This window comes from Devosia ureilytica, from assembly GCF_024273195.1.
Taxonomy (GTDB): domain Bacteria; phylum Pseudomonadota; class Alphaproteobacteria; order Rhizobiales; family Devosiaceae; genus Devosia; species Devosia ureilytica.
This window is the reverse complement of record NZ_JAMZCU010000009.1, coordinates 1-55,742: the sequence shown is the minus strand read 5'-3', so window position 1 is coordinate 55,742 and position 55,742 is coordinate 1. Positions and strand designations below refer to the sequence as shown.

General features: G+C 62.7%; 54 protein-coding genes (1 of these 54 running past the window's edge). 32 read left to right on the top strand and 22 right to left on the bottom strand.

Annotated features, from left to right (window positions below; all coding sequences use genetic code 11):
- The 4 genes from mutT to NIM87_RS17895 all read right to left on the bottom strand — a co-directional run.
- Positions 1–303 carry the 5' portion of an 8-oxo-dGTP diphosphatase MutT gene (mutT, locus tag NIM87_RS17910; RefSeq protein ID WP_254676106.1) on the bottom strand. It extends 105 nt beyond the left edge of the window, so the window shows 303 of its 408 coding nt (coding positions 1–303); the start codon lies at positions 301–303; its stop codon lies beyond the left edge, outside the window.
- A complete protein-coding gene (locus NIM87_RS17905; RefSeq protein WP_254676105.1) occupies positions 300–1,049 on the bottom strand; it encodes a GNAT family N-acetyltransferase in 750 nt (249 codons plus the stop codon). Before NIM87_RS17905 ends, mutT begins: the two co-directional genes overlap by 4 nt.
- A gap of 1 nt (position 1,050) precedes the next feature.
- Complete coding sequence (gene argJ / locus NIM87_RS17900; RefSeq protein WP_254676104.1) at positions 1,051–2,286, bottom strand: bifunctional glutamate N-acetyltransferase/amino-acid acetyltransferase ArgJ; 1,236 nt, start codon at positions 2,284–2,286, stop codon at positions 1,051–1,053.
- Positions 2,287–2,375: 89 nt separating this feature from the next.
- Positions 2,376–2,606 carry a hypothetical protein gene (locus tag NIM87_RS17895; protein ID WP_254676102.1) on the bottom strand — a complete coding sequence of 77 codons (231 nt, stop codon included), beginning with the start codon at positions 2,604–2,606 and terminating at the stop codon, positions 2,376–2,378.
- A 98-nt stretch (positions 2,607–2,704) separates the two neighbouring features.
- Here NIM87_RS17895 and NIM87_RS17890 point away from each other — a divergent pair, with 98 nt between their 5' ends.
- Positions 2,705–3,340 (top strand): TetR/AcrR family transcriptional regulator, encoded by a 636-nt coding sequence (locus NIM87_RS17890; protein WP_254676101.1) that lies wholly within the window; start codon positions 2,705–2,707, stop codon positions 3,338–3,340.
- Between the two features lie 66 nt (positions 3,341–3,406).
- Here NIM87_RS17890 and NIM87_RS17885 read toward each other — a convergent pair whose 3' ends face one another.
- Entirely contained in the window at positions 3,407–4,324 is a 918-nt protein-coding gene (locus NIM87_RS17885) for a peptidylprolyl isomerase (protein ID WP_254676100.1), read from the bottom strand.
- A gap of 423 nt (positions 4,325–4,747) precedes the next feature.
- Between NIM87_RS17885 and secA the strand changes: the two genes are divergently transcribed.
- Positions 4,748–7,456: a preprotein translocase subunit SecA gene (secA, locus tag NIM87_RS17880; RefSeq protein WP_254676099.1), complete on the top strand. Its 2,709-nt coding sequence runs from the start codon at positions 4,748–4,750 to the stop codon at positions 7,454–7,456.
- 86 nt (positions 7,457–7,542) lie between these two features.
- Here secA and NIM87_RS17875 read toward each other — a convergent pair whose 3' ends face one another.
- Both NIM87_RS17875 and NIM87_RS17870 read right to left on the bottom strand, forming a co-directional pair.
- A complete protein-coding gene (locus NIM87_RS17875) occupies positions 7,543–8,241 on the bottom strand; it encodes a hypothetical protein (protein ID WP_254676098.1) in 699 nt (232 codons plus the stop codon).
- 102 nt (positions 8,242–8,343) lie between these two features.
- Positions 8,344–9,357: a L,D-transpeptidase family protein gene (locus tag NIM87_RS17870; protein ID WP_254676097.1), complete on the bottom strand. Its 1,014-nt coding sequence runs from the start codon at positions 9,355–9,357 to the stop codon at positions 8,344–8,346.
- Positions 9,358–9,544: 187 nt separating this feature from the next.
- Here NIM87_RS17870 and NIM87_RS17865 point away from each other — a divergent pair, with 187 nt between their 5' ends.
- Positions 9,545–9,805, top strand: coding sequence for a CopG family ribbon-helix-helix protein (locus tag NIM87_RS17865; RefSeq protein ID WP_254676096.1), 261 nt, complete (start codon positions 9,545–9,547; stop codon positions 9,803–9,805).
- Entirely contained in the window at positions 9,805–10,122 is a 318-nt protein-coding gene (locus NIM87_RS17860) for a type II toxin-antitoxin system RelE/ParE family toxin (RefSeq protein WP_254676095.1), read from the top strand. Before NIM87_RS17865 ends, NIM87_RS17860 begins: the two co-directional genes overlap by 1 nt.
- Here the strand turns inward: NIM87_RS17860 and NIM87_RS17855 are convergent.
- The 3 genes from NIM87_RS17855 to NIM87_RS18760 form a co-directional block, all read right to left on the bottom strand.
- A complete protein-coding gene (locus NIM87_RS17855; RefSeq protein ID WP_254676094.1) occupies positions 10,119–11,072 on the bottom strand; it encodes an acetyl-CoA carboxylase carboxyltransferase subunit alpha in 954 nt (317 codons plus the stop codon). The genes NIM87_RS17860 and NIM87_RS17855 overlap by 4 nt on opposite strands.
- A 155-nt stretch (positions 11,073–11,227) precedes the next feature.
- Positions 11,228–12,136: a site-specific tyrosine recombinase XerD gene (locus NIM87_RS17850; RefSeq protein WP_254676093.1), complete on the bottom strand. Its 909-nt coding sequence runs from the start codon at positions 12,134–12,136 to the stop codon at positions 11,228–11,230.
- Positions 12,133–12,348, bottom strand: a complete 216-nt coding sequence (locus tag NIM87_RS18760) for a histidine kinase (RefSeq protein WP_332017535.1) — start codon at positions 12,346–12,348, stop codon at positions 12,133–12,135. The genes NIM87_RS17850 and NIM87_RS18760 overlap by 4 nt, the downstream gene beginning before the upstream one ends.
- 163 nt (positions 12,349–12,511) lie before the next feature.
- Between NIM87_RS18760 and NIM87_RS17840 the strand changes: the two genes are divergently transcribed.
- The 3 genes from NIM87_RS17840 to NIM87_RS17830 are packed head-to-tail and all read left to right on the top strand — an operon-like array spanning position 12,512 to position 15,512.
- Positions 12,512–13,099, top strand: a complete 588-nt coding sequence (locus NIM87_RS17840; protein WP_254676092.1) for a shikimate kinase — start codon at positions 12,512–12,514, stop codon at positions 13,097–13,099.
- 2 nt (positions 13,100–13,101) lie between these two features.
- Positions 13,102–14,217 carry a 3-dehydroquinate synthase gene (gene aroB / locus NIM87_RS17835; protein WP_408640094.1) on the top strand — a complete coding sequence of 372 codons (1,116 nt, stop codon included), beginning with the start codon at positions 13,102–13,104 and terminating at the stop codon, positions 14,215–14,217.
- 2 nt (positions 14,218–14,219) lie between these two features.
- A complete protein-coding gene (locus NIM87_RS17830; protein ID WP_254676090.1) occupies positions 14,220–15,512 on the top strand; it encodes an HlyC/CorC family transporter in 1,293 nt (430 codons plus the stop codon).
- Here the strand turns inward: NIM87_RS17830 and NIM87_RS17825 are convergent, their stop codons facing one another.
- Positions 15,513–15,782, bottom strand: a complete 270-nt coding sequence (locus tag NIM87_RS17825; protein ID WP_254676088.1) for a BolA family protein — start codon at positions 15,780–15,782, stop codon at positions 15,513–15,515.
- 43 nt (positions 15,783–15,825) lie between these two features.
- On the opposite strand from NIM87_RS17825, the gene NIM87_RS17820 reads away from it, so the two are divergent.
- The 4 genes from NIM87_RS17820 (at position 15,826) to NIM87_RS17805 (ending at position 20,573) form a co-directional block, all read left to right on the top strand.
- Positions 15,826–16,449 carry a J domain-containing protein gene (locus NIM87_RS17820; RefSeq protein ID WP_254676087.1) on the top strand — a complete coding sequence of 208 codons (624 nt, stop codon included), beginning with the start codon at positions 15,826–15,828 and terminating at the stop codon, positions 16,447–16,449.
- A 115-nt stretch (positions 16,450–16,564) separates the two neighbouring features.
- Positions 16,565–17,548, top strand: coding sequence for a cobaltochelatase subunit CobS (gene cobS, locus NIM87_RS17815; RefSeq protein ID WP_254676086.1), 984 nt, complete (start codon positions 16,565–16,567; stop codon positions 17,546–17,548).
- Positions 17,549–17,697: 149 nt separating this feature from the next.
- On the top strand, positions 17,698–19,587 hold the full coding sequence (cobT, locus tag NIM87_RS17810) for a cobaltochelatase subunit CobT (protein ID WP_254676085.1): 1,890 nt from the start codon (positions 17,698–17,700) through the stop codon (positions 19,585–19,587).
- A complete protein-coding gene (locus tag NIM87_RS17805; protein ID WP_254676083.1) occupies positions 19,584–20,573 on the top strand; it encodes an esterase-like activity of phytase family protein in 990 nt (329 codons plus the stop codon). Before cobT ends, NIM87_RS17805 begins: the two co-directional genes overlap by 4 nt.
- Before the next feature lie 49 nt (positions 20,574–20,622).
- Here the strand turns inward: NIM87_RS17805 and NIM87_RS17800 are convergent, their stop codons facing one another.
- Both NIM87_RS17800 and rpmB read right to left on the bottom strand, forming a co-directional pair.
- Complete coding sequence (locus NIM87_RS17800; protein ID WP_254676080.1) at positions 20,623–21,258, bottom strand: queuosine precursor transporter; 636 nt, start codon at positions 21,256–21,258, stop codon at positions 20,623–20,625.
- A gap of 106 nt (positions 21,259–21,364) precedes the next feature.
- Positions 21,365–21,649: a 50S ribosomal protein L28 gene (gene rpmB, locus NIM87_RS17795; RefSeq protein ID WP_254676079.1), complete on the bottom strand. Its 285-nt coding sequence runs from the start codon at positions 21,647–21,649 to the stop codon at positions 21,365–21,367.
- Between the two features lie 241 nt (positions 21,650–21,890).
- Here rpmB and NIM87_RS17790 point away from each other — a divergent pair, with 241 nt between their 5' ends.
- The 5 genes from NIM87_RS17790 to NIM87_RS17770 all read left to right on the top strand — a co-directional run bounded on the left by NIM87_RS17790 (position 21,891) and on the right by NIM87_RS17770 (position 28,720).
- Positions 21,891–22,673 carry a DUF3108 domain-containing protein gene (locus NIM87_RS17790; protein ID WP_254676078.1) on the top strand — a complete coding sequence of 261 codons (783 nt, stop codon included), beginning with the start codon at positions 21,891–21,893 and terminating at the stop codon, positions 22,671–22,673.
- 888 nt (positions 22,674–23,561) lie between these two features.
- Positions 23,562–26,552, top strand: a complete 2,991-nt coding sequence (locus NIM87_RS17785; RefSeq protein ID WP_254676077.1) for a helicase-related protein — start codon at positions 23,562–23,564, stop codon at positions 26,550–26,552.
- Complete coding sequence (locus tag NIM87_RS17780; RefSeq protein WP_254676076.1) at positions 26,553–26,963, top strand: RNA-binding S4 domain-containing protein; 411 nt, start codon at positions 26,553–26,555, stop codon at positions 26,961–26,963.
- A 482-nt stretch (positions 26,964–27,445) separates the two neighbouring features.
- Complete coding sequence (gene fdxA / locus NIM87_RS17775; RefSeq protein ID WP_254676075.1) at positions 27,446–27,784, top strand: ferredoxin FdxA; 339 nt, start codon at positions 27,446–27,448, stop codon at positions 27,782–27,784.
- A 369-nt stretch (positions 27,785–28,153) separates the two neighbouring features.
- Positions 28,154–28,720, top strand: a complete 567-nt coding sequence (locus NIM87_RS17770) for a CarD family transcriptional regulator (RefSeq protein WP_254676074.1) — start codon at positions 28,154–28,156, stop codon at positions 28,718–28,720.
- 301 nt (positions 28,721–29,021) lie between these two features.
- On the opposite strand, the gene NIM87_RS17765 is transcribed toward NIM87_RS17770, so the two are convergent.
- From NIM87_RS17765 to NIM87_RS17755, 3 genes are read right to left on the bottom strand one after another with little or no spacing between them, the layout of a single operon-like run.
- The gene (locus NIM87_RS17765) at positions 29,022–29,558 is read right to left on the bottom strand and encodes an ATP-binding protein (protein ID WP_254676073.1); all 537 of its coding nucleotides are present in this window, start codon (positions 29,556–29,558) and stop codon (positions 29,022–29,024) included.
- Positions 29,558–30,208, bottom strand: a complete 651-nt coding sequence (locus NIM87_RS17760) for a glutathione S-transferase family protein (RefSeq protein WP_254676072.1) — start codon at positions 30,206–30,208, stop codon at positions 29,558–29,560. Before NIM87_RS17760 ends, NIM87_RS17765 begins: the two co-directional genes overlap by 1 nt.
- The gene (locus NIM87_RS17755) at positions 30,205–31,047 is read right to left on the bottom strand and encodes a methyltransferase domain-containing protein (protein ID WP_254676071.1); all 843 of its coding nucleotides are present in this window, start codon (positions 31,045–31,047) and stop codon (positions 30,205–30,207) included. Before NIM87_RS17755 ends, NIM87_RS17760 begins: the two co-directional genes overlap by 4 nt.
- A gap of 45 nt (positions 31,048–31,092) precedes the next feature.
- On the opposite strand from NIM87_RS17755, the gene NIM87_RS17750 reads away from it, so the two are divergent.
- The 5 genes from NIM87_RS17750 (at position 31,093) to NIM87_RS17730 (ending at position 33,954) form a co-directional block, all read left to right on the top strand.
- Positions 31,093–31,908 carry a ComF family protein gene (locus NIM87_RS17750; RefSeq protein ID WP_254676070.1) on the top strand — a complete coding sequence of 272 codons (816 nt, stop codon included), beginning with the start codon at positions 31,093–31,095 and terminating at the stop codon, positions 31,906–31,908.
- A 37-nt stretch (positions 31,909–31,945) separates the two neighbouring features.
- Complete coding sequence (gene grxC, locus NIM87_RS17745) at positions 31,946–32,203, top strand: glutaredoxin 3 (protein ID WP_254676069.1); 258 nt, start codon at positions 31,946–31,948, stop codon at positions 32,201–32,203.
- Between the two features lie 90 nt (positions 32,204–32,293).
- Positions 32,294–33,121 carry a carbon-nitrogen hydrolase family protein gene (locus NIM87_RS17740; protein ID WP_254676067.1) on the top strand — a complete coding sequence of 276 codons (828 nt, stop codon included), beginning with the start codon at positions 32,294–32,296 and terminating at the stop codon, positions 33,119–33,121.
- A 60-nt stretch (positions 33,122–33,181) separates the two neighbouring features.
- Positions 33,182–33,604, top strand: coding sequence for a DUF1178 family protein (locus NIM87_RS17735; RefSeq protein ID WP_254676066.1), 423 nt, complete (start codon positions 33,182–33,184; stop codon positions 33,602–33,604).
- Positions 33,601–33,954 carry an MmcQ/YjbR family DNA-binding protein gene (locus tag NIM87_RS17730; RefSeq protein ID WP_254676065.1) on the top strand — a complete coding sequence of 118 codons (354 nt, stop codon included), beginning with the start codon at positions 33,601–33,603 and terminating at the stop codon, positions 33,952–33,954. Before NIM87_RS17735 ends, NIM87_RS17730 begins: the two co-directional genes overlap by 4 nt.
- Before the next feature lie 261 nt (positions 33,955–34,215).
- Here the strand turns inward: NIM87_RS17730 and ilvD are convergent, their stop codons facing one another.
- The gene (gene ilvD / locus NIM87_RS17725) at positions 34,216–36,069 is read right to left on the bottom strand and encodes a dihydroxy-acid dehydratase (RefSeq protein WP_254676064.1); all 1,854 of its coding nucleotides are present in this window, start codon (positions 36,067–36,069) and stop codon (positions 34,216–34,218) included.
- 318 nt (positions 36,070–36,387) lie between these two features.
- On the opposite strand from ilvD, the gene NIM87_RS17720 reads away from it, so the two are divergent.
- On the top strand, positions 36,388–36,753 hold the full coding sequence (locus NIM87_RS17720; RefSeq protein WP_254676063.1) for a YciI family protein: 366 nt from the start codon (positions 36,388–36,390) through the stop codon (positions 36,751–36,753).
- 50 nt (positions 36,754–36,803) lie between these two features.
- Here the strand turns inward: NIM87_RS17720 and NIM87_RS17715 are convergent, their stop codons facing one another.
- Positions 36,804–37,487 (bottom strand): ArsR/SmtB family transcription factor, encoded by a 684-nt coding sequence (locus NIM87_RS17715; protein ID WP_254676061.1) that lies wholly within the window; start codon positions 37,485–37,487, stop codon positions 36,804–36,806.
- A gap of 73 nt (positions 37,488–37,560) precedes the next feature.
- Here NIM87_RS17715 and NIM87_RS17710 point away from each other — a divergent pair, with 73 nt between their 5' ends.
- Positions 37,561–37,914, top strand: coding sequence for a DsrE/DsrF/TusD sulfur relay family protein (locus NIM87_RS17710; RefSeq protein ID WP_254676060.1), 354 nt, complete (start codon positions 37,561–37,563; stop codon positions 37,912–37,914).
- Complete coding sequence (locus tag NIM87_RS17705; RefSeq protein ID WP_254676059.1) at positions 37,914–39,107, top strand: MFS transporter; 1,194 nt, start codon at positions 37,914–37,916, stop codon at positions 39,105–39,107. The genes NIM87_RS17710 and NIM87_RS17705 overlap by 1 nt, the downstream gene beginning before the upstream one ends.
- Before the next feature lie 21 nt (positions 39,108–39,128).
- On the opposite strand, the gene NIM87_RS17700 is transcribed toward NIM87_RS17705, so the two are convergent.
- Together NIM87_RS17700 and ubiG are read right to left on the bottom strand one after the other, a co-directional pair.
- Positions 39,129–39,749, bottom strand: coding sequence for a hypothetical protein (locus tag NIM87_RS17700; protein ID WP_254676058.1), 621 nt, complete (start codon positions 39,747–39,749; stop codon positions 39,129–39,131).
- 90 nt (positions 39,750–39,839) lie between these two features.
- Entirely contained in the window at positions 39,840–40,583 is a 744-nt protein-coding gene (gene ubiG, locus NIM87_RS17695; RefSeq protein WP_254676056.1) for a bifunctional 2-polyprenyl-6-hydroxyphenol methylase/3-demethylubiquinol 3-O-methyltransferase UbiG, read from the bottom strand.
- A 176-nt stretch (positions 40,584–40,759) separates the two neighbouring features.
- Here ubiG and NIM87_RS17690 point away from each other — a divergent pair, with 176 nt between their 5' ends.
- The 6 genes from NIM87_RS17690 (at position 40,760) to clpB (ending at position 50,314) form a co-directional block, all read left to right on the top strand.
- The gene (locus tag NIM87_RS17690; RefSeq protein ID WP_254676055.1) at positions 40,760–42,025 is read left to right on the top strand and encodes an aspartate kinase; all 1,266 of its coding nucleotides are present in this window, start codon (positions 40,760–40,762) and stop codon (positions 42,023–42,025) included.
- A 70-nt stretch (positions 42,026–42,095) separates the two neighbouring features.
- Positions 42,096–44,363, top strand: coding sequence for a phosphoenolpyruvate--protein phosphotransferase (gene ptsP / locus NIM87_RS17685; RefSeq protein ID WP_254676054.1), 2,268 nt, complete (start codon positions 42,096–42,098; stop codon positions 44,361–44,363).
- A gap of 83 nt (positions 44,364–44,446) precedes the next feature.
- Positions 44,447–45,523, top strand: a complete 1,077-nt coding sequence (gene prfA, locus NIM87_RS17680) for a peptide chain release factor 1 (RefSeq protein ID WP_254676053.1) — start codon at positions 44,447–44,449, stop codon at positions 45,521–45,523.
- On the top strand, positions 45,457–46,512 hold the full coding sequence (locus NIM87_RS17675; protein ID WP_332017536.1) for a N5-glutamine methyltransferase family protein: 1,056 nt from the start codon (positions 45,457–45,459) through the stop codon (positions 46,510–46,512). Before prfA ends, NIM87_RS17675 begins: the two co-directional genes overlap by 67 nt.
- 344 nt (positions 46,513–46,856) lie before the next feature.
- A complete protein-coding gene (locus NIM87_RS17670; protein ID WP_254676052.1) occupies positions 46,857–47,438 on the top strand; it encodes a DUF4167 domain-containing protein in 582 nt (193 codons plus the stop codon).
- A gap of 260 nt (positions 47,439–47,698) precedes the next feature.
- Positions 47,699–50,314, top strand: a complete 2,616-nt coding sequence (clpB, locus tag NIM87_RS17665) for an ATP-dependent chaperone ClpB (protein ID WP_254676051.1) — start codon at positions 47,699–47,701, stop codon at positions 50,312–50,314.
- Positions 50,315–50,373: 59 nt separating this feature from the next.
- Here the strand turns inward: clpB and NIM87_RS17660 are convergent, their stop codons facing one another.
- Positions 50,374–51,381 (bottom strand): MBL fold metallo-hydrolase, encoded by a 1,008-nt coding sequence (locus NIM87_RS17660; protein WP_254676050.1) that lies wholly within the window; start codon positions 51,379–51,381, stop codon positions 50,374–50,376.
- Positions 51,382–51,469: 88 nt separating this feature from the next.
- Between NIM87_RS17660 and NIM87_RS17655 the strand changes: the two genes are divergently transcribed.
- Positions 51,470–52,393 (top strand): LysR family transcriptional regulator, encoded by a 924-nt coding sequence (locus NIM87_RS17655; protein WP_254676049.1) that lies wholly within the window; start codon positions 51,470–51,472, stop codon positions 52,391–52,393.
- A gap of 73 nt (positions 52,394–52,466) precedes the next feature.
- Positions 52,467–52,808 (top strand): VOC family protein, encoded by a 342-nt coding sequence (locus NIM87_RS17650; protein WP_254676048.1) that lies wholly within the window; start codon positions 52,467–52,469, stop codon positions 52,806–52,808.
- Here NIM87_RS17650 and NIM87_RS17645 read toward each other — a convergent pair whose 3' ends face one another.
- Complete coding sequence (locus tag NIM87_RS17645) at positions 52,809–54,773, bottom strand: M23 family metallopeptidase (RefSeq protein ID WP_254676045.1); 1,965 nt, start codon at positions 54,771–54,773, stop codon at positions 52,809–52,811. It lies immediately after the preceding gene.
- Positions 54,774–55,742 lie beyond the last annotated feature (969 nt).

Genomic DNA, 55,742 nt, shown 5'->3' with positions numbered 1-55,742 from the left:
CGCCACAGGTGTACCCTGCCATTTTCGGCAAACGTAAAGTGGCATCAACAGGTGAATGCTTTCGTAAGCGTGACTGACAAATGATAGCGGTGCCAGGCACGCCTGCCTGGTCTCGATGCCCAGTTCCTCGTTGAGCTCACGGATCAGCGCGGCCTCGGGGGTTTCGCCGGGCTCGACCTTGCCGCCAGGAAATTCCCACAGGCCTGCCATGGACTTACCCTCGGGGCGCTGGGCGATCAGAACCCGGCGGTCGGGGTCGACCAGCGCACAGGCCACGACCAATAGAAGCGGCTTGTCGGTCACGGTGCGTCTCCGGGGATGCGGTAAGAGTAGTCATACTGATGGGCATAGCCCAGAGACCGGTAGAGCGCCTGGCCGGCAAAATTGTCGGCCTCGACATTGAGGGCAGCTGTGCTGGCGCCATTTTCCCGCGCCCAGGCGAGGCCGGTGCGCATCATGGCGGCGCCAAGGCCCTGGCGGCGGCGCGCGGGATCGGTGATCACATTGCCGGCGACGACCACGCCATCGGCAATAGCCATCAGCCCTGAGGCGGCCGGAACGGCATCGCGATACACGACGATGCCGCAAGCGGGGACGGACATCACCGCCAGAAGGGCCTGCATGCGGTCCAGATGGGCCGCCTCATAGCCCTGCAGCGCCTGTTGCGCGGCACGGAACCTGGGGTCGAGAAGGGGCATGGTCTGCCCTTCGGGATCGGGATCATGGGGTTCCAGCGACATGGCAAAGAGATGGCTGCGGCCCACGGTCTGCCAGTTCCGCGCATCAATGGCGGCTGTCAACGCTGGGCTTTCGAGCGGTGTCGTGCGAACGACGGGCGTCAGGCCCTGGGCCGCAAACCAGGCCACGGCGCGGTCAAGCCGCGCTGCGGCATCGGCATTGTCCTCGGGGTCGAAGCATTGCAGGGAATTGGCACGCTTGGTGTAACCATTGGCGGACCGGCATACCCAGCCGCCATCCCATTGCACTGCAATGCCGGGCCAGGCGAGCAGCCCTGCGCGCTCGAAGGCTTCTACCGTGCGCAGGGCCACGTCAGCTCCGATAGTCGCCGTTGATGGTGATGTAGCCATGGGTCAGGTCGCAGGTATAGACCGTGGCCCGACCCTCGCCGAGGCCCAGGCTGACCGTCAGCTCCAGCTCTTGGCCCTTCATATAGGCGCTGGTGGCCGTCTCATCATAGCCGGCGGCGCGCTCGCCGTCGCGGGCGACGACCAGGTCGCCAAAGCGGATGGCGAGCTTGTCGCGGTCCGCCGGTTCGCCCGCCTTGCCCACGGCCATGACGACGCGACCCCAATTGGCGTCCTCGCCGGCAATGGCGGTCTTGACCAGCGGGCTATCGGCAATGGCCTTGGCAATGCGGAAAGCGCTCTCGTCGGAAACCGCGCCCTCGACATGCACCGACACCTGCTTGGTGGCGCCCTCGCCGTCGCGGACGACATGGATCGCCAATTCGAACAGCACGTCCGAGAGCGCCTGCCCGAAAATTTCGGCGCGCGGATCATCCAGGCTGGTGATCGGCTCGAGCGCGGCCTTGCCGGTGGCAAAGGCCAGGAGCGTGTCGGAGGTGGAGGTGTCGCTATCGACGGTGATGGCGTTGAAACTGGTCTGGTTGTGCCGGGCGAGCAGGGTCTGCAGCACGTCGGCGGCGACGGGCATGTCGGTGACAACGAAGCTCAGCATGGTGGCCATGTCCGGGGCGATCATGCCCGAGCCCTTGGCAATGCCGTTGATCTTGACCTCGACACCATCGATCTCGAGCACCGCGCCGGAGAGTTTTGGAAAGGTGTCTGTGGTCATGATCGCCTTGGCCGGCTCGATCCAGGGCGTTTCGGCCATGCGGGTGGCCGTTTCGTCGAGCACGCCGGCAAATTTGGAGGCGTCGAGCGGTTCGCCGATGACACCAGTGGAGGCAAGAAAGATTTCGCTGGTTGAACAGCCGAGGGCCTTGGCGGCGATCTCGGCGGTCATCTCGACACTCTTTTTGCCCTTGGTGCCGGTAAAGGCATTGGCATTGCCCGAATTGACCACCAGGCCACGGGCCAGGCCGCCGGGCAGATTGGCGCGGCACCAGTCGACGGCGGCCGACGAGCATTTGGAGCGCGTCAGCACGCCGGCGGCGACGGTGCCTTCATCAAAGGCCATCAGCAGCACATCGGTGCGGTTCTTGTATTTGATGCCCGCTTCCGCGGTTGCAAAGCGCACGCCGGCGACGGCGGGCAGGTCCGGGTAGGATTTGGGGGCGAGCGGAGAAACCGGATGGGCAGCCATGAGCGAAACCTTGCTGGCAAATCGTTTGTTGCCCTCGGGTGTGCCTCAAAGCCGTGACGGGTGCAAGCGCCGCGCCATGCCCCCAATCGTCATATTGCAGCGGGTTTGCGTCCCGCGATAAAGGCGCCGAAGCGCTTGTTGATGAAGGGCACGACAGCCAGGACTATGGTGGCCGACATCATCGGCACCAGGATGAGGCTGCGCTGCCAGATGTCCCAGCCATTTGTGAGGGGCATCAGTACATAAAGGTAAAGTGTGACGACCGGATAGACGGCGAGGGTCATCAACAGGGTCAGTCGAAGGCGGGCGGGGAGGGGCATGGGAAACTCCAATCGAAACGCTACGTTTCGTTATATAACGAAACGGGCCGTTCCGTTCAAGTCTTTTCCGCAGGCATTTTTTGATCCATATAGTGGGCATGAGCACAGACATCGAAACGGCCGCGATCGGTGAAGACGGAGACGACGCAGCGCGACGCTCGATTGGCGCGCGTCGCAATCCGGCCAGCCAGGAGGCCATCCTGGATGCCGCCGAAGCGCTGCTGCGCGAGAACGGCATCGCCGGCTTTTCCATCGAGGCCGTGGCGCGACGGGCGCGGGCCGGCAAGCCCACCATCTATCGCTGGTGGCCGCACCGCACGGCGCTGATGCTGGACGTCTACAAGCGCTTCAAGAATGCCAAGGATTTCCCCGACACAGGATCACTGCGCGGCGATCTCCTCAGTTTTCTCGAAAACCACCTGCTCGGGTTCTGGAGCGGGAGCCTGTGTGGGACGGTTTATCGGGCCGTGGTGGCCGAAGCCCAGACCGACAGTGCCGCCGCCGAACTGCTGTTGGCCTATCAGCATGGTCGCAAGACCCATGCCGTGCGCATCGTTGATCGGGCCAAGGCGCGTGGCGAGGTGCCGGAAAACACCGACGCCGCGCTGATTATTGATCTGGTGGTGTCCTACGCCTGGCACCAATTGCTGCTTGGCCAGCTTGAAGCGGCCATGGGCAAGGCGCCTAATGTGGTCGACACTATCCTGAGGGGCATTGACGGCTACCAGGGCTAAAGGCGGCCTCAAATAAAAAGTCCGGCGCAATGGCCGGACTTTTCTGAAGCGCTGGAGCGGCAGGTCCTACTGAACGCCGGCAGCGGCGTTCTCTGCGGCTTCCTGGGCATCGAATTTGGCCTTGAGATCGGGATCGGCGATTTCGATGGTGACGCCGGACATCAGTTCATCAACCTTGGCGGTGAAGCTGTCCATCAGCAACTGGTTCTGGATCTGCGGGGCTACCTGCTCGAAGGCCGGCGGTGCCGACTGGCGCTTTTCGGCGAGCTTGATGATGTGCCAGCCGAACTGGGACTGGACCGGCGCGGAAACCGCTCCAACTTCTGCCAGGGCGAAAGCGGCCTCCTCGAAGGGGGCGACCATCATGCCCTTGCCGAAAAAGCCCAGATCCCCGCCATTGGCCGCGCCGGGGTCGATGGAGTGCTCGCGCGCCAGGGCGGCGAAATCGGCGCCGCCATCGATCTGGGCCTTGAGGTCATTGGCCTCTTGTTCGGTTTCGACCAGGATATGGCTGGCACGCACTTCGTCAGCGGGCTGGAACTGGCTGGCATAGGCGTCATACTCAGCTCGCACGGCCTCGGGGGTAATCGAGCCGGCAATGGCTTCGGCGAAATAGGCGCGACGCAGAGCGCGTTCCTCGAGATATTTCCGGCGCTGGGCGAAGATTTCAGTCTGGTCCATCCCGGCATCGCGGGCGGCCTTTGACATCACCTTCATGTCAATCAGGATGCGCACGAGAAAGGCGCGACGCTCTTCGGCCGGCATCTGCGCCAGATCCTGAGCCATGTCCTCGGCGGCAAAGGCTAGATCGCCTTCGGTAATGGTCTCACCCCCGATGGTGGCGACCACAGTGGAGGGATCAACTTCGGCGGCCTGGGTCGTCGTGCTCGTCGCATCCTGGGCCAGGGGCGCGAGGACAGGCGCGGCAACAAGCAGTGCGGCGAGACTGGCGGCGCGCAAAAGGCGCTGGGTCGGGTTCGACATGGGGGTCACTTGTCTCCTTGGCCAGCCAGATACAAAGAGGCCGGCATGGTCTTAAAAATTTCCGGCACCCCGCTCGCATGGCAAGGGGGCCAAAATGTGCCGGCCGGAAGGGCGTTCACCGGGTTGTCATCTGCAACGGCAATCTGCAACAGCCTCGCCCCGGGGCCAGAAGGTGAGGAAGGTGTGGCCGATTTCGGATACGTTGACAAGCCTTGGCCCCACTCTTACATCTCACCCGCTTTTCATAGAGCATGGGGCCATAGCTGCGCCTTTGGACGCACGGCAACCATGCAATAATTCCGCACACGGGAACCGAGAGGGATTCCCCAAGTTGTGACGAGGCGAAATGGTGCCCGCTAGCGCCCGCATCTGCAGGCCGCCCGCCCCCCAAGCCCCGCCGCTCACAAACAAAGGACCACACACATGGCACTTGCTTCGATTGCCCGGAAAATCTTCGGGTCACCGTCGGACAGGCAGGTCAAGCGGTATCAAGGCAAGGTGGCGGCGATCAATGCGCTGGAGCCTGAACTGGCCAAGCTGAGCGACGACGCGCTCAAGGCGCGCACCGATGAGTTCAGGCGCCAGATCGAACAGGGCGCCAAGCTCGACGACCTGATCGTTCCCGCCTTTGCCACGGTGCGCGAAGCCAGCAAGCGCGTGCTGGGCATGCGTCACTTCGACGTGCAGCTGATCGGCGGCATGGTGATGAACGACCGCTCGATTGCCGAAATGCGGACCGGCGAGGGCAAGACGCTGGTGGCGACACTGCCGATGTATCTCAATGCGCTGACCGGCAAGGGCGCGCATCTGGTGACCGTCAACGACTATCTGGTCAGGCGCGACGCGCAGTGGATGGGCCAGATCTACAATTTCCTCGGTCTCTCCTATGGCATCATCGTGCATGGCATTACCGACGCCGAGCGCAAGGCCGCCTATGCTGCCGATATCACCTATGGCACCAATAACGAGCTGGGCTTCGATTATCTGCGCGACAACATGAAATACACCCGCGCCCAGATGGTGCAGCGCGGGCATGAATTTGCCATTGTCGACGAAGTCGACTCGATCCTGGTTGATGAGGCGCGCACGCCGTTGATCATTTCGGGTCCGGCCGAAGACCGATCAGAACTCTATGTGAAGATCGACGAACTGATGTCGATCATCGAAGAGGGCGATTTCGAGCTGGAAGAAAAGCATCGCTCCGCCACCTTTACCGACCAGGGCGTGGAAAAGCTCGAAGCGGCGCTGGCCGAGGCCGGTCTGCTCAAGGGCGGCTCCATGTATGACGTGGAAAATGTAGCCCTCGTGCACCACGCCAATTCGGCGCTGCGGGCGCACAAGCTCTTCCGCAAGGACAAGGACTATATCGTCCGCCAGACGCCCGAAGGCGGCGACGTGGTGATCATCGACGAATTCTCGGGCCGCATGATGCCGGGCCGCCGCTATTCGGAAGGCCTCCACCAAGCGCTTGAAGCCAAGGAAAAGGTCAAGATCCAGCCCGAGAACCAGACCCTGGCTTCGATCACCTTCCAGAACTATTTCCGCCTCTACAAGAAGCTGGCCGGCATGACCGGTACCGCCGAGACCGAGGCCGAGGAATTTGCCGATATCTATAGCCTGGGTGTCACCACGGTGCCGACCAATCTGCCGGTGCAGCGCATCGACGAGGACGACGCCATTTTCCGCACGGCGGCGGAGAAGTTCGACGCCATCGCCGACCTGATCAAGGAGTGCCAGGAGCGCGGGCAGCCGGTGCTGGTGGGTACGACCTCGATTGAGAAATCGGAGATGCTGGCCGACATCCTGCGCAAGAAGAACGTCGGGCAGATGAATGTGCTCAATGCTCGTCACCACGAGCAGGAAGCCTTTATCGTGGCCGATGCGGGCCTTCCGGGCGCCATCACCATTGCCACCAATATGGCCGGCCGCGGTACCGATATTCAGCTCGGCGGCAATCTCGAAATGCGCATTCAGCGTGAGGCGGGGGAACTCGAAGGCGAGGTCCGGGCTGCCAAGATTGCCCAGATCAAGGAAAAGATCGCCGAGGACAAGCAGAAGGCACTGGCCGCTGGTGGTTTGATGGTGATCGGCACCGAGCGGCATGAAAGCCGCCGCATCGACAACCAGCTGCGTGGCCGTTCGGGCCGTCAGGGCGACCCTGGCCATTCCAAGTTCTTCCTCAGCCTTCAGGATGACCTGATGCGCATCTTCCCGGTGGAAAGCATGGATTCCATGCTGGGCAAGCTGGGCCTGGAGCAGGGCGAAAGCATTACCCATCCCTGGGTCACCAAGGCCATCGAGCGGGCGCAGGGCAAGGTTGAGGCGCGCAATTTCGACATCCGCAAGAACATTCTTAAATACGACGACGTGATGAATGATCAGCGCAAGGTGATCTTCGAGCAGCGTCTCGAATTCATGGATGAGGAAGACGTCAGCGAGACCATCACCGAGATGCGTCATGACGTGGTCGGCAATATCGCGGCCAAGGCCATGCCGCCGCGCTCTTTCCCCGAGCAGTGGAACACCGAGCAGCTCGCTGCTGCGGCCAAGACCTACCTCAATATCGATGTGCCGGTCGCCCAATGGGCCGCCGAGGAGGGCATTGACGCCGAGACGGTCGAAACGCGCATCCGCGAAGCCGCCGACGCCCATATTGCCGCCAAGGCCGAAAAGTATTCGCCAGCCATCATGCGGCAGGTGGAAAAGTCGATCCTGCTGCAATCGGTCGACGGCCTCTGGCGCGAGCATCTGGTGATGCTCGATCACCTCTCCAAGGTGGTGGGCTGGCGCGGTATCGCCCAACGCGATCCGCTCAACGAATACAAGCAGGAAGCCTATGAGCTGTTCCAGGCCATGCTCGGGAACCTGCGCGAGCTGGTGACCACCCAGATCAGCCATGTGGAATTGCAGATCCGCCAGCCAGAGCCGCCAAAGGCGCCCGATCCTAGCCAGTTGATCCAGACCCATATCGACCCGCTGACCGGCGAGAACGATGCCGAGGGCGATGCCCTTGCCAGCCGCGATGGCTTGCCGCCCATCGATCCGAAACTGCTGATTGGCGTGTCGCGCAATGCGCCTTGCCCCTGCGGTTCGGGCAAGAAATTCAAGCACTGCCACGGCGCCTTTGTCTGAGGCGGGCAAGTCTGAACTGGATCAGGGCGGCCTTCGGGTCGCCCTTTTGCTAGCGCGCGTCGCTTTGAGCGGAAGGCATGCCCTGGTCAGCAGGTGACGCGGATCTCCGCGTAGCCGGTGAGGCCCTCGTCGCCGCCCGAGGTGACGGCCAGAGTGCAGGCGCTGCCTGGCAGGGGCGTGGTGCCGCCCGAGGCGACCGAGGTGCCGTCATCGAGGGTGATATAGCCATTGTCGACAAAGCTGACGCTGACGACGGCAGACTGCTCGCAAATGGGATAGCTGTCGCCCGCGGCAACCAACAGGCGCATGCCCTCGGGCAGGCAATCGGCATTCTCATCTGCGGCGCTGGTGGTTTCAGGCGTTGCTGGGGTTGGCGCCGCCGGCATGGGTACATCCTCGCCGCTCACCCGCTGTTCCAGCGCGGCCAGGCGGTCGGTCATGGCTGTCAGGTCGACCGCTTCGCCCGAGCCATTGCGGATGTAGAGATCAAGGCTCACGCGCAATTGCGCCAGCTCGGTGGAGAGGCGCAGTATTTCCCGTTGTCCCTCGGCATAAATCCAGCCTGCAAAGGCAAGGGCGGACATTGCCAAAAGGACGGCGCCAAAAGCCAGTACGCTCGACAACCGCCGCGGGCGGGACAGGTCGCGCGCAGCGGGCCGGCCTGATCGTGGCGCGTCGAGATCCCGCCAGTGGGCTGGTTCCACCTTGACCTCGGGGGAGTGCATCTCATCGATCCCGACCGGTTCGGTGCCATCCGATGACTTGGCGCTTTGTGGCTGGTCCATTGAGGCCTTCACTCGCTTGAGCGACCGCAAGTCGGCCCCAAGTGGGGCAGAAGTTTGACCCGAGCCGGGACGGCGCCTGGGGGCCGGGCCAAGCCGGCTCGATCAGGGGCGCTCGGCGGACGGGGTGGGGAGCGTCGTCGTGGCATCGGTGGCTGGCGCGGCGCCACCAAACAGGCCGCCAATCCCCGAGCCGATGCCGGACATGAAATTGTTGACCGCTTCACCACGCGCCTTGAGCGCGGCTTCCTCGGCGGCCTGGCGTTCGGCGGCTTTCTGGGCGGCTTCGGATTTGCTGGCGAGGTCGGCCTCGTCGGCCTGGAGCTTTGCCGAAAGCGCGGCGTTCTGGACCGATGGCGGGCAGGTGCCGGCCGCATCCAGGGCGCCCGAACCTGCGGGGTTGAAGATATATTGCTTTTCGCACACGTCCCAGACCGGCGGGGTCTTGGTCAGCTCGAAATAGTCGTGGCCTTCCTTGATGTCCTTCCAGAAGTCCATGTGCGGGCTGGTGGAATGCTTGGCCATATTGGCGGTGGTCATGCGGAAGGGAAAAATCTGCAGCTGGAAGCTGGTATTGCCGCCTTTGAAGGTCTCGCGGGCCAGGGCATAAATTTCGGCGATCCCGGCGTCGGTCATGGCGTAGCAGCCGCGCGACGAGCAATCGCCATGCACCATCAGGTCAGAACCGGTGCGGCCATGCACCCGGTCGAACTTGTTGGGAAAGCCGGTGTTGAAGGCCAGGTAGTAATTGGAACGGGGGTTCATCAGGCCCGGCGTGATCGTATAGAAGCCCTCGGGGCTCTGGCGGTCGCCTTCCTTGAACTTGGGGCCAATGTCGCCCGAATAGGCGCAAATCTCATAAGTCTTGAAGAGGCGGTACGTGCCCGAACCGGTCTTTTTCCAAACCTCAAGCACCGCTTCTTCCTTGAAGATGCGCACCACCATGCCCTCGGTGGGCGCGGACCCCATGTTGCGCAGGCCCTGCACGACGCTGCCGGCCAGCGGCACATTGTGGCGATTGTCGCCACCCTTGACGAAATTGGAGCAGGCGGCGAGCCCAACGGCGAGCCAGAGCAGGATGACAATGGCGCCGAGGCGATGAAAAAAGGTGGCAGTCAAGGGAATCCAGCCCGTCACTAAAATGGCCCGACACGGGCGAAGGTTAGCGCAGTATCACCCGGCGCGGTGAACGAAGCCTTTACCATGCGCAAGAGCGGGCCGGAAGCGGGCGCCGATCACGCGGATGTGTAGGGATGGACAAGCGGGCATTACAGGAATGTAATACGCCGTATTACAGAGGGCTCAAATGACGAACACGCCGCTATCCGACCCCATTACCATGCGCCTTCCCCTGGACGTGCTCAAATCGGTCGAAACCATTGCTGCGGCCACGGAGCGCAGCAGGAGCTGGGTCATTGTCCGTGCCTTGCGGTTCTACCTCGCCGGAGAAGGGCGGGAAATCCTCGAAGTTGCTGCGGGCCTTCGCGAGCTGGAAGCAGGGCAGGGCGAGGACATAGATGATGTCATTGCCGACATAGAAAAAATCATACGTGGTGATGCGGCCTGATGCGGGTCAGGCTTTCGCCCGGCGCCGCCAGTTATGTAAGACAGGAAGCTGCCTATTTACGCCAGTACAGCAGAGCGGCCGCGGCGCACTTTGCCGATCAAATAAAATCGGTTCGCCAGCACCTCAAACTCTTCACGGAGGCCGGTTTTGCTGACGCGGGTCTGCCGATGCCTGGCATGCGTCGGCTGGTGCGAGACGGATTCCGAATTGACTACCGCCTACTTGGGGGTGTCATCGAAATTGTCGCGATCTCGCACTCGGTCAATTCGCCGTTGATCGGGCCGTCCGATGATCCCGACTTTGATGGCGAAACCTAAAGGTTCGTCCCGATCGCCAAGAACTTTTCGCGGCGGTGTTCGCGGGTTTCGAGGCGGGATTTGCCGGCAAAGTCCTTGAGGAACTTGTCCAGCGCGGCGCGGGTCGAATCCATGATGACGCCATGGTGGCGATGGGCGCCGCCGGTGGGCTCGGGAATGATGGCGTCGATGACGCCGAAGCCGAGCAGGTCCTGGGCGGTGATCTTTTGGGCCGTTGCCATGTCCTGCGCCTTGGCAGCGTCGCGGAACAGGATCGAGGCGCCCGCTTCGGGCGAAATCACCGAATAGATCGAATTTTCCAGCATCAGCACGCGATTGGCGGTGGCAATGGCAATGGCGCCGCCGGAGCCGCCCTCGCCAATGATGATGGCGATATTGGGCACGCCCAATTCGAGGCCCTTTTCGGTGGAGCGGGCAATGGCCTCGGCCTGACCGCGCTCCTCGGCGCCGATGCCCGGATAGGCGCCGGCGGTATCGACAAAGGAAATCACCGGGACCGAAAAGCGGTCGGCCATGTCCATGATGCGGACGGCCTTGCGATAGCCCTCGGGATTGGCCATGCCGAAATTATGCTTGAGGCGGGTTTCGGTGGAATTGCCCTTTTCCTGGCCGAGGACAGCCACGGGAATGCCGTTGAACCGGCCGAAGCCGGCCTGCAGCGCCGCGTCCTCGCCGAATTTGCGGTCGCCGGCCAGCGGCGTCCATTCGGTGATCAGCGAGCGCACATAGTCGGAGAAATGCGGGCGCTGCGGGTGGCGCGCAACCTGGGTCTTCTGCCAGGGCGTGAGCCTGCGGTAGATCTCGACCAGCGCCTCATCGGCGCGGGCGGACAACCGGTTGACTTCCTCGTCGATGGACACCGCCTGATCGGTCTGTGCCAGCGACTTCAGTTCGGCGATCTTGGCTTCAAGATCGGCGACCGGCTTTTCAAAATCGAGATAAGATTGCATCCCACCGCCCGTAAGGGTCATTGTTTGGCATCAGGCCCTTCGGCCCATGCGTCATGGCCCGCTGCTCTTGCGCGCTAAAGTGGCCGGAAAGTGACGATGGAGCAATGGCAAGTCAAGCTTTGGGCGCGAAATGGTTGGGATTTCGTGACGAGATCTCAGCCATTGGCCAGCGGATGGTGGCTTTCCACCAGATTGCGCAGCTTTTCGTCGAGCACATGGGTGTAGATCTGGGTTGTGGAAATATCGGCGTGGCCGAGCAGCATCTGCACCACACGCAGGTCGGCGCCGCCAGCCAGCAGGTGGCTGGCAAAGGCATGCCGCAGCACATGCGGAGCAACGCGGGCGGCCGAAATACCGGCCCGACCGGCGAGGAGCTTGAGGTCGCGGGCAAAAACCTGGCGGGTGAGATAGCCGTCCGCGCCCTTGGCGGGGAACAGATGCGGGCCGGGCGGCAGCGTGGCAATCCAGGCGCGCACGGCGTCGCGGGCGCGGTCGTTCATGGGTACGACGCGGTCCTTGTTGCCCTTGCCGGTGACAGTGATGAAGGCGGAGTCGCGCATCACTGCCGCTCGTTTCAGGCTCACCAGTTCGGAGACGCGCAGGCCCGTGGCATAGAGCATTTCGAGCAAGACATAGAGCCGCTGGGCGGCGACCTGCTTTTGCGGGCTGGCGGGGGTATTGGCCTCGGTTTCAGCCAGGGACAGCAGCCGGTCGACTTCGGCCACTGAGAGTATCTTGGGCAGGGCGCGGCGCGATTTCGGGCTGGCGACAATGCGGGTCGGATCGTCGCTGCGCAGGCCATCGGCGCAGAGGAATTTGTGGAACTGGCGAATGGCGGAGAGACGCCGGGCGCTGGACGAAGCCGACAGGCCCTCGGATTTGAGGTCGTCGAGCCAGGCATTGACGGTGTCGCGCGTGCTGGTGAGCAGGGTCAGTTTCTGCCCGGCGACAAAGCCGGCATAATGGGCAAGGTCGCGGCGGTAGGCCTCAATGGTATTGGCCGCCGCCCCGCGCTCGGCGCTCATCATTTCGAGGAAGCTGGCGATCAGGTGGCTGCCGCTCATTGGTCGGTGGCGGGCTCGGAGCTGACATTGGGCTGGGGCAGATTGGTGCCGGGGCGGGTGGCCTCGGTTTCGCCCAGCAGCTCGCGCGTCGGGATGCGCTGGCTCACTTCCTTGGGAGTGGGCTTAACAAAGGTGACCAGCGCAAACATGCCGGCATAGACCATGCCCGCCAGAAAGATCAGGGTGATGAGCAGGCGGATCAGGGAGGGCATGGCGAATTCCGGGGGCCGCGTCGAGGCAAGTCTAAAGCGAAATGGTTGCGGTTGTGTTGTGCGGCAGTGTCGCCGAAGCCACGCGCGGGATCAACCGGGGCGCGGCGCGCTTGACAGGCCGGGCCGGGACCGGTTGATAGCGGCGATGAGCGGAGGGCGGCAGGTGAACAAGACGGATGGCGGGTCGCGGCAGGGCCGTGCCCGGGCGGTTGCTGCCCGGTTGGGTGGCCGCCCGCTGGTGCTGGTGGGCATGATGGGCGCGGGCAAGACCACGGTCGGCCGCCGCCTGGCGAACCGTCTTGGCCGGCAATTCATCGACAGCGATGAGGAAATCGAGCGCGCAGCGCAGATGACCATCCCCGAGATTTTCGAGCAGCGCGGCGAAGGCGAATTCCGGGCCGGAGAAATGCGGGTGATTGCCCGGCTGCTCAAGGAAAGCGACATTGTGCTGGCCACTGGCGGTGGCGCCTTCGTCAACCCGGACACACGGGCGCTGGTCAAATCCGAGGCGGTGTCGATCTGGCTCAAGGCTGATCTTGACGTGCTTTTCGAGCGCGTGTCGCGACGTTCCAATCGGCCTCTCCTCAAGACCGCCGACCCTCGGGGCACGCTGGAAAAGCTGATCGCCGACCGCTATCCGCTCTATGAGCAGGCCGACATCACCGTCATCAGCCGCGATGTGCCGCAGGACAATGTGGCCGGCGATGTCATCGTCGCGCTGCTCGAGCACCTCAAGACCCAGAAGGCATGACCATGGCTCAGATCGATCATCAAGTTCACGTCGCCCTGGGTGAGCGCGCCTACGACATTCTGATCGGCCCGAAACTGATGGATGAGGCCGGCGCGATCCTCAAGGAGAAGTTCCCAGGGCGACGCTATGGCATTGTCACCGACGAAACCGTGGCCAGGGCGCAATTGCCGCGCCTGACGGCCAGCCTTGATGCGGCGGGCCTGGTCCATGACACCATCGTGCTGCCAGCCGGGGAAAGCACCAAGAGCTATACCATGCTCGAAAAGGTGGTCGAGGGCCTTTTGGCGGCAAGGCTCGAGCGCGGTGACCTGGTGATTGCACTGGGCGGTGGTGTCATTGGCGACCTGGCCGGTTTTGCCGCTTCGGTGACGCGGCGCGGCATGGATTTCGTGCAGATCCCCACCTCGCTCCTGGCGCAGGTGGATTCCTCGGTCGGTGGCAAGACCGGCATCAATTCGCCCCATGGCAAGAACCTGGTTGGCGCCTTTCACCAGCCCAGGCTGGTGCTTGCCGATCTTTCGGCGCTCGACACTCTGGCACCGCGCCAGTTCGCTGCCGGCTATGCCGAGGTGGTCAAATATGGGTTGATCGACGACCCGGCGTTTTTCGAATGGCTCGAGGCCAATCGCGTCGAGATCTTTGCCGGTGGTCCGGCGCGCGGCGAGGCGATTGCCCGCTGCTGTGCCCACAAGGCCCGCGTCGTCATCGAAGACGAAAAAGAGATTGGGGTTCGGGCGCTGCTCAATCTGGGGCACACCTTCGGTCATGCGCTCGAAAAGGACACCGGTTATTCCGACCGCCTGCTGCATGGCGAAGGCGTCAGCATCGGCATGGTGTTGGCGCATGGCTTTTCCAACAGGCTGGGCCTGGCGCCGGGGCAGGACAGCGGCCGGGTGGCGGCGCATCTCGAGGCGGCGGGCCTGCCGGTCCGGCTGGGCGATATTCCGGGCGATCTCGGCTCGACCGATGTGCTGATGGCCGCCATTGCCCAGGACAAGAAAGTGTCGCGCGGCGCGCTGACCTTCATCCTCACCCGGGGCATTGGCCGGGCTTTTATTGAAAAGAATGTCGATCCGGGAGCGGTTCGCGCCTATCTCGACGACATGCGAGGAGCGTGAGCATGGCACTGTGGTTGACCTCGGCCGGCATCGTGTTGCTGCTGGCGATGAGCTTTTTCTTTTCCGGTTCGGAAACGGCCCTGACCGCATCGTCGCGGGCGCGCATGCACCAATTGGCGCGCGCGGGCGACAAGCGCGCTGTGCTGGTGGAAAAGCTGACCAGCGAGAAGGAGCGGCTGATCGGCGCCATCCTTTTGGGCAATAATGTCGTCAACATCCTCGCCTCGACCCTGGCGGCCAGCGTGCTGATTGCGCTCTTCGGGGAGGCGGGCATTGCCTATGCCACTATCGCCATGACGGCGGCGGTGGTGATCTTTTCCGAAGTGCTGCCCAAGACGCTGGCGCTGATGCGCCCCGATGGTTTTGCGCTGGGCGTGGCGCCCCTGGTTCGCATCGTCGTCATCGTCTTTGCCCCGGTGACGCTGGCGGTGCAGGCCATCGTCAACACCATCCTCAAATTGTTCGGCCTGGACGCGAGCAATGTCAGCGCGATTTCCGGCCATGACGAAATCCGCGGCACGTTGGACCTGCTCCATTCCGAGGGGGAAGTGGTCAAGGGAGACCGCGACATGCTCGGTGGCCTGCTCGATCTGCGCGACCTCGTGGTCAGCGACGTCATGGTGCACCGCACCCAATTGCTGGCGCTCGATGTGACCATGGGAGCTGAAGAGCTGGTCAAGGCGGTGCTCGAAAGCGCTTATACGCGTATCCCGCTCTATCAGGGCGAGACCGACGATATTGTGGGCATCATCCATGCCAAGGATGTGCTGCGGGCGCTGATGGCAGTGGATGGCGATGCCAGCAAGGTCGACATTCGCCAAATCATGAGCAAGCCCTGGTTCATTCCGCAATCAACCCCGGTGCAGGTGCAGCTTTCGGCCTTCCTCAAGCGCCATTCGCATATGGCGCTGGTGCTGGACGAATATGGGGTGCTTGAGGGTCTGGTGACGCTCGAGGACATCATCGAGGAGATTGTAGGGGATATTTCCGACGAACATGACGAGCCCGACGATGAGGCCGTGTTCGGCATCGACAAGCAGGATGATGGCAGCTTCATCATCGACGCCAGCATTGCCATTCGCGACATCAACCGCCTGCTCGACTGGGACCTGCCAGACGACAAGGCCAATACCGTGGCCGGCATTGTCATCACCGCAGCCAAGCTGATCCCCGAGCCGGGTCACCAGGTCGATGCCCATGGCTTTACCTTCCGCGTTCTGGAACGGGATCGTCAGCGGGTGTCGAAGGTGAGGATCACACCGATCAAGCGGGGTGGCGAAGGCGGGGCGGGTTGATTATATGGAGCCGGACGGCAGCACCTCGATGGCGAGGGCGTGAACGCTGGCCTTCATTTCATCGTCAAGCGCGAGCATGACAGCGCGGTGTTGCGCTACCCGGCTCATCCCGTCAAAATCACGGGTCGCGATTCTGACACGAAAATGGGTTTCACCACCTTCGCGCCAACCGGCATGACCGTGGTGCGACGCAGATTCATCGATCACCTCCAGGTGGAGGGGTGCAAATTTTTCGCTGAGCTTGGCATGGATCGTGTCCGTCATGGACATGGTGTCGGCTCCAGTTCCTGAATTGAAAACGTAACTAGGCGCAATGAAACAGCAATCCAAGCTTTTCGATAACATCCGCATCCGGCCGCGCCGGGAGGAAAAGCTCGAACCGGTCGAAATCCAATGCGATTGGGAAGGCTGCGAGGCTCCTGGCGAGTTCAAGGCGCCCAAGGGCGTGCGGTCGGAAGGCCAGTATCATAATTTCTGCCTTGAGCATGTGCGGCATTACAACAAGGCCTTCAACTATTTCGCCGGCATGAGCCCGGACGAATTGGATGAGGCCCTGCATGCCCCGCCCAAGGCCGAATCGCGCTCGACTTTTGCCACCGGCAATCCCGGCACGGCCCGCGCCGCCGGGCGCAGCGCCGCCCAGCCCGGGGATAAATATGGCGACCCGTTCGGCGTTTTCGCGCGCTATCGCTACCAGCAGTCCAAGCGCCCGGCCGCCGAACGCGTCAAGCCGCTCAACGAGCCGGATCGACGGGCGCTCGAAACCCTTGGCATCCTTGGCCATGCCAAGTCCGACGAGATCAAGGCGGCCTATAAGGGGCTGGTCAAGAAGCACCATCCCGACGTCAATGGCGGCGACGCTTCGTCCGAAGAACGCCTGCGCACCGTGATTGCGGCCTATACGCATCTTAAAAAAATGGGATTTGTGACGCGCTGACCCTTGCCCTTCCGGCATCGACGCACCGCCAGCCCAAGACTACCCGGCCCGTCACATTGCTGCTATAGAGCCACCGCCTTCCGAGAATTTCTTCCGCATTTTCAAGAGCCCGACCATGACTGAATTCGCCAATCTGCCTGACACCGAGTACAAGGCTCGGGACCTTTTCGGCATCGATACCGATATGGTGGTCAAGGGCTACAAGAACCGCACCGACCATGTGCCGCCGGTCGATCCTGATTATCTGTTCGACCGCAATACGACGCTGGCCATCCTGGCCGGCTTTGCGCACAATCGCCGCGTCATGGTGCAGGGCTATCACGGCACCGGCAAGTCGACCCATATCGAGCAGGTCGCGGCGCGGCTCAATTGGCCGCTGGTGCGTGTCAATCTCGATAGCCACGTGTCGCGTATCGATCTCGTTGGCAAGGACGCCATCGTCCTCAAGGACGGCAAGCAGATCACCGAATTCCGCGACGGCATCCTGCCTTGGGCCGTGCAGAACAATGTGGCGCTGGTGTTCGACGAATATGACGCCGGTCGTCCTGACGTGATGTTCGTGATCCAGCGCGTGCTGGAGCAGTCGGGCCGGCTGACGTTGCTCGACCAGAACCGCGTCATCGTGCCCCATCCGGCGTTCCGGCTGTTCTCGACCACCAATACCATTGGTCTGGGCGACACCTCGGGGCTTTATCATGGCACCCAGCAGATCAACCAGGGTCAGATGGACCGCTGGAGCATCGTGACGACGCTCAATTATCTGCCGCATGACAAGGAAGTCGGCATCGTGCTGGCCAAGAACAAGAGCTATGGCGAGACCGAAAAAGGCAAGAAGCAGATCGCCAATATGGTGCGCCTGGCCGATCTCACCCGTTCGGCCTTCATCAATGGCGATATCTCGACAGTCATGTCGCCTCGCGGCGTGATCACCTGGGCTGAGAATGCCGTCATCTTCGGTGGCGATATTGGCTTTGCCTTCCGCCTGACCTTCCTTAACAAATGCGACGAGCTCGAACGCCCGGTGGTGGCCGAGTTCTATCAGCGCGTGTTCGGCGAAGACCTGCCGGAAAGCTCCGCCAACCTGGCGATCATGGCCTAATTTGAAGGCCCCCTCACCCGGCCCTTCGGGCCGACCTCTCCCCCAAGGGGGAGGTGCAGGGGGTCCGGCGTTTCTCACCTCTCCCTTGGGGGAGAGGTCGCCGCGCAGCGGCGGGTGAGGGGGCCTTCCCCCAACCGACGAGCATCCAGATGGCAATTCCTCCACGCAACAAGGCGAACAAGCCCGACCAGACCCAGGCCTTCAAATCGGCCATGGGGGCGACGGTGCGCGCCATTGGCGGCAAGGCTGACCTTGAGGTGAGCTTCACCGCTGATCGGCCGCTATTGACCTCGGACAAGGCGCGGCTGGCCAATTTGCCCCGCCTGCCCACCAGGCGCGATATTGCCATTGCCCGCGGGCAGGGTGACGCCATGGCCATGCGGCTGGCCAGCCACGACCCCGAGGCGCATCGCAAGCGCTCCCCCATGGACCCGCAGGCGCGGGCGGCCTTTGATGCGCTCGAACAGGCGAGGGTGGAATCGCTGGGGTGCATTCGCATGCCGGGCATGACCGGCAATATCCATGAAATGCTGGAAGATCGGCTGTTCCGGGCCAATTTCGCCGAGGTCGATGACAAGGGCGATGCGCCGCTGGCCGAAGCCTTGGGCCTGATCCTCCGCGAAAAACTGGCAGGGGTCGCGGTGCCGCCCTCGGGCCATGCCCTGGTTGATCTCTGGCGCGCCGAAATCGAGGCCAAGGCGGGTTCGTCGCTCGATGGGCTGCTCACGGCCTATGAGGACCAGGAGGATTTTTCGCGCGCCGCCCGCAAGGTGCTGCACGATCTCAACCTCATCGCTGAAAGCGATATGCAGGACCCTGCCGACGCTGACGATGACGCCAATGAGGACAACCAGCCCGAACAGGCCCAGGGGTCCGACGAAGCGCCCGAGCAGGGTGATGGAGAGAACGAGAGCCAGGATTCCGAGGACGACCAGCAGGCCGGCGAAAGCGAAGAGACCGGCGACGTCGAGGGCATGGAAGCCGATATGGCCGATGCCGACGAGGATGCCGAGGCCGAGGCGGGCGAAGATGCGCCCATGCCCCCGCCCGCCAAGGATGGCGGCGAGCGCGGCTCCAATCAGTTCAACTACAAGGTCTTCACCCAGAAATACGACGAGATCGTCAAGGCCGCCGAGCTGTGTCCGCCGGACGAACTCGACCAGTTGCGGGCCCTGCTCGACAAGCAGCTCGAAAACCTTGCCGGGGCCGTTGCGCGGCTGGCCAACAAGCTGCAGCGCCGGCTGATGGCCAAGCAGAACCGCAGCTGGCAGTTCGACCTCGAAGAGGGTCTGCTGGATTCGGCGCGCCTCACCCGCGTGGTAACCGATCCGATGCAGGCGCTCAGCTTCAAGGTCGAGAACGACACCGACTTCCGCGATACTGTGGTGACGCTGCTCATCGACAATTCCGGGTCGATGCGCGGACGCCCAATTACCATCGCTGCCATTTGCGGCGATATTCTCGCGCGCACGCTGGAGCGCTGCGGGGTGAAGGTCGAGATCCTGGGCTTCACCACCCGCGCCTGGAAGGGCGGCAAGAGCCGGGAAGCCTGGCTCGAAGCCAATCGCCCGGCCAATCCGGGCCGCGTCAACGACATCCGCCACATCATTTACAAGGCCGCCGACGAGCCCTGGCGCCATGCAAGGCGCAATCTCGGGCTGATGATGCGCGAAGGTCTGCTCAAGGAAAACATCGATGGCGAGGCGCTTGAATGGGCGCGCAAGCGTTTGATGGCCCGACCCGAGCAGCGCCGCATCATGATGGTGATTTCCGATGGCGCGCCGGTTGACGACTCGACCCAGTCGGTCAACGCCGGCAATTACCTCGAAGCCCATTTGCGCCAGGTGATCGAGGATATCGAAACCCGCTCGCCCATCCAGCTGGTGGCGGTGGGCATTGGCCATGACGTGACGCGCTACTATCGCCGCGCCGTGACTTTGCTTGATGCCGAGGAATTGGCCGGAGCGCTGACCGACGAGCTGGCCTCGCTGTTCGACGAGGAAATGCCGGCCCAGACCCGCAGGCGGACCCGGGGATGATCTCGCGCCGTGCCCTGATCGCCGCGCTGCTGCTCCTGGCCTCGCCGGCCGGGGCGGTAGAGGCGACGGTCAGCGCGGCGCCAGTGACGCGGTTCAGGGGCGCCGAGATCGACCAGCCCGTCGAAGGGCTGATCTTTCGCGGTGGTCTGACCCTGCAAAGCCCCGACGATACCTTTGGTGGGCTCTCCAGCGTCACCCAGACGGGTCCCGACCAACGCATCGCTTTCATCACGGATCGGGGCAATTTCGTCGCCGGGCAATTGGCCTATGACGAGGCCGACCGGCTGATCGGGGTGATTGGCGTCAGCATCGAGCCGATGGAAAATTCGGGCGGCGCAGTGCTGCCGCGCCAATATGCGCGCGACGCCGAGGGCATGGACACGATCTGGCGCAATGGCGAGGCGGTGGCGGTGCGCGTCGGTTTCGAGCATTTGACGCGGGTCGCCGACTTTTCCATCAGTGATGGCAAGCCGGGCGGCGCGGCGCGCGAGATTGCCATTCCGCAATGGCTCAGCGACGAGCGCACCAATGAAACATTGGAATCGGTGTGTATCGCCCCGCCGGCCTCGCCCATTGCCGGCTCGACGTTGCTGCTGACCGAAGAGGCGCTCGACGCCGATGGCAATCATCGCGGCGAGCTGTTGGGCGTCAATGACAAGGGGCCGATTGGCTATACCAACAGCCCCATCGTCAATCCGACCGACTGCAAGTTCCTGCCCAATGGCGACCTTCTGGTGCTCGAACGCGGCGTGTCGCTGTTTACCTTTGTGATGAACTTGCGGCTTGTGCCGGCGGCCGAGGTGCGGCCCGGCAATCTGATGAGCGGCGAACTGCTGCTCACGGCGCAGGGCGGGGAGATCGACAATATGGAAAGCCTGATGGTGCACCAGACCCCGGCCGGCGAGACGCGTATCCTCATCGGCTCGGACAATAATTTCAACGACTGGCAGCGGACGCTGCTGCTGGAATTCGCGCTGCCGCAATAGCGCGCAGGTCCACCCTCTCCCGCAAGGGAGAGGGGGCAGCCGGTGGGCCTTAAGCCGCCACGGGCATCCGGCTCAGCACAAGGTCGCGGACGGTCTTGTAGGGCGCCAGCATCAGCAAGGCCATCACCAGCTTGACGAGGAAATCGCCGAGCGCCAGCGACTGCCAGAGTTCAACTTCAGCACCGACGCCGAGCAGTGGCGCGGGGAAGGCGAGCGAACCGTCTTCCATGCCGAAGAACAGGTCGATGCCAGCGAAGGCCGGGGCCATGGCGAGGGTAAAGAAGATGATGGTGTCGAGCGCCGAGGAGACCAGCGAGGAAAACATCGGCGCGTGCCACCAGGCGCTGTTGCGCAGGCGGTGGAAAATGGAAATGTCGAGCAGTTGCGCCACAAGGAAGGCCGTGCCCGAGGCAATAGCGATGCGTGGAGTGGCCAGCCAGATCGAAAGGATCACGGCGACGACAAAGCCGGCAACGACGACCAGGCGCGCGCGATGCGGGCCGAAGGCGCGGTTGGACAGATCGGTCACGAGAAAGGCCACGGGGTAGGTGAAAGCGCCCCAGGTGAGGATGTCACCAAGGTTGACGCCGCCCAGCATGGCGTCGACGGGGAATTGCACGAGGACATTGGAGGCGGCGACAACGGCCACCATGGCGGCCACGGCCACCAGGAAACGGGACAGCATCGGACTGTTCTTTCATGTTACCGCCAGCCGGCATCAGACCGGAGCGGGAAAAGCAAACCGCGCGAAGCTTTCGCAACGCGCGGCTCAATTCCTATCAGGAAATCGCTTAGACGGCGAGGGCCGCGCGAACTTCCTTCTTGATGCCCAGAGCCAGTGGGCTCAGGTCGGCATCGTCCTGCTTGAGCAGGAACGCATCCAGACCACCGCGGTGCTCGACGGTGCGCAGGGCAGCGGCGGCAATGCGCAGCTTGACCGAACGGTTGAGGGCGTCCGAGATCAGGGTGACGTTCACCAGATTGGGGAGAAAGCGACGGCGGGTACGGTTCAGGGCGTGAGAAACATTGTTGCCCACCATAACACCCTTGCCGGTCAATTCGCAGCGACGTGCCATTTTGGAGATATCCTGTTTGTGTAAAGGTCCTGCGTGGCGGGGTATCCCGCAACGGGCCTCGATTGTCATGAAATCTGGCGCGTCTTTAGAGAATATGGCCCGGCCCGTCAAGCCAAAGGGCCAAGCAAACCGGCGCGAGCGCCTTGCTTGTGTCCCATGAGGGCGGCAATTTGGGCATGATTTGTGATTCGTCCTGCCCCAAAGCTACGCTGCCGGGCACCAGCAGCCGAGAAGTCAGCCCGTGATCCGTCCAGCCCTAGCCCTCTTCGCCGCCCTCGTGCCTTTCAATGCCCAGGTGGCGATTGCAGCGCCGGTTGATGCGACCGCCAGCTATGTGGTCACGGTGGGCGGCATCAATGTGGCGCTGGTCGATATCGATCTTGATGACAATGGGGCCAGCTATAGTCTCGATCTCTCGGCCAAGGTGACGGGGCTCGGCTCGGTGGTGGCCAGTGGCACAGCCAGCGCCATGGCTTCGGGCGCGTCAGCAGGATCGAGCCTGCAATCGCAGCGCTTCACGCTCGAAACCCGCGCCAATGGCGAGCAGTTCAATGTCAGCGTCAATTTTGCCGGTCGTGAGGTCAGCGCCTTCCAGGTCGAGCCGCCGGTGCTGGATAATTACGACCGCGTGCCGTTGGAGCGCTCGCACCTGAGTGGAGTGGGCGATTTTCTCTCGGCCTTCGTGCTCAAGGGCAATGGCCTGGAACAGAGCCTTTGCGAGCGCACGCACAGGGTCTTTACCGGTGTCGAGCGCTTTGACATCCGTACCGCCTTTCTAGACTTCGACGAGGCAACATCGCCACGCACCGGCTATCAGGGGCCGCTGGTCGCCTGCTCGCTGAGTTACAAGCCGGTATCTGGGCATTTCGAAAGCTCGGAGATGACCAATTATCTGGCCGAGACCAGCCGGATGATCATCTGGTACGCGCCGCTGGGCGAGAGCGGCTACTTTATCCCCTATCGGGTCAACATCGGCACCTCGATGGGCGATCTCTCCATGGTGCTGACCGGCGCCACGCAGTAGGTCGCTGTCCCGCTTTGTGACGGTCAACGGCTTTTTCATCAATTTTGCATGGGCAAGGCCCAGTAAGCGCGGCGTCCGCCGGTTAACGGCCGGGCGGCTTTCGCTTTTTCGCCGGTAAGAGAGTTGCAGCACCTGGCGCAAAAGCGCGGAAATTAGCGGGATGTTTACCGGTGTGAAGGCGAATTTGCCTTTCTCGCCAATCCTTTGAACGGTCTAGCGTGCTGACGTCCGCTGCCCCACTAGATGTGGTGTGGAACAAAGCGGCATTGGTGATTCTGCCCCGATTCTGTCCGCTTTCGTTCCGGTTTTGGGCCAAGGGTTAATGGCCCCGGTCAAGGTGGCGGTAAACTGTCCCGGAGCGGGAAATGATGGCGGGCGTCGTGCCCGCGGCGCTGGGCGCGCGCCGTCAACGAGATCGCGTGAGGTCGAGGCCGCCGCTTTGGGGCACACAGGGTCGCGAGCCCCTGTCCCAAACCGGCACGTCAATTCGGTTTATTCTCAAAACCGCGCCGAAAACCCCAGGACATGGGCACGTGTCAGTGTGAAGACCGTAAAAATATTGATGTAGCAAGCGTTTACCTTGCCTTCAGCTTTGCCCCGTTTGGCGTGAAATTAACCTGCTGTTCAGCATTCTGAACGGATTTGCGCCGCAAAAGCCGCCCGGGCCGGCCAATCGGCTCTTGCTTGTGCAGAATCGCTTGGGGGCACCACCAGATGTAGCCGTGAACAAACCCGGATTCAGTGAGTCTCATCGATTCGGTTCTGTTTCGTTCTGCCTCCGTTCCAGCGATTAAGCCCTGTGACCGAACCATGACAAAACCGTCCTTTGCTGGGACAAGTTGGAAAGGCCCCTCGCAAGCGCGACGGCGACGCCCTAAATAGGGGGCGATGAGCTTTTCTCCTTCCCATTCGGTCAAGGCCATTCTCGGGCCTACCAATACCGGCAAGACCTATTTCGCCATTGAGCGCATGCTGGCCCATCCCACCGGGATGATTGGCCTGCCGCTGCGTTTGCTGGCACGCGAGGTCTATCAGCGCGTGGTGGAGCGCGTGGGCGAGCAGGCGGTGGCGCTGGTCACCGGCGAAGAGCGCATCGTGCCCGCCAAGCCGCGCTATTGGGTGGCAACGGTGGAAGCCATGCCCATGGATATCCATGTCGATTGCGTGGCGGTGGACGAGATCCAGACCGCCATCGACTTCGACCGGGGCCATGTGTTCACGGACCGCATTCTCAAGGCGCGCGGCCAGCACGAAACGCTGCTCTTGGGGTCAGCGACCATGGCCGGGGTGGTGCGCAAGCTCATTCCGCATGCCGAAATCATCGACCGGCCGCGCTTTTCACAACTGACCTATGCCGGGTCCAAGAAGATTTCCCGCCAGCCGGCGCGGTCGGCCATCGTCGCCTTCTCGGCGCGGCAGGTCTATGCGATTGCCGAATTGATCCGTCGCGAACGCGGCGGCGCGGCGGTGGTGATGGGGGCGCTTTCGCCACGCACCCGCAATGCCCAGGTCGAGCTCTACCAGAATGGCGACGTGGATTTTCTCGTGGCCACCGACGCGATCGGCATGGGGCTCAATCTCGATATCCACCACGTCGCCTTTGCCGATGACAGCAAGTTCGACGGGCACCAGAGCCGCCCGCTGACGCCATCCGAGCTTGGGCAGATCGCCGGTCGTGCCGGCCGCCACAAGCACAATGGTACTTTTGGGGTCACCGGGGGCACCGAAGGGTTCGACGAGGAAATGGTGGTGGCGCTCGAAACCCACGATTTCCAGCCGATCAAGCAGGTGCAGTGGCGCAATTCCGATCTCAATTTCGCCTCGATCGAGGCCTTGCGCAATTCGCTCGAACTGGTGCCGCAGGACCGCACGCTGACCCGCGTACCGATTGCCACCGATCAGCACGCCCTCGAATTTCTCATGCGCAATGAGGCTGGCGCGCTGGCGCGCGGCCACGATGCGGTCAAACTGCTTTGGGAATGTTGCCAGATTCCCGACTATCAGGGGATCTCACCGGCGGCGCATGGCGAGATTGTCACGCGGATCTATTCGGATTTGAGACGAATTGGATCGGTCAAGGCAGATTGGATTGCCGAGCAGGTGCGGTTTTGCGACAATGCGGAAGGTGACATTGATACACTTAGCAATCGGATCAAGCAGATCCGGACCTGGACCTTTGTCGCCAACCGAAAAAACTGGCTTGAAGACCCCGCTTATTGGCGCGAAAAGACGCGAGACATTGAGGACCGCCTGAGCGACGCTTTGCACGAGCGTCTCACTCAGCGCTTCGTGGACAGGCGCACCAGCGTGTTGCTCCGCCATCTGAAAGACAAACGTATGGTATCTCCCGAAATTAACAGCCAAGGCGAAGTGCGGCTGGAAGGCCACCTCATCGGCACGCTCGAAGGCTTCCGCTTCACCCTGGCGCGCAATGATGGCGACATGGACGCCAAGGGATTGCGCGGTGCCGCCGAATCGGTGGTCGCCCCGGAGATGCACAATCGTGCCGAACGATTGGGCGGCGCGCCAAATGAAGAGTTCGTGTTGACCACCGACGGGCGCCTGCGCTGGCGCGGCGAAGTGGTGGCCGAACTGGCCGAGGGCGACAGCCTTTACCGCCCCCGTATCATCATGCTGGCCGATGAGGCGCTGACCGGACCTGACCTCGAAAAGGTGCAGGATCGCCTCTCGCTCTGGCTGCGCCATCACATCAATACCGTGCTCGAGCAGGTCATGGCGCTCGAAGCCCCGGCCGATCTGGAAGGCACGGCGCGTGGCCTCGCCTACCAGATTTTCGAGCATATTGGCCTGTTGCCCCGCGCTGCGGTGGCCGACGAGGTCAAGGGGCTCGACCAGGATGTGCGCGGCAAATTGCGCAAGCTCGGCATCAAGTTCGGCGCCTATCACATCTATCTGCCGCTCTCGCTCAAGCCCGCTCCGCGCGAACTGGCGCTGATCCTGTTCGCGCTGAAAAATGGCGGCGTGCGCCAGCCCGGCGTCACCGATATTCCCCATATCGTGCTTTCCGGCCGCACCTCGTTTCTGGTGGACCCGGAAGTGGACACGAGGCTTTACGAGATCGCCGGCTTCAAGGTCGCGGGCAAGCGTGCCGTGCGTGTCGATATTCTCGAACGCCTTGCCGATATCATCCGCCCGCTGATCGCGCTCGATGCCGGCCGCCCCTATCAGGGTGAACTGCCGGTCGGCGCCGCCGAGGGCAATGGTTTCCGCGTCACCGTGGAAATGACCAGCCTCCTTGGTTGCTCGGGCGAGGATTTCACCTCGATCCTGACATCGCTGGGATATCGGGTGCGCCGCACGCCCAAGGTTGCGGCTCCGGCCGTGCCCGCCGAAGCGTCGGCGGAAACTCCGGCGCTCGAGGCCAGCCTTGAAGCTGCGCCGGCCAGCCTCGAGCCGGTCGATGAAGCCGCACCTGAAGCGCCTGCCGAAGTGCCCGCCGCTAATGTGGATGTGCTTGAGGGCGTCGCGCCGGATGCCGCACCCGCGGACGCCGCGCCAGCCGAGCCGGAATTCGACGAGGTCTGGTTCCCCGGCGGCCGTCGCCACAATGACAATCGCCGCCCCGAGGGCAAAACCCGCCGCGAAGCCGAAGCCGATGGTGAACCGGGCGCCCGCCGCAGTGATCGCCCGCGCCACAATGGCCATGGCAAGCGTCGTCCCGAAGGGGAAGTGCAGCAGCCTCGTCCGCAGGGTGCGCGGCCCGCTGGCAAGGGGCGCAATGACAATCGTCCGCGTCCCGACAAGGTCGATCGCCCTGAGCGCAATGATCGGCGCCCGCCGCGCGAGGAGCGCAAGGTGGTCTTTGATCCTGATAGCCCGTTTGCCGCCCTCGCCGCCCTGCGCGGCAAGTCGGAATAATTGGCAGGGCCGGTCGATACCCCGCTCCGCAAGGAGCGGCTCGACCGGTTCCTGTTTTTCTCGCGCGCCGTCAAATCGCGCACCCTGGCGCAGAAAATCATCGAAAGCGGCGCGATACGGGTCAATTCCGAGCGCACCGACCGCACTGACATCAAGGTTGGCGCGGGCGACGTGCTGACCATGGCGCTCAACAATCGCATCGTTGTGTGGCGGCTGCTCGATTGTGGCACGCGCCGCGGTCCGGCAAGCGAAGCGCAGGCGCTTTACGAGGATATTTCGCCGCCGCCGGTGCCGCGCGCCGAAATGTCGCCCTATGAGGCCGCAATTGCCGAACGTGGCGCCGGCGCTGGGCGTCCCACCAAGAAGGAGCGCCGCGACACCGATCGCCTGTTGGGCGGGAACGACGACTGAGATTTGCCTTTCAGCCCGCACCGCGACCCTTGANGGCGCCGGCGCTGGGCGTCCCACCAAGAAGGAGCGCCGCGACACCGATCGCCTGTTGGGCGGGAACGACGACTGAGATTTGCCTTTCAGCCCGCACCGCGACCCTTGATCCTTCTCTCCTCAAACCTCTCCACCGGAGAGGTTTGCCCTTCGGGACGGGTCGAAGCCCACAAGGGTGAGGGAGACGATGAACATCGGCGCTGCAATCCTTCGCCTCCCTCCTCTCGATGGGGAGGGAATGAGGGTGGGGTGAAGCCACAGGCGCTGATATTTCCGTATAGATTTCTGGTTGGGCAGATTTTTCGAAGCCAGTTCAAACCTGCGCCAAAGCGTCCCCTCTGACGGCCTTGCGATGGAGCGGAAAACGGTTTAGCACCGGACCCGTTGAGACAGGCGGGCTGACCTGCCCCCAAGGGGTCGGACCGCAACGAGATGGGATCGCCTCCTAGATGACTTATATCGTCACCGACAATTGCATTGCCTGCAAATATACCGACTGTGTGGAAGTGTGTCCGGTGGACTGCTTTTACGAGGGCGAGAACATGCTGGTGATCCACCCTGACGAGTGCATCGACTGCGGCGTGTGCGAACCCGAATGTCCCGCGGAAGCGATCAAGCCCGATACCGAAAGCGGGCTGGACGAGTGGCTGGCCCTCAACACCAAGTTCGCCGCCGCCTGGCCGAACCTGACCGAGCGGCGCGAACCGCTGCCCGAAGCAAAAGAACGTGACGGCGAGGATGGCAAGCTTGCCAAGTATTTCTCGGAAGCGCCGGGCGAGGGCGACTGAGCTCCGGCCCAGGTCACGGGCTGTCATTTTTGCGAGACATGACAAGGGTTTGTCATGGTTTGGTCACATCACCCCGTCGGCTGGATCGATCCACTGACGGCGCTGTGATTCGTATATTTTGATTCTGCTGAAAAATTGTGCTATGGTGTCACCATATGCAGTTGAGCCCATCACCCAGCCGTGCCGCTAAGGCACGATTTTTTTGACCCTCTGACAAAGCTGAAACATGGCGTTCCGGATAAGCGGACCGGACCGACATGGGGTTTTACTGTGCTTAAGCGCCCGGGTCGGGTGCCAAACGAGTAGGAATGGCAGGTCCTTGCCGCAAGGAATCAGCCATTTGGGGCGTCAACAAGGAGTTCGAAGCATATGGTAGCCAAGAAGCAGCAGCAGCGGCTCGGGTTCAGGACAGGTGAACCTGTCGTTTATCCCGCACATGGCGTCGGCATGATCGTCGCCATTGATGAGCAGGAAGTCGCTGGCCTGGTGTTGGAGCTGTTCGTGATCAGCTTCGAGCAGGACAAGCTGACCCTTCGCGTCCCTGTGGCCAAGGTCAAGTCCGTCGGCATGCGCAAGCTGGCCGAAGAGGACGAAGTCAACAAGGCGCTCGAGACCGTCACCGGTCGTGCCCGCGTCAAGCGCACCATGTGGTCGCGCCGCGCGCAGGAATATGAAGCCAAGATCAATTCGGGCGATCTGATCGCCATCTCCGAAGTGGTGCGCGACCTGTACCGCTCCGAAGACCAGCCCGAGCAGTCCTATTCGGAACGTCAGCTGTTCGAGCAGGCCATGGATCGCATGAGCCGCGAGATCGGTGCCGTGCGTAAGCTCACCCTCACCGAGGCCGTGCAGTTGATCGAAAAGCAGCTCGCCAAGAGCCCGAAGCGCTCCAAGGCCGATGCGGCTGATGCCGAAAGCGACGAGGAAGCTGCGTAAGTCCTTCGTCTCGAAACACATTTGAAAGAGGCCGGTGGCAACACCGGCCTTTTTTGTTGGCTAGGGCAGTTCACTTGCTGGAAACGCTCTAGATCATTTCACACTCAGGCTAACGTGGTTCCATCGCCTCCCTCCCCCTTGTGGGACCGAGGGTGGGGGTGTCGGCATGTCCTCTTGCTCGGAGCCTTTGGAGGTCGCGTCACCCCCACCCCAGCTCTGCTATGGCCTGTCGGCCTAGCGTCGCTACCCTCCCCACAAGGGGGAGGGAGGAAAAAGGGCCGCGCGTTCAACGTGAAACGCTCTAGTTCAGCCGATAGCGGCCGCCGTGAAGTGCTGCGCTGATCGCAGCAATCGCGGCCTCGCGTGTTCGCCCGCTGACATCGAGCGCATGGCCTTCGTACGCGCCCAAGTCGGCAAATTCGGCGTGCAGGCCTGCCACCACGTCCGGGTCTGCCAGGCTGTCGCCGCCCCGGGCCGAACAGCGGGCGACGGCTTCCTCGACGCTGGTGCGCAGCACGACATAGTGCAGGGGCAGGCCGAGCGCCGCAAAGGCCGGCAGCGCCCAGGGGCGAATGACCCCATCAAGCGCCACGAAATAGCCGTTGCGCGCATAGGTGCCGGCAACACTGGCCGCAATTTCCATGACCATCTGGTTCTGCGCGTGCGAGTCCGGTAGCCAGGGGTCGATCTTGCCGGTCTTGATATAGCCCCAGAAATCATCGGAATGCAGATGCACCTTGGGCACACCTGGCAAATGCGCCAGCGTCTCGGCCGAGGTGGTCTTGCCCGATCCGGGATGGCCGGAGAGGATCAGGATTTCGCCAGCGGGCAGGTCCATCAACTGTCTCCCACGCGCAGCGATTCATAAGAGATCATCACATGCTCGACAAAGGCCGGGTGCTGGGTCAGCTCAGAATAGTAGCGCTCGATGTGAGGCAGGGCCGGGCGAGCAATAGGGATGTCAAAAAAGCGGTAGAGCACATGGCCGAACTGGATGTCGGCCAGGGTAAAATCATCACTGGCCAGATGAGTGTTAGTCGACAATCGCGTTTCAGCGATGGCAAGGAATGGCACCAGCTTGGCCAGGGCATCGGCAATGACCGTTGGCTCCTGTTTGGAGGGCGCGGTGCGCACCACGCGCCAGAAAATCGGGCCGGTAAAGTTCATAGCCACGTTAAGCTTGGCCCATTCGGCCCATTTGTCGATCTGGGCACGCTGCAGCGGATCGGCGGGCCACAAACTGACGGTCCCATAGCGAGCCGCCAAGTAGCGCAGAATGGCGCCGGTTTCCCACAAAGGCTCGCAATCGCCATCTTGAAGGACTGGCACCGTGCCATTGGGGTTCATGGCCAGGAATTGCGTTGTGTCATTGCCGCCATGGACATGGCCGATATCGTGTCGCTGACAGTCCAGCCCCAGCTCACCAATGCACCACATCAGCGCCTGCACATTGGAGGAGGTCTTGCGGCCCCAGACGGTCAGGGTCATGCACCCACTCCGCCCGATGGGCCAAGCACATCCTTCATGCTGACCATGGCGCTGCCGGGTCGCAAGGGTTTTTGCTGGCTTTCATGGGGCACCCAGCCGGCCAGCCAGATTACTTCGAGCGTGGCCCGGACGCGGCCGTCGGCATCGGCGTCGCGTTCGGCATAGGCCTGCGCTGCTGCGGCCAGCAATGAGCGGGTGGCAAAGCGGCGCGGCCTGTCGCTGAGCGGATTGCTGGCGCCCAGCGCTTTTAGTTCGGCCATCAGCGCGAAGGGGGTGGCATAGCGCACGCGGTGGGTTTCGACATCGGCCACCGGCAGGGCAAAGCCGGCGCGTTGCAACAGGGCCCCGGCATCGCGCACCTGCGCCATGGGTGCAATGCGGGCCGAGGCGCCGCCGGACACGGCCAGGTCAGCAGAAAGGAAAGCCTCGCGCAGTTCGGCAAGGCTTTCGCCACCGACAAACGCCGCCAGCAGCAGGCCATCAGGCTTGAGCCGGCGGCGCAGGCGCGCGAGGTGCCCTGGCACGTCGTTGACCGCCTGGAGGTGCAATAACGAGACGATCAGATCCTGCTCGCCCTCGGGCAGTTCGGGAAACTCGGCACCCGTGAAGGCTTCCACCCGCTGGAGCGTGACCGGGCCATTGGCGGTTGCAAGAGTTTGGGGGAGCGTTGCGGCGTCCGGGCCGATCAGCACGGCGCGGGTGAAGTCGCGTTTATAGGCGCTGAGGCGGTCGGCCAGATCGTCCAGCACGAGGTCGCGGACGAAGTTGTCGGCGGACGGACGGCGGGCGAGGTTGCGGGCAATCTGGTCAGCATCGAACAGGCGGGGTGGGGTGGTCATCGCAGGGGCTCTCGCCGGGGCTGGGGCTTTCGTCCGGGCACGATCATGGGCAATATGGCTCTTATGGAGACGGGGGCAGGCGAAGTCAAAGACATCGGGCTTGCGGCGCGGTTGGGGCAGGGCCTTTCCGGGCTGGGGCGGCTGGCGCTCGATCAGCTCTATCCCCCCGGATGCGCCGCCTGCAATGCGCCGCTGATCGGCAATGATGGATTGTGCCCTGCCTGTTTTGGCAGGTTGCGGCAGATCAGTGCGCCGCTTTGTCCGGTCCTTGGCATACCCTTTGAGACTGACATGGGGCGCGAGGCCCGCTCGGCTGAAGCCCTGGCCGACCCGCCACCGTTCGAGCGGGCCATTGCGGCCGTGTCCTATGGCGAGATTGCCGGGACCCTGGTGAGCCGGCTCAAATATGGGGACAGGCCGGAACTGGCGCGGTTCTGTGCCCGGCTGATGGCGGCGGCAGGCCGCGATTTCTGGACTGCGGGGCCGCTGCTTGTGCCCGTCCCGCTCCACGCCAGCCGGTTGCGCTTCCGGCGCTACAATCAATCCATGATGCTGGCGCGGGCGCTGGCGCAGTTGAGCGGGCTCGAGGTCGATCCACATCTGGTGCGGCGCCACAGAAAGACCCGGCAGCAGGTGGGGCTCTCGGGAGATGGACGGCTACGCAATGTGCAGGGCGCTTTTTCGGTTCATCCGCGCATTCTCGAGCGCCTCAAGGGGCGGCCCGTCGTCCTGGTCGATGATGTCTATACCACCGGCGCCACGGTCAAGGCGGTGACGCGGGTGCTCAAGCGCGCCGGTGCCGGGACGGTCAATGTCATTACCTTTGCCCGCGTTGTCATTGGCGAGGATCTGCCCATATAAGAAGGCAACACCCTGATTGCCGGGAACCGAAAGAACAATGCCCAAGGTTGAAATCTACACCACCCCCACCTGCCCCTATTGCCATGCGGCCAAGTCGCTGCTGCGCGAAAAGGGCGTGAATTATACCGAGATTACGGTGCTCGATCCCGATCTGCGCGAAACCATGACACAGCGCGCCCACGGCCGTCGCACCGTGCCGCAGATCTTTATCGGCGACACCCATGTGGGCGGCTATGACGATATCGCTGCCCTTGACCGGCGCGGCGGTCTGGACTCCTTGCTGCAAGCTGGCTGACTGCTGAGCCTGCCAACCACTCCACCCTCATTCCCTCCCCCTTGTGGGGAAGGATCAAGGATGGGGTTCTAGAATGAGCCGTGTAACGCCATGAAAATAGCCGCCATCCAAATGTGCTCCGGCCTCGACCCGGATGCCAATCTTGCTGCGCTTGAGCCCTTGCTGGCCGAAGCTGCTACCAGGGGCGCGCGCTATGCGTTGACGCCGGAAGTCACCGTCATCTTCCCGGAGAACCGCGAGCAGCTCAAATCCGTGGCGGCGCCGTTCGAGGGCCATCCTCATCTCGCCAAGGTTGGTGACCTGGCGCGGCAGCACGCCATGTTCGTCCATATCGGCTCGCTGCCCATTCCGCTCGAAGACGGGCGCTTTGCCAATCGCTCGGTGCTGTTCGGGCCAGACGGGACCCAGCAGGCGGTCTATGACAAGATCCACCTGTTCGACGCCGATATTGCCGGGCTCAATGCCTATCGCGAAAGCGCCACCTACAAGGGCGGCGAGCAGGCGGTGACGGCGCCTGTCGAGGATTTCACCCTCGGCTTTTCCATCTGCTACGACATGCGCTTCCCGCGCCTTTACAATGCCCTTGCCAATGGCGGCGCCAATCTCATCGCCGTGCCGGCGGCCTTTACCGTGCCGACCGGGCAGGCACATTGGCATGTGCTGCTGCGCGCCCGCGCCATTGAAACCGGGTCTTATGTCATTGCCGCGGCGCAGGGTGGTCACCACCCCAATGGTCGGGCCACCTATGGGCATTCGGTGATCATCGACCCCTGGGGCAAGGTGATTGCCGAACTTGACCACGACCGGCCCGGAGTATTGCTAGCCGACATTGATCCGGCGGCGGTCACCGAGGCTCGCGGCCGGGTTCCGGCCCTGGCCAATGCGCGCGAGTTTGCTCCGCCGGGTTTGCACAGCTGAGCCCAGCGCCTATATGCTGGGATAAGCGGCGCCCGGCGCCATCAACAAACGACAAGTCACGTGATTCAATATTCGCTCCAGTGTTCGCAAGGGCATCGTTACGAAGCCTGGTTCAAAAGCGCCGCCGCTTATGACGAGCAGCAGGCGCGTGGCATCGTGCATTGCGCCCAATGCGGCGATCCTCAGGTCGAAAAGGCGCCGATGGCGCCCAGTGTCGCCCGCACCGATTCCGAGCGCGTACCGCTCAGTGCTGCCCATCCCGAGGCTGCAAAGATCCGCGCCATGTTGCGCCAATATCGCCAGAAGGTGGTGAGCGAAGCCGAGCATGTCGGTGACCGCTTTGCCGAGGAAGCGCGCAAGATGCATTTCGAGGAGGTCGAGGCGCGCGGCATCTATGGCGAGGCGACGCGCGACGAGGTTGTCGGGCTGATCGAGGATGGGGTCGATTTCCTGCCGCTGCCCGATGTGGGCGAGGACAATTGAGCCTTTACCTGCGCGACGGCTTTGATGCCGGGCTTGCCGCGCTGCCCGGCGTAACCTTCGTCGACCAATGGGAGGCTCATATCGCCAAGGTCGGCGGCAAGGTGTTTTGCCTTCTGTCCGACGCGGCGCCGCATCGGCTGGTGTTCAAATGCGGCGAAGACAGCTTTGATATCCTCACCAGCCTCGATGGCGTCGCGCAGGCGGCCTATTTCGCCAAGCGCAAGTGGGTCAGCGTCGAAGCTGGTTCAGAGCTGAGGGAGGCTGATCTCTTGGCCTATATCACGCGCTCGCATGGCCTGGTGGCCGCAGGGCTGACCAAGAAGCTGCGCGTCGAACTGGGGATTTTGTGAGGATTGGGTCGGTCCGATAGGGAGGGTGGAATCCCCGCTATCGGACCTGACCAGGCCAACGATCTTGGCAGACCGCTGGTTGGCTGCGGGCGATGTAGCACCAGCACAGGACCTTGTCACGCACTTGTCGCGAAATGTCTGTCGCGCGACGGTTCCGTCCTCGGACCATTGGCAATATGTGTGATGCCCGGAGTGGCCCCCGGGTCGGGCCCGAGGGCGGCGCGGTGTGTTAGGCAGGATTTCGAAACCGATCGCTTGGCCTCAGTGCCAGAGTTTGTCGATGGCCGCCGTGTCGCGCACCGCGCCCTTTGCCGCCGAGGTCACCAGCGCTGCATAGGCCTTCAATGCCGTGGTCACCTTGCGCTTGCGCGGTTCGGCCGGCTTCCAGCCCTTGGCATCCTGTTCGGCGCGGCGGGTGGCCAGTTCGGCATCGCTCACCAGCACATTGACGGTGCGATTGGGGATATCGATCTCGATGGTGTCGCCTTCACGCACGAGACCAATCGCGCCGCCTTCGGCCGCCTCGGGCGAGGCGTGGCCGATGGAAAGGCCCGAAGTGCCGCCCGAAAAACGCCCGTCGGTCAGCAAGGCACAGGCTTTGCCCAGACCCTTGGACTTGAGGTAGCTCGTGGGATAGAGCATTTCCTGCATGCCGGGGCCGCCCTTGGGGCCTTCATAGCGGATGACGATGACATCGCCTTCCTTGATCTGGTTGGAAAGGATGGCCTTGACCGTCATGTCCTGGCTCTCGAACACGCGGGCCGGGCCGGTGAACTTGAGGATGGATTCATCCACGCCCGCCGTTTTGACGATGCAGCCATCCACCGCGATATTGCCCTTGAGCACGGCCAGGCCCCCGTCCTTGGAGAAGGGATTGTCGGGCGAGCGGATGGCGCCATTGGTGCGGTCGGTGTCGAGCTCAGCCCAGCGGTTGGACTGGGAGAAGGCCTCGGTGGTGCGCACGCCGCCGGGGGCGGCCATGTAGAACTGGCGCACGCTTTCCGAATTGGTGCGCGAAATATCCCATTTGTCGATGGCGTCGCCCATGGTGGCCGCATGAACCGTCGGTTCCTTGCGGTTGATCAGGCCTGCGCGGTCGAGCTGGCCGAGAATGGCGAAGATGCCGCCGGCGCGGTGCACGTCTTCCATATGGACGTCGCTCTTGGCCGGCGCGACCTTGGACAGCACCGGGACGCGGCGCGACAGGGCGTCGATGTCGTCCATGGTGAAATCCACCCCACCTTCATAGGCGGCCGCCAGGATGTGCAACACTGTATTGGTCGAGCCGCCCATGGCGATGTCGAGCGTCATGGCGTTTTCAAATGCCTGCTTGGTCGCGATGGTGCGCGGCAGCACGGTTTCATCGTCCTGCTCGTAATAGCGGCGCGCCAGGTCAACGATCAGGTGCCCGGCTTCCTGAAACAGGCGCTTGCGGTCCGAATGGGTGGCCAGGGTCGAGCCATTGCCCGGCAGGCTCAGGCCCAGCGCCTCGGTGAGGCAATTCATCGAATTGGCCGTGAACATGCCAGAGCAGGAGCCGCAGGTGGGGCAGGCAGCTTCCTCGACGGCCTGCACTTCCGCGTCGGAATAGGCCTCGTCGGCGGCCATCACCATGGCATCGACCAGGTCAAGCGCCTGCAGCTTGCCCTTGAGTATGGCCTTGCCCGCTTCCATCGGTCCGCCCGATACGAACACCACCGGGATATTGAGCCGCATGGCAGCGTTCAGCATGCCGGGGGTGATCTTGTCGCAATTGGAAATGCAGACCATGGCGTCGGCGCAGTGGGCGTTGACCATGTATTCCACCGAGTCCGCGATGATGTCGCGGCTGGGCAGGGAATAGAGCATGCCGTCGTGACCCATGGCGATGCCGTCATCCACGGCAATGGTGTTGAATTCCTTGGCGACGCCGCCGGCAGCTTCGATTTCGCGGGCGACGAGCTGGCCGAGATCTTTCAGGTGTACATGGCCCGGGACGAACTGGGTGAAGCTGTTCACCACGGCAATAATGGGTTTGCCGAAATCGCCGTCCTTCATGCCGGTGGCGCGCCATAGGCCACGCGCGCCGGCCATGTTGCGGCCATGGGTGGTGGTGCGGGAACGATAGGCGGGCATGGCAAATATCCTCGGTGGCGTGCCGGTGGGGCCGGTTTTGTGTTGGACGATTTCTTAGACCCATTCCATGGCGGCGGCAAGGAATTTCCGTACCGTACCGTACGGTACTCCATAGACCGGCGGCGCAGCCGCAAAGTCTCCCCGGTGGGGAGATGTTAGGAGAGGCGGCCATGAGAGCCATGCTCGAATGGCGACGGACCTCCGTCGACAAGTCCTTGCGGGATCAAGTGTACCCACCGGTACGCCTCTTGTCGAATTTCTGGGCGCCCGTGCGTGGTGTTCGTGCAATATCGCAGTTTCAGCCCCAAGGAGGCCACCATGCGTTACTTTATGAGCATTATTCCCCCTGCCGATCTCAAGCCCGAGGATGTGTCCCAGGGTCTCATGGACGCCATGGGCCCGTGGATGGAAAAGTGCCTGGCAGACGGCACGTTGATTTCCACTGGCGGCCTCAAGCCCGCCGAAGAGGGTCGTCGCCTCAAGGGTGCGACCGGCACTATCATCGTCACCGATGGCCCCTTTTCCGAGGCCAAGGAAGTGGTCGGCGGCTATGCCGTCTTCGAGGCTCCCGATATCGCCTCGGCCACGGCGCTGGCCGGCGAGTTCATGCAGATGCATATCGACAATGGCATTCCCGGCCTCGTGCTGGAGCTGCGCGAAATCGCCGGTGGGGCGAACTACTAGGGCCTATTCGGGCACGAGCCAGCGCCCTCCCCTCGTGGGGAGGGCTTCTTCTAGGTGTCGATGCGTCCCGCCTGGACATGTTCGACAGTCATCCCGGCGGCTTTCCATTCAGGCATGCCATCTTCGAGACGGCGCGCCTTGAAGCCCCGCTTGCGCAATTCGGCGACGGCTTCAAAGGACAGGACGCACCAGGGGCCACGACAGTAGGCAACGATCTCGCGATCACTCTGAAGTTCGGGTAGCCAGCGGTCGATTTCAGACATCGGCAGGTTGATGGCGCCGGGCAGATGGCCCAGGGCAAATTCGTCACCCGGGCGGACATCGATAACGGTCACGAGATCCGCCTTCATGCGCGATGCCAGCTCTTCCCTGGAAACCGGTTCCATATCGTCTTTGCGGTTGAACCAGCCGTTGACGACACGCTCCACCTCAGCCGAGTGGCGCACCGCCACGGCACGAATGGCCGCAAAGGCCGTGAGCACGCTGTCGTCGGCCAGCCGGTAGTTGATGAACTTGCCATCGCGCTCGGATGCGACAAGACCAGCGCGGCGCATGGCTTGAAGGTGTTGCGAGACATTGGCAATGGGCAGGCTGAGCTTGCTCGCCAGAGCATCGACGCTGCGCGGCCCCTGCGCCAGGTGCTCAATCAATTCCAGTCTTTGTGGATTGCCCAGTGCCTTTGCCACGGTGGCAAACTGATCGTAGAGCGCCTGCTTGGGATTGCGGATTGACATGCCAATCACACTCGTACATTCAATGTAATTATTGAATATAAAATAGCACGCTCCATCGGCAGAGGCAACGCGCATGAACACCCTCGTTATTCTCAACGCCCCGCCTTATGGCACCGAACGCTGCTACAACGGGCTGCGGTTGGCTCAGGCATTGGTGCAGGCCGACACAGCCAATTCGGTCACGGTCTTTCTGATGGCGGATGCGGTTGCCGCTGCAAAGTCTGGTCAGAAGACGCCCGACGGCTACTACAATGTGGAGCGGATGCTCAAGCGCGTGCTCTCGGGCAAAGGCCAGGTGCTGTTGTGCGGTAGCTGCATGGACGCGCGCGGGTTGAGCCAAGCCGAGGTGATGCCGGGCGCCCGCCGGAGCACGATGGACGAACTGGCGGCCATGACCATTGCTGCTGACAAGGTGCTGGTGTTCTGATGGCGCGCTCGTCCATGCATCGGCAGGTGTTCCTGCTCGCCAGTGCCCAGGCGCTGTTCCAGACCGCTTCAGTTATGGTGATGACGGTGGGTGGGCTGGCTGGCGGGCACATCGCAGGCCGACCTGAACTGGCTACCATGCCCATCGCGGCAATGTTTCTGGGCACCGCCGCTGCCACTTTCCCCGCATCGATGTGGATGGCGCGCGTGGGCCGGCGCGCGGGTTTCGTACTGGGCGCGCTGCTTGGCGTTATGGGTGGGATTGCCGGTGCGGCAGGAATTTGGGCCGGCTCATTGGTGCTTTTGTCGTTCGGCACCTTTCTTATTGGGGCCTATCAGGCGTTCGCCCAATTCTACCGCTTCGCAGCCGGAGAGGTGGCGGATGATGCGTTCCGAGCGCGCGCAATCTCTCTGGTGCTGGCGGGGGGCGTCTTTGCTGCGCTGGCCGGACCGATGGTCGGCCGGCTAGGCGCGAACCTGTTCCCGGCCGAATATGCAGGCTCGTTCCTTCTGCTGGCGCTGGTGTCGCTTATGGGGGCAGGCGTTCTCTCTGCCCTGCGCATACCCATGTCGAAAACACATTCAGAAAAAGCCGAGGTTGGTCGTCCTTGGCGGACCATCGTCTCGCAGCCAGCCTATCTGGTGGCACTATTCGGCGCTGCAACCGGCTATGGGGTGATGATACTGGCCATGACCGCGACGCCACTGGCCATGATGGATCACCAGCACGACCTCGCCACGGCAGCAACCGTCATCCAGCTTCATGTGCTCGGCATGTTCCTGCCCTCGTTCATCACCGGGTCGCTGATCTCGCGCTTTGGCGTCCTTCGGATCATGATGGCCGGTGTGGCGACGCTTGCGGGCCATGTAGTGCTTACGCTCACTGGCACCGGGTTCGGCTCCTTTGCGAGTGCGCTGATCCTGCTCGGCGTGGGCTGGAATTTTCTTTATATCGGCGGCACGACGTTGGTCACCACAACCTACAGCCAGATCGAACGCGGCAAGGCGCAGGCGACCAACGACATGACGATTTTTGCGGTCGGCCTTGCCGCCTCGTTCAGCGCTGCCGCTCTGCTGCAGACTTTTGGCTGGCAGATGCTCAATGTGCTGCTTCTGCCCTGGCTCGCTCTCGCCGCCGCCTCGTTGATTTGGCTCGGGTATAGTCGCAAGCAAGCACAGGCGGCGCTGGCATGACGTGGCAACGCTCACGACGGCCTAGAATTTGTAGCGCAAACCGGCCGTGATCGCGTTGGCGCCGTCGATATGGGCGATGGTTCCGAAGCCCCCGGAGCGGTGCTGAATGCGGGTGAAAGCTTCCCATTCGGGGTGATCGTCGTGCGAAACCGCGATTTCGGGGGCAAGATAGTAGAGGACGGTGGCGCTTTCGCCGGCCTGGGCGGTGCGGCGGCTTTCGGCACCGATGGTATCGGTGACCACTGACAGTCCTGCGGTGACCGAGGGGGTGACGTTGAAGTCGCCCAGTTCAAACTCGGTCAACCGTCCGACAAGCCCGGCCCAGGCTTCAGCGGAGCTGGGCGTGCCGAGGCGCAAGCCAAGTCCGGCTTCCACGCCCAGCGCAAAGCTCTCATAAGCGTAAAAGAAGCGCTGATAGCCCGCGCCGACAAAGACATTGGATTCAAAGTCCCAGTTCCAGGGCTGGACGGCGTCGCTGAAATAGCCCGAGGTCAAAGGGCCGCCAAAGACGAACACGGTCTCATCGGTGCGGGCGTCAAGGGTGTTGTCCGGCCGATCCGGGGCCGATTGCGCCAGGGCGGGTGACATCAGGCAAAGCCCCGCCAGCCCGAGCGCAGCAACTGCGCGGGTAAAGGTAAACATCGGTAAAAACTCGTTCTTTTTCGAGTTTCCAATGTCTGGGAGGCTGATTGGTTCTCCGCCGGGCGATCACGATTTTCCGCCCGCCCCGGATCAGCCCGTGGCGGGCCGGCTGGCCAGCACCATGTAGTTGACGCCCATGTCGGAGGAGGCGCGCCATTCGTCGGTGAGGGGGTTAAAGCTCACCCCGGCCTGGTCGATGACCTTGAGGCCATTGCGGCGCAATTGGGCGGTGATTTCCTCGGGGGTGAGGAATTTGTGCCAGTCATGGGTGCCGCGCGGCAGCCAGCGCAGCACATATTCGGCCCCGATAATGGCCAGCGCCCAGGAACGCGCCGTGCGGTTGAGCGTGGCGGTGAACATCAACCCGCCGGGGGCCACAAGGTCCGCGCAGCTCTTCATGTAGAGCGGGACATTGTCGACATGCTCGACCACTTCCATGTTGAGCACCACGTCATAGCGCTCGCCCGCCTCGACCAGCGCTTCGCTGGTGGTGGCGCGATAATCGATCTGAAGGCCGGACTTGTCGGCATGGATGCGGGCGATGGCGATATTGCGCTCGGCCGCGTCGACGCCGGTCACCGTGGCACCCAGTCGGGTCAAGGGTTCGCAAAGGAGCCCGCCACCGCAGCCGACATCGAGAATGCGCAGGCCATGGAAGGGGCGGATCGAATGGGCGTCGCGGCCGAAGTGGCGGACCAGGTGGTCGCGGATGTAGCTCAGGCGCACCGGATTGAACTTGTGCAGCGGCTTGAACTTGCCCTTGGGGTCCCACCACTCCTCGGCCATGGCTGTGAATTTGGCGATCTCGGCGTCATTGACGGTGGTCTGGGTCATGGTGCGGCTCCTTGCCTTCTTATCGCCTCCAAGATGGGTGGGGGCAAGGCGCGCCCTGTCGCAGGCCCGACCCTCGCGCGCCGTTCATGCCCATTGATTGCGCACCCGCTTTGTGGCATGTCCGCGCCAAACATTTAGCGTACCGCCGGGTTCGGTGGATCAGCGGGGAAAATCTCTTGGCCCGTATCGTCGTCAAGTTCGGTGGCACTTCGGTGGCCAATGTCGAGCGCATCCGCAATGCGGCGCGCCATATCAAGCGCGAAGTCGACGCGGGCCATGAGGTCGCGGTCGTCGTGTCCGCCATGAGCGGCAAGACCAATGAGCTGGTGGGCTGGGTCAATGAGGCCAGCAAGTTCCACGACGCACGCGAATATGACGCCGTGGTTGCCTCGGGCGAGCAGGTGACGGCAGGGCTGATGGCCATCGTGCTCTCGGAAATGGGCATTCAGGCGCGCAGCTTTGCCGGCTGGCAGGTGCCGATCAACACTGACGACGCCCATGGCGCGGCCCGTATCACCGGGATCGATCCGACCGAACTCGACAAGCGCATGAAGGATGGCTGGGTGCCGGTGATTACCGGGTTCCAGGGCATTTCCCCGCATGGCCGCATCACGACTTTGGGCCGGGGCGGCTCGGACACTTCGGCGGTGGCGGTGGCGGCGGCTGTGGGCGCGGACCGCTGCGACATCTATACCGATGTGGACGGCGTTTATACGACCGACCCGCGCATCGTGGCCAAGGCGCAGCGGCTGACCAAGATTTCCTTCGAAGAAATGTTGGAAATGGCTTCGCTTGGGGCCAAGGTGCTGATGATCCGCTCGGTGGAAATGGCCATGGCGCACAAAGTGCGCCTCCTGGTCCGCTCGAGCTTTGATGACCCGGACGCGCCGCAGATCGCGCCCGATGGAACGCCGGGCGTCCCCGGCACGCTAGTCTGCGATGAGGATGAGATAGTGGAAAAGCAGATCGTTTCGGGCGTGACGCTCGCCAAGGCCGAGGCCAAGATCACCCTGCGCGACGTCAAGGACAATCCCGGCGTTGCCGCTGCCATCTTCGGCACGCTGGCCGACAAGGGCATTATCGTCGACATGATCGTGCAGAACATTGCCGACGATGGTGCCACCACCGACATCACCTTCACCGTGCCGGACAGCGAATATGACAAGGCCGTCAAGGCCTTGGAAGACAATGGCGGACGCTTTGAATATGCGCGCCTATCCGGCTCCAAGGGCGGCGCCAAGGTGTCGGTCGTGGGCGTGGGCATGCGCAGCCATGCCGGCGTTGCCTCCTCGATGTTCAAGGCCTTGGCCGACAAGGGCATCAATATTCAGCTCATCACCACGTCGGAAATCAAGACCTCGGTTCTGATCGACGAAGAATATGCCGAGCTTGCGGTTCGGGCTCTGCACACCTATTACGGTCTGGACAGACAGGACGCCTGACCCAGTCGAGGGGACAAGGGCCGCGTCCTTTCAACAAGGGGGGCGGCTTTGCGGGCTGCCTGATTGAGGCATGGTCACGACCATCGGCGGCCCAAGGGTGCTGCTGCGGCAATTGCGCGAGACGATGGCGGAGCCTTTGGCGTCGCAGGAACGGCTCGACAAGATCGTAGGCCTGATCGCCGAAAACATGCGGGCCGATGTGTGCTCGTTTTATGTGTTGCGCGATGACGGTGCGCTCGAGCTGTTCGCAACGCGCGGCCTCAATACCGAATCGGTCCATCTGACGACGCTGCGTCTGGGCGAGGGACTGGTGGGTCTGATCGCCGCCGAAGCCGAAGCGCTCAGCCTTGACGATGCGCCCAGCCATCCCGCTTTTGCCTATCGGCCGGAAACCGGCGAAGAAAAATACAATTCCTTCCTCGGGGTGCCCGTGCTGCGCGCCGGTCAGACGCTGGGCGTGCTCGTCGTTCAGAATGCCGAGCGGCGCCACTATGGCGAGGATGAAACCGAGGCCATGCTGACCACGGCCACAATCCTGGCCGAGATGATCGCTACCAGCGATTTCGACAATCTGATCAAGCCCGGGTCGGATATCGATCTCAGGCGGCCTCGCATGTATACCGGCGTCAGCTTTACCGATGGCATCGCCCTCGGAACCGTGGTGCTCCACGATCCGCGCGTCGTGGTGACCAATTTCATCGCCGAGGATACGGACGCGGAAAAGCAGCGGCTCGATGCGGCGCTGGCCTCGATGCGCGTTTCCATCGACGCCATGCTTGATCATGGCGACATGCAGCCGACCTCGGACCATCGCGAAATTCTCGAAACGTATCGCATGTTCGCCAATGACCGGGGCTGGGTGAACCGGCTGACCGAGGCCATCGACAATGGGCTTTCGGCCGAGGCAGCGGTTGAGCGGGTGCAGAACGACACCCGTGCCCGCATGCTGCGCCAGACCGATCCCTATATCCGTGACCGGCTGCATGACCTGGATGATTTGGCCAACCGGCTGTTGCGGGTGCTGACCAATGCCAATCAGCCCGCACATCGCGAATTGCCGGACAATGCAATCCTGGTGGCCCGCAATATGGGGCCGGCGGAATTGCTCGAATATGACCGCAAGAAATTGCGCGGCGTGGTGCTCGAAGAGGGCGGGGCTACCGCCCATGTGGCCATTGTGGCGCGCTCGCTGGGCATTGTGGCCGTGGGGCAGGCGCAGTCCATCGTCTCGATGTGCGAGACGGGCGACGACATTATCCTCGATGGGCCGCTGGGACAGGTGCACTTGCGGCCAACGCCCGATGTCGAGCAGACTTATGTGGACAAGGTCCGCATTTCGGCGCGGCGCCGTGCCCATTATGCGGCGCTCAAGGACAAGCCGAGCGTCACGCGCGATGGCATCAAAATCACCCTGCTGCACAATTCGGGGCTGGTGGCGGACCTGCCCATGCTGGACGATACCGGCGCTGCGGGCGTCGGTCTGTTCCGCACCGAATTGCAATTCATGATCGCCAGCCGCCTGCCGCGTCTGGCCGAGCAGGTCGACCTTTACGCCGAGGCCATGGAAATCGCCGGTGACCGGCCGGTGGTGTTCCGGCTGCTCGACATTGGCGGCGACAAGGTCGTTCCCTATCTGCGTTCGGCGGCCGAGGAAAACCCGGCCATGGGCTATCGCTCGATCCGGCTGGGGCTGGACCGGCCGGGCCTGTTGCGCACCCAGATCCGGGCGCTGCTGCTGGCGGCGCGCGGCCGAGCGCTCAAGATCCTGGTGCCCATGGTCACCGAGACCTTTGAATTCCGCCAGACCAAGCTGGTGCTGAAAAAGGAAATCGAGCGGCTGGTGCGCGCGGGGCAGCCTGTGCCGGAAAAGGTCGAGATCGGTGCGATGGTGGAAGTGCCCTCGCTGCTGTTCGAACTTGACCAGATCATGCCCGAGAGCGATTTCGTCTCCATCGGGTCGAACGACCTGGTGCAATTTCTCACCGCGGCAGACCGCTCCAATCCGCGCGTGTCCAAGGCTTATGACCCGATAGCGCTGCCGCGGCTGCGCGCCATTCGACTGGTGGTCGATGCGGCGGCGCGCCACAACAAACCCGTGACTATGTGTGGTGAGCTGGCGGGCAAGCCGATGGAAGCGCTGGCACTGATGGCTATCGGCATGACGCGGCTCTCCATGGGGCCGGCTTCGATCGGTCCGATCAAGGAAATGGTTCTCAACGTTGAGTTGAAGCCGATCCAGGAGGCTGTGTCCGCGGCCCTCAGCGTCGGGGCCAATGGCCAATCGATCCGCGAACTGCTGACCGAATGGGCGGATCGACAGAACCTGCCTATGGGGTAGGACTGGCGGCATAGGCAGGGGAGACTTGCAGTCGGCGTGCCTTGCCCCTAAAGCGTGCCTGCTCCAGACCTGAAAGATCAAGAATGCCCAGCCTACCCCAGGACAAGCTCGACGCTCTCGAAACGCGCTTCCAGTATATCGAAGCGGCGCTGTCGTCTGGTGCCAGCCCCGACGAGTTGGCCAGGCTTTCAAAGGAGCATTCCGACCTTTCCGAAATCGTGGGCGAGATCACCGCGTTCAAGAAGGCCATGCGCGACCGGGCCGAGGCCCAGACGCTGCTCAAGAGTGGCGACAAGGAAATGGCCGAAATGGCCGAGGCCGAAATTGACGAACTCGATGAAACCATCGAGCGGCTTGAGCAATCCATTCGCATCCTGCTGCTGCCCAAGGACGAGGCCGACGAAAAATCCGTCATTCTCGAAATTCGCGGTGGCACGGGTGGCGACGAAGCCGCGCTGTTCGCGGGCGACCTGTTCCGCATGTATGAGCGCTATTCGGCGACGCGGGGTTGGAAGGTCACGGTGATGGAAGAAAGCCCGGGTGAAATGGGCGGCTTTAAAGAAATCATCGCCAATGTCAGCGGCAAGGGCGTTTACGCCCGGATGAAATATGAGAGCGGCGTGCATCGGGTGCAGCGCGTGCCGGCGACCGAAGGCTCGGGGCGCATCCACACTTCGGCGGCGACCGTGGCGGTGCTGCCGGAGGTGGAAGACATCGACATCGAAATTCGCAACGAGGACATCCGCATCGACACGATGCGCGCCTCTGGCGCTGGCGGGCAGCACGTCAACACCACCGACTCGGCGGTGCGGATCACCCATTTGCCCACAGGTCTGGTCGTGACCTCCGCGATGAAGAGCCAGCACCAGAACCGCGCCCAGGCCATGGTGGTGCTGCGCTCGCGGCTTTACGAAATGCAGCGCGAGGAGCGCGACAGCGCCCGTTCGGCCGAGCGCAAGGGGCAGGTGGGCTCCGGGGATCGTTCGGAACGAATCCGCACCTATAATTTCCCCCAGGGTCGGGTCACCGACCACCGCATCAACCTGACGCTTTACAAGCTCGACAAGGTGATTGCGGGCGAAGCGCTGGACGAATTGATCGAGGCGCTGATCACCGAAAACCAGGCGGCCCAACTGGCAGCCATGGAGCAAACCAACTGAGCGAGCCGATCAGCATCGGCGCGCTGTGGCGCGGCTGGCGCGATGCCCTCGCCCGTCTGGGATTTGCAACTGCCGCGCTCGACGCCAAGCTGCTGACCGGCCATGCGCTGGGGCTCGATGCGCTGGACCTGGCCAGGCGCGAGCACGAGCCGGTGCCATTGGAGGCCGTGGGGCGGGTCGCCGACCTGCTGCAGCGCCGGATGAGCGGGGAATCCGTGGCGCGGCTTATTGGCGAGCGCGAATTCTATGGGCTGAGCTTCGGGCTTAATTCGGCAACGCTGGAGCCGCGACCGGATACCGAATTGCTGGTGGACCTCGCGATCAAGGCGCTGCCCAGCGGCGGGCGCCTGCTTGATCTGGGCACCGGGACGGGCTGCGTTCCCATTGCGATTTTAGCCAATCGCACCGATGCCAGCGGGTTGGCGACAGACCTCAGCCCCGAGGCGCTGGAGATGGCCCAGGCCAATGCGGCGCGGAACGGGGTGGGCGAGCGGCTGGACTTTGCGCTGGGCGACTGGTTCGCGGCGGTGGAAGCACCCCCAGCCTTGATCCCTCCCCACAAGGGGGAGGGAGACGATGAACACGGAACTCTCAGCCATGCGCATCCCTCCCCTCGATGGGGAGGGACCGAGGGTGGGGTGGGGTCCCAGCCACGGGGCCCCAATGATTGTGGCTTCGACCTCATCACCTCCAATCCGCCCTATATTACCAGCGCCGTGATCGAGACGCTGGCGCCGGAAGTGAAAGACTTTGATCCGCGTCTTGCGCTGGATGGCGGGCCCGATGGGCTGGCGCCCTATCGGATCATTGCCGCTGAGGCCGGGCGCTTCCTCAAGCCGGGCGGGCAAGTGTTGGTGGAAATTGGCTATGATCAGGGGGCCAGTGTTGCGGCGCTGTTTGGTGCCCGGGGCTTCTCCAATATTGCCGTTCACAGGGATCTTGGTGGTCTTGATCGTGTGGTTGTTGCGCACCACTTGTCGGGGAGTTGACAGGCCAGTTAAGTCAAAACGCAGTTTATGCTGGTCAAGCCGCGGCGAAGCGGTTAGTTTGCAGGGGCTGTCAACGGCGCATCATGAGCGCCACGGCGATCACACCCGATCCAAAATGCATTCGCTGCCGCAAGCAGCGCAGTTCCGGCGACCCGGAACGACGCGAGGACGGGACGGACACTTCCGTAGGTCGCTGCCGAGAGCATTCGGTCTTCATGAAGCCAGACCAATCCCCGCACGGTGCGCAGTTACCACCGCCGGGGTCACGGGCCGGATCGGGCCTTTTTGCACCGTCCAGCCCCATGATGTGACGCTTAACTTTTAGAGTTAGACAAAGCGACCCGATGAGACCAAACCAGAACAAGAACCGGCAGCGTGGCCGGAACGGCGGACGCAAGCATGTCAATCCGCTGTCGCGCAACTATGAGAGCAACGGCCCCGACGTGAAAGTGCGCGGCAATGCCGCCCATGTCGCCGAGAAATATCTGCAGCTCGCCCGCGATGCCCAATCCTCGGGCGATTCGGTGATGGCCGAAAATTACCTGCAGCACGCCGAGCATTATTTCCGCATCGTCTCTTCTGCCCAGCAGGCCCTCAATGGCCCGCGCGATGGTCAGAGCCAGGACGATGTCGATTTCGACGACGACGCCAATGACGTCAATTCCCGCTTCTCCTCGCCCCAACCGGTCCAGCCGGTGCATTCGGGCAATGAGAACGAGCGGGAAACGAGCCAGTCCGAGGCCCAGCCTCAGGCCGAGACTGCCGCTGCCAGCGAAGGTGATGGCGAACAGGCACCGCGCAAGCCGCGCGAGCGCCGTCCGCGCCGCCGTCGCCCGGCAAGTGAAGGTGGTGCTGATCCGGGCAATGCCCCGCAGCCGGACGTGCCGGATCTGCCGGCCTTCCTCACCGGCAATGTGGCCGACTGAAAGTATCAGAAAATGACGTGATGCCGGGCCCCAGCGCCCGGCATCTGTTTTTGGGTGTTTATTCCGTTCATCCTGACAACCCTGGCCGCCGTCCAGGCGTCCGGCGCAGACATTTGTGTCGCTCCGGTCTTTTGTTCCTTGCAGCAGTACCTACATTGAACGCGAGCAATGCGCCGATCCGGGCAGTGCTCGAACCATGCTTCCGCCGTGATGCCGGTGCCGTTTCGGGCCGCGTATCGGGCGATACCCAGGAGAGTTGCATGAATATCGAAAAGTACAGCGAGCGGTCGCGCGGCTTCATCCAGAGCGCTCAGACGGCAGCATTGGGCAAGGGCCACCAACAGTTTTCGCCCGTCCACCTGCTCAAAGTGTTGCTCGACGACGACCAGGGCATGGCCAGTGGCTTGATCGAGCGCGCCGGTGGTGACCCCAAGGCAGTGCGCGCCGGCGTCGAAGCGGCGCTCAACAAAATTCCCAAGGTTTCCGGCGATGCCGGCCAGCTCTATCTCAGCCGCGAATTGGCGCGGGTCTTCGACACGGCCGAGCAGGCCGCGCAGAAGGCCGGCGACAGCTTTGTGACGGTGGAGCGGCTGCTTTTGGCGCTGGTGATCGAGAAAGACACGGACGCGGGCAAGATTCTCAGCTCGGCCGGTGTCACGGCGCAGGGCCTTAACACCGCCATCGAAGCGATCCGCAAGGGCCGGACGGCCGACAGTGCTTCAGCCGAGAACGCCTATGACGCGCTCAAGAAATATGCGCGCGACCTGACCGAAGACGTGCGCGAGGGCAAGCTTGACCCGGTGATCGGCCGCGACGAAGAAATCCGTCGCACCATCCAGGTCCTGAGCCGTCGCACCAAGAACAACCCTGTGTTGATCGGCGAGCCCGGCGTTGGCAAGACGGCGATTGCCGAAGGCCTTGCCATTCGCATCGTCAATGGCGACGTGCCCGAAAGCCTCAAGAACAAAAGCCTGCTTTCACTCGACATGGGCGCGCTGATCGCAGGTGCCAAATATCGCGGCGAGTTCGAGGAACGGCTGAAATCGGTGCTCTCGGAGGTGCAATCGGCGGAAGGGCAAATCATCCTTTTCATCGACGAAATGCACACGCTGGTCGGCGCCGGCAAGAGCGAGGGCGCCATGGATGCGTCCAACCTTCTAAAGCCAGCGCTGGCGCGGGGTGAACTGCATTGCGTGGGTGCCACGACGCTCGATGAATATCGCAAGCATGTCGAAAAAGACCCGGCGCTCGCCCGGCGCTTCCAGCCGGTTTTCGTCAGTGAGCCGACGGTTGAAGACACGATCTCGATCCTGCGTGGGCTCAAGGAGAAGTATGAGCTGCACCATGGCATTCGTATTGCCGACCAGGCGCTGGTGAGCGCGGCGACCTTGTCGAACCGCTACATCACTGACCGTTTCCTGCCCGACAAGGCCATCGACCTGATGGACGAAGCGGCGGCGCGCCTGCGCATGGCCGTCGACAGCAAGCCTGAAGCGCTGGATGAGCTTGATCGCAAGATCATGCAATTGAAGATCGAGCGCGAGGCGCTCAAGAAAGAGTCCGATGAGGGCTCGCGCAACCGGCTTGACCGGCTGGAGCAGGATCTGGCCGGGCTCGAAGAGCAGGCACAGGTGCTTTCGGCCAAGTGGATGGCGGAAAAGGAACGGCTCCAAGGATCGACCAAGATCAAGGAAGAGCTGGACGCGGCGCGCAGCCAACTCGAGATCGCGCAGCGTCAGGGGGATCTGGCGCGCGCCGGGGAGCTGGCCTATGGCGTCATTCCCGATCTCGAACGGCGCCTGAAGGCCGCCGATGATGCCGACGGCGATGGCAAGCCCGATCCGGTGATGGCCCGGGAGACCGTGGAAGCCAGAGACATTGCGCATGTGGTGTCGCGCTGGACCGGGATTCCGGTTGACCGGATGATGGAGGGCGAAAAGGAAAAGCTACTTCATATGGAAACATCGCTGGGCGCTCGGGTGATCGGGCAGGCTGAGGCGGTGCGCGCGGTGTCCAAGGCGGTGCGTCGGTCGCGTGCCGGATTGCAGGATCCGAACCGGCCGATTGGTTCTTTCATGTTCCTCGGGCCAACGGGTGTGGGCAAGACCGAACTGACCAAGGCGCTGGCTCAATTCCTGTTCGATGACGAGACCGCTATGGTGCGGCTCGACATGAGCGAGTTCATGGAAAAGCACTCGGTTGCCCGCATGATCGGCGCTCCTCCGGGCTATGTTGGCTATGACGAGGGTGGTGTGCTGACTGAGGCGGTGCGGCGGCGGCCCTACCAGGTGATCCTTTTCGACGAAATCGAAAAGGCCCATCCTGACGTGTTCAATGTGCTGTTGCAGGTACTCGATGATGGCCGGCTGACTGATGGCCAGGGTCGCACGGTGGATTTCCGCAATACCGTGATCATTCTCACCTCCAATCTGGGGGCGGAATATCTGGTCGAGCTCAAGGACGGTGATTCCGTGGAACTGGTGCGCGGCAAGGTACTCGATGCGGTCAAGGCTGCATTCCGGCCTGAATTCCTCAATCGTGTCGACGAAATCCTGCTGTTCCACCGGCTTGGTCGTGAGCACATGGGCAATATCGTCGATATCCAGTTCGGCCGGCTCGAGGACCTGCTCAAGGACCGCGACATCGTGCTGGAATTGACGCCCAAAGCCCGCGAGTGGCTGGCCAATGAGGGATATGATCCGGCCTATGGGGCTCGCCCGCTCAAGCGCGTCATCCAACGTGCGGTGCAGGATGAACTAGCCGAGGAAATCCTCTCGGGCCATGTCAGCGATGGTGGCCGGGTGGTGGTCGATGCCGACGATAGCGGCATCGTGCTGCTGCCGGGCGGCAGGGCCGAGGCCGGCGCCGCCGCTTGAACGCGAGACGACACGCAATTGAGGAAGGGCCGGTCCAGCGACCGGCCCTTCTTTATTGGCTAAACGCGGAAATCGGGTGGGGCGGCAAAGTAGCGATAGGCGTCGCCCCTGCGCTCGACATAGCCGAGGGCGGGAAAATCCAGATGCATACCGGCGACCAGCAGATCATCGTGGGATGCCATGTCGAGCATGCGCCGACGGCTGGCAATGGCGGTGGGGCCATCGGCGTCGAAGGCGACCGACCAGTCTGGATGGGTGAACTGGTAGGCCGGAACATGCACCACATCCCCCCAGATCAGCAGAGCTTCCCCGTGGCTCTCAATGCGCAGCCCCATATGCCCAGGGGTATGGCCGGGCAGGGGCACCGCGGTGACCCCGGGTGCGAACTCGGTTTCCTGATCCATGGCCAGCATGGCGCGGTTCGCTGCATAGGGTGCGAGTTGGGCGCGGGAGGCCAGCATCATGCCCTTGAATGCTTCTGGGAGAGCAGAGAGCACGCCATCATCATGGGCGAACGCCCATTCGGCTTCGGCCGCGACCAGCTGCGCGTTGGGCAGTAAGCGTATCCCTCCCTCATTGGACATGCCCCCGACATGGTCGAGATGGGTATGGGTCAGGAACAAGGTGTCGATGTTCTCCTTGGCTATGCCCGCGCTCGCCAGACTGTCCAGCCATGCACCGGTTGTCGGACCCATGGCAGCCCCCGCGCCGCTATCGACGGCGATCAGCCGATCGGCTGTGCGGATCAGGTAGGCATTGATGGAGATGGTGCTGGTGACCGGATCATGGGCCTTGTGAGCCGCCTTGGCGGCGAGGCGCCCAGCCGTGTCGTTAAAGCCAATGATCAGATCATTGGTGATGGGGCCTCGACCGTCGGCCAATGCGATGATCTCAATCTCGCCGATGCGATGCCGGATTGCCGCGGCGTGGCCACTGAAGGGATCGGGATTGGTCTCGGCGCGAGTGGGCGAGAGGCGTAGCAGCGAGGGCAGGGCCAGTGCCGCTGGCGCCAGGGCGAGTGCCCCCAGAAGCTTTCGCCGCGACGGGTTTGGAGTGGAATTGGACATTTGGAAGACCTCCGTTTGTGGACGCGGCTCATTTGGGTATAAGCGAATGTCTGGATAACTGGTTGATTTCTTAGGGCAGACATAACCAATGATTATGGACATAGTCGCGATGCAATGCCTGGTCGCCGCAGTGGAGGCTGGCTCGATCTCGGCCGCGGCCCGGCGCCTGGCAGTTTCCCAACCAGCCGTGAGCCAGAAGCTGGCGCAGCTCGAAGCAGCGGTGGGGCACGCCCTCTTGATCCGATCTCGTCGGGGCGTTGTCGCAACGCGGGCAGGCGAACTGGTCCTTGGCCATGCCGAACGCGTGTTGACCGAGCTCGGCGCCATGCAAGCGGCATTGCAGGCGCTGAGCGGAGAGGTGTCTGGTAGGCTACGACTGACCGTCAATGTTCTGTTCGCTCAAACCATCATGGGGCCGATGCTGACCGAATTGCGCCGGCGCCATCCTGAGTTACATGTCGAATTGCTGGCGAACGACGCGCTGATCGATCTCGAGCGGGACAATGTCGATGTGGCAATCCGTTCGGGTCGGCTCGGTGAGGGGGGCGGCTTTGCCCGTCGAATTGGCAGCATGGATGGCGTGCTCATTGCGACGCCGGCCTATCTTGATGCCGTCGGCAGGCCGCGAGGCCCCGATGATCTGGCGCGCTTGAGTTTCATTCAGTATCGCGAGGATCCCGAGGAAGCCGAAATCGCCATGATGCACGGCAATCTGCCTGTCTCAGTCCGCGTCAATACCGGCTTTTCGGCGCAGCACCCCGAGCTGCTGCTGCATGCGGTCCTGGGCGGCATCGGCTTTGGCAAGGCCCCGCGCTATCATGTTGCTGAGCAATTGCGCAGCGGTGTCCTGGAGGAAGTTCTGCCCGGTTATGCTCCTGTGCCCAAGCCGATCTATCTGCTGGCTCGCGACCATTTGCGCGACACGCCCAATTTCAATGCGCTGCGCAGCGTGATCATCGAATATTTGGCACGAGTGGGGCGCGTCGCGGGGCCGGGCGGCAGTGCGGCCTAGGCTTGCAGCATGCCTCGGTCTGAGTTAGAACAAACACAGAACAAGTGGCGAATGAGCTAGCAGGGAGGCCTTCATGGCTGATCGTATCGATTATATCGAATTTCCTTCCAGCGACCGGTCGCGGACAAGTGGCTTCTTCCAGCAGGCCTTTGGCTGGGGCATCACCAGCTACGGGCCGGATTACGATGGGATTGAGGCGGCCGGGATAGATGGCGGCATCGATCAGGCCGGCGAGCGCGTTGCCGCGACCATGGCGGTCGTGCGGACTGACGATCTTGACGCGGCTCAGGCGAGGGTCGAGGCGGCGGGTGGCGTCATCACACGCGCGCAATATGACTTTCCTGGCGGCCGGCGGTTTCATTTCCGCGAGCCGGGCGGCAATGAACTGGCCGTCTATATCAGCCTGAGCGAATAATCAGTTGGCCTGTGCCACCGAAACGGAAGCAGGCTCGCGGGCCATCAGGTCGTTGATCTGGGCGATGGTCTGGTCGAATTCGTCGCGGTACTGGGCGGCCAGCACATTGTCCTTGGGCAGCTTGACGCTCAAGGGATCGACCAGATTGCCGTTGATCTTGATTTCGAAATGGAGGTGCGGGCCAGTCGACTGCCCGGTCGAGCCGACATAGCCGATCAGCTGACCCTGGCGCACGCGTGAGCCTACGCCCAGGCCGTCGGCATAGCGCGACATGTGGCCATAGGCGGTCTCATAGCCGTTGACGTGCTCGATCTCCACCTTGTTGCCATAGCCGGACTGCCACTTGTAGTAGCTGATGACGCCGTCGCCCGCCGCATAAATGGGGGTGCCTGAGCGGGCCGCCAGGTCAACGCCGGTGTGCAGTCTACGGGTCTTGAAGATCGGGTGAATGCGATAGCCGAAGCGGGAGCGCAGCGTGCCACCGCCTTCAAGCGGGCGGCGATTGAGGAAGCGCTTGCCGGTCTCCCCGCTCGGATCATAGAAATCGACCACACCATCATCGGTGGTGAAGCGATAGAGTTCACGCTGGGTGCCGGAGAGGGTCAGACTGACATAGAGCAGTTCGTCCGGCGAGCCCTCACCAGTGTCTCCGGCCTCGAGGATCTCAATAGTGTCGCCGGCGGTGATGCGCTTGGTCATGTCGATGTCATAGGCAAACATGCCGATGATGCGTTCGATTGTATCGTCGTTCAGGTCATGCTTGCGGCCTGTTTCCCAGATCGAGCGATAGATGGTGGGCAGATTACCCACGTTGATCTGCTCAACGTCTTCGGCGGGAAAGTCGATCCAGTCCGGCTGCAGGCCCACGACATATTGCCCGTTGTCCGAAAGCGCGACAGTGGCAATGTGCCGATCACCGGGTGCACCGTCCGGCCGGTAGATCGACATACGATAGGGCACGAGACTATCGGCGAACTGGGAGAGCGGACCGTAAAGGATGCGCAGGCGAATGCCTGCCGGCAGGCCGCCCGCCGGCATCAGATTGGCAAGAGTGTTTTCCACCATGCCCACCTGGGCTGGCGAAAAGCCATTGCGCATCAGGGTGTCGCGCAAGGGGCCGATCTCGCGCACGGTCAGGAAGCGCTCCGTGCGCCCGGGACCTTCGCCGGTTGCCAAGGTGGTCTTGGGAACGACGGTGACATTTTCAGCCACGCCGTTAACGCTGGCGGCCTCGGTAGTGGCCAGGTCACGCAAGGTCGGGGCCAAGGCGGCATAGGCGAGGGCGGGCGTGCCACCATCAATGGAGAATTGCGCATTGGCCATGCCGCGCACGAAATCGGCGGCGGCCTGGTCGGAGACGGCTCGGCTCGGCACGAAACTCGCCGGCATTTCGGTTTGGTTGACGGCAACCTCCCCATCGACATCGGTGCCATATACATCGGTAGCGATATCAAGCGCGGCACTGGTCAGCGGTTGGGTCTTGTTGAGAATGGCGACCGGATCATATGCGGGAACGTCGGCGGACAGCGCGGTGCTGGTCGTGGCCAGCGTGGCGCTGATGCGCACGAAGGGTTGGTTGCGGATGATCTCGCGACCATCCACCATCTGGCGGGTTGCCGCCTCCACGATCTCGCGGTCCGAGCGGGTGGCCGCAATGGGGCGCAGCCGCGAGGTCTTGGAGGTAAGGTCGGTGGCCAGGGGCTGATCGATCCGCGGGGCAGCCAAGTTCAACGCGGCATAGGCGGTCGAAAACGTGTCCTGACCCTGGAAGGAGACATAGAGCGCCGCACCCATCAGCAGGACGCTTGTCAGGCCGGTCATCACCGTGCCGCTGAGCCAGGCGAAGCTGAGTTCGCGTCCCTGCGGGATTTCGCCATCGGTGGACTGTACGGTCAGGGCCGGGCTGTCTTCGTAGCCGGTCGCCTGAAGCAGCGCCACATGGCGTCGTCTTTGCGTTGCGTTCAACGCTCCATCCTTTGATGTGTCACGGCTGTCCCCCGTTCCGATCTGAAGCCGGATGCACGCGCAAACGGGGCTCGAGCCCGCGTGCATGCGCGGAGTCTATATCAATGAACTCCGCTGATCCAAAAAAAATGCGGCAAAACTGCGAGTGGGGCCGGCGCCCTGCATGCATAAGCGCCGCCTGGATGCGGCTAACTTGAATGAATGGCCCCCCAGACGACCGTCGGCTCGGACTTCTGGTTGGTCAAAGGCGACGTTTGCGTTTCCCCATGGCACCTCGCCCGGACACGGAGGCCTGTAGATCCCGGCATTGGCTTTAAGGCCTTGGCGGCTCTCAGAGCTTAGCGTGGTTCCGAGGGATGTAGCGGTCGGCCAGCTGGAATGCTGGGCACTCTGCGTAGAATGGCTGTGGCGGTGGATGTTTGCGGCCCAAGCCGGACTTGATTGGGGGGCTCATTGAAAAGGCTGGAAAAAACACCATCTAGACGATGCGGCCGGAAACCGCCGTAATCACTGGTGGTTTGGTCGAGTTTTCCACATTGCCAAACATGGCGCGCCAAGAAAAATGGCAGTTTTGTCATTAAGGGGCTTCCCAGCAGCAAAGTCCCTGACTATAACCCGCCCATCGCTGAAGAGCGCGGCGCCAAACGGCGGCGAGTTAAGAAGCAAGCCTCTGAAATCAAAAGCAATTTTCGGTTTCAGATTTTCGAATTTCAGCCTCGGCGGAAAAGAGAAAATGGGGTGTTGACAGACGAAAACGTCTCGACTACAACCCGCCAGCGTTGACGACGCGAGCACTTGTTGCTCCCACAGTTCAGCGCAATCTGACAGGGCAGACGATCTGCCGGGCAACCGGAGCTGGTATCGTGTTCTCTGTAGAATTCTGAAGGCTCAGCCTTCGAATGACGTTTCCGCCGATTTGGCGAAGGGTCAGCTCTTTGACATTGTGAAGATTGAAGAAAGAGAAACGTG

Excerpts from the sequence above, each read along its gene's own strand:
- NIM87_RS17875 (WP_254676098.1), bottom strand. The coding sequence starts at position 8,241 with ATGGACCAGCCACAAAGCGCCAAGTCATCGGATGGCACCGAACCGGTC.
- NIM87_RS17805 (WP_254676083.1), top strand. The coding sequence starts at position 19,584 with ATGATCTCGCGCCGTGCCCTGATCGCCGCGCTGCTGCTCCTGGCCTCG.
- ubiG (WP_254676056.1), bottom strand. The coding sequence starts at position 40,583 with ATGACCCAGACCACCGTCAATGACGCCGAGATCGCCAAATTCACAGCC.
- NIM87_RS17755 (WP_254676071.1), bottom strand. The coding sequence starts at position 31,047 with ATGACCACCCCACCCCGCCTGTTCGATGCTGACCAGATTGCCCGCAAC.
- NIM87_RS17885 (WP_254676100.1), bottom strand. The coding sequence starts at position 4,324 with ATGTCGAACCCGACCCAGCGCCTTTTGCGCGCCGCCAGTCTCGCCGCA.
- NIM87_RS17770 (WP_254676074.1), top strand. The coding sequence starts at position 28,154 with ATGGTAGCCAAGAAGCAGCAGCAGCGGCTCGGGTTCAGGACAGGTGAA.
- NIM87_RS17760 (WP_254676072.1), bottom strand. The coding sequence starts at position 30,208 with ATGACCCTGACCGTCTGGGGCCGCAAGACCTCCTCCAATGTGCAGGCG.
- aroB (WP_408640094.1), top strand. The coding sequence starts at position 13,102 with ATGGCTCAGATCGATCATCAAGTTCACGTCGCCCTGGGTGAGCGCGCC.
- NIM87_RS17650 (WP_254676048.1), top strand. The coding sequence starts at position 52,467 with ATGGCTGATCGTATCGATTATATCGAATTTCCTTCCAGCGACCGGTCG.
- ilvD (WP_254676064.1), bottom strand. The coding sequence starts at position 36,069 with ATGCCCGCCTATCGTTCCCGCACCACCACCCATGGCCGCAACATGGCC.
- NIM87_RS17655 (WP_254676049.1), top strand. The coding sequence starts at position 51,470 with ATGATTATGGACATAGTCGCGATGCAATGCCTGGTCGCCGCAGTGGAG.
- NIM87_RS17710 (WP_254676060.1), top strand. The coding sequence starts at position 37,561 with ATGAACACCCTCGTTATTCTCAACGCCCCGCCTTATGGCACCGAACGC.
- clpB (WP_254676051.1), top strand. The coding sequence starts at position 47,699 with ATGAATATCGAAAAGTACAGCGAGCGGTCGCGCGGCTTCATCCAGAGC.
- NIM87_RS17670 (WP_254676052.1), top strand. The coding sequence starts at position 46,857 with ATGAGACCAAACCAGAACAAGAACCGGCAGCGTGGCCGGAACGGCGGA.
- NIM87_RS17720 (WP_254676063.1), top strand. The coding sequence starts at position 36,388 with ATGCGTTACTTTATGAGCATTATTCCCCCTGCCGATCTCAAGCCCGAG.
- NIM87_RS17740 (WP_254676067.1), top strand. The coding sequence starts at position 32,294 with ATGAAAATAGCCGCCATCCAAATGTGCTCCGGCCTCGACCCGGATGCC.
- NIM87_RS17890 (WP_254676101.1), top strand. The coding sequence starts at position 2,705 with ATGAGCACAGACATCGAAACGGCCGCGATCGGTGAAGACGGAGACGAC.
- NIM87_RS17700 (WP_254676058.1), bottom strand. The coding sequence starts at position 39,749 with ATGTTTACCTTTACCCGCGCAGTTGCTGCGCTCGGGCTGGCGGGGCTT.
- cobT (WP_254676085.1), top strand. The coding sequence starts at position 17,698 with ATGGCAATTCCTCCACGCAACAAGGCGAACAAGCCCGACCAGACCCAG.
- NIM87_RS17830 (WP_254676090.1), top strand. The coding sequence starts at position 14,220 with ATGGCACTGTGGTTGACCTCGGCCGGCATCGTGTTGCTGCTGGCGATG.
- NIM87_RS17715 (WP_254676061.1), bottom strand. The coding sequence starts at position 37,487 with ATGTCAATCCGCAATCCCAAGCAGGCGCTCTACGATCAGTTTGCCACC.
- NIM87_RS17825 (WP_254676088.1), bottom strand. The coding sequence starts at position 15,782 with ATGTCCATGACGGACACGATCCATGCCAAGCTCAGCGAAAAATTTGCA.
- NIM87_RS17785 (WP_254676077.1), top strand. The coding sequence starts at position 23,562 with ATGAGCTTTTCTCCTTCCCATTCGGTCAAGGCCATTCTCGGGCCTACC.
- NIM87_RS17765 (WP_254676073.1), bottom strand. The coding sequence starts at position 29,558 with ATGGACCTGCCCGCTGGCGAAATCCTGATCCTCTCCGGCCATCCCGGA.
- NIM87_RS17855 (WP_254676094.1), bottom strand. The coding sequence starts at position 11,072 with ATGCAATCTTATCTCGATTTTGAAAAGCCGGTCGCCGATCTTGAAGCC.
- NIM87_RS17660 (WP_254676050.1), bottom strand. The coding sequence starts at position 51,381 with ATGTCCAATTCCACTCCAAACCCGTCGCGGCGAAAGCTTCTGGGGGCA.
- NIM87_RS17895 (WP_254676102.1), bottom strand. The coding sequence starts at position 2,606 with ATGCCCCTCCCCGCCCGCCTTCGACTGACCCTGTTGATGACCCTCGCC.
- NIM87_RS17800 (WP_254676080.1), bottom strand. The coding sequence starts at position 21,258 with ATGCTGTCCCGTTTCCTGGTGGCCGTGGCCGCCATGGTGGCCGTTGTC.
- cobS (WP_254676086.1), top strand. The coding sequence starts at position 16,565 with ATGACTGAATTCGCCAATCTGCCTGACACCGAGTACAAGGCTCGGGAC.
- argJ (WP_254676104.1), bottom strand. The coding sequence starts at position 2,286 with ATGGCTGCCCATCCGGTTTCTCCGCTCGCCCCCAAATCCTACCCGGAC.
- ptsP (WP_254676054.1), top strand. The coding sequence starts at position 42,096 with ATGGTCACGACCATCGGCGGCCCAAGGGTGCTGCTGCGGCAATTGCGC.
- NIM87_RS17750 (WP_254676070.1), top strand. The coding sequence starts at position 31,093 with ATGGGCAATATGGCTCTTATGGAGACGGGGGCAGGCGAAGTCAAAGAC.
- rpmB (WP_254676079.1), bottom strand. The coding sequence starts at position 21,649 with ATGGCACGTCGCTGCGAATTGACCGGCAAGGGTGTTATGGTGGGCAAC.
- fdxA (WP_254676075.1), top strand. The coding sequence starts at position 27,446 with ATGACTTATATCGTCACCGACAATTGCATTGCCTGCAAATATACCGAC.
- NIM87_RS17850 (WP_254676093.1), bottom strand. The coding sequence starts at position 12,136 with ATGAGCGGCAGCCACCTGATCGCCAGCTTCCTCGAAATGATGAGCGCC.
- NIM87_RS17820 (WP_254676087.1), top strand. The coding sequence starts at position 15,826 with ATGAAACAGCAATCCAAGCTTTTCGATAACATCCGCATCCGGCCGCGC.
- secA (WP_254676099.1), top strand. The coding sequence starts at position 4,748 with ATGGCACTTGCTTCGATTGCCCGGAAAATCTTCGGGTCACCGTCGGAC.
- NIM87_RS18760 (WP_332017535.1), bottom strand. The coding sequence starts at position 12,348 with ATGCCCTCCCTGATCCGCCTGCTCATCACCCTGATCTTTCTGGCGGGC.
- NIM87_RS17705 (WP_254676059.1), top strand. The coding sequence starts at position 37,914 with ATGGCGCGCTCGTCCATGCATCGGCAGGTGTTCCTGCTCGCCAGTGCC.
- prfA (WP_254676053.1), top strand. The coding sequence starts at position 44,447 with ATGCCCAGCCTACCCCAGGACAAGCTCGACGCTCTCGAAACGCGCTTC.
- NIM87_RS17865 (WP_254676096.1), top strand. The coding sequence starts at position 9,545 with ATGACGAACACGCCGCTATCCGACCCCATTACCATGCGCCTTCCCCTG.
- NIM87_RS17860 (WP_254676095.1), top strand. The coding sequence starts at position 9,805 with ATGCGGGTCAGGCTTTCGCCCGGCGCCGCCAGTTATGTAAGACAGGAA.
- grxC (WP_254676069.1), top strand. The coding sequence starts at position 31,946 with ATGCCCAAGGTTGAAATCTACACCACCCCCACCTGCCCCTATTGCCAT.